Source organism: Cryobacterium sp. PH31-O1 (genome assembly GCF_030063455.1).
GTDB lineage: Bacteria > Actinomycetota > Actinomycetes > Actinomycetales > Microbacteriaceae > Cryobacterium.
In genome coordinates, this window is record NZ_JASITB010000007.1 from 229,732 (window position 1) to 287,402 (window position 57,671).

55 protein-coding genes (2 of these 55 only partly in view) are annotated in these 57,671 nt (G+C 65.6%); 50 read left to right on the top strand and 5 right to left on the bottom strand.

The window, feature by feature from the left end:
* Window positions 1-42: the beginning of a DUF4395 family protein gene (locus tag QMK31_RS15055; RefSeq protein ID WP_349361572.1), read on the bottom strand. Its footprint begins 72 nt before the window's first position; the window shows 42 of its 114 coding nt (coding positions 1-42); its start codon is at window positions 40-42; the stop codon falls past the left edge of the window.
* A 23-nt stretch (window positions 43-65) separates the two neighbouring features.
* On the opposite strand from QMK31_RS15055, the gene dapA reads away from it, so the two are divergent.
* The 14 genes from dapA (at window position 66) to dapF (ending at window position 14,986) form a co-directional block, all read left to right on the top strand.
* Entirely contained in the window at window positions 66-1,043 is a 978-nt protein-coding gene (dapA, locus tag QMK31_RS15060) for a 4-hydroxy-tetrahydrodipicolinate synthase (RefSeq protein ID WP_283501755.1), read from the top strand.
* 117 nt (window positions 1,044-1,160) lie between these two features.
* Window positions 1,161-2,219, top strand: a complete 1,059-nt coding sequence (locus tag QMK31_RS15065) for a permuted SH3 domain-containing protein (RefSeq protein WP_283501756.1) — start codon at window positions 1,161-1,163, stop codon at window positions 2,217-2,219.
* A complete protein-coding gene (locus QMK31_RS15070; RefSeq protein ID WP_283501757.1) occupies window positions 2,216-2,911 on the top strand; it encodes an ABC transporter ATP-binding protein in 696 nt (231 codons plus the stop codon). The genes QMK31_RS15065 and QMK31_RS15070 overlap by 4 nt, the downstream gene beginning before the upstream one ends.
* A complete protein-coding gene (locus tag QMK31_RS15075) occupies window positions 2,908-4,134 on the top strand; it encodes an ABC transporter permease (RefSeq protein ID WP_283501758.1) in 1,227 nt (408 codons plus the stop codon). Before QMK31_RS15070 ends, QMK31_RS15075 begins: the two co-directional genes overlap by 4 nt.
* Before the next feature lie 113 nt (window positions 4,135-4,247).
* Window positions 4,248-7,151, top strand: a complete 2,904-nt coding sequence (locus QMK31_RS15080) for an FtsK/SpoIIIE family DNA translocase (protein WP_283501759.1) — start codon at window positions 4,248-4,250, stop codon at window positions 7,149-7,151.
* Between the two features lie 3 nt (window positions 7,152-7,154).
* Window positions 7,155-7,748, top strand: a complete 594-nt coding sequence (gene pgsA / locus QMK31_RS15085) for a CDP-diacylglycerol--glycerol-3-phosphate 3-phosphatidyltransferase (protein ID WP_283501760.1) — start codon at window positions 7,155-7,157, stop codon at window positions 7,746-7,748.
* Window positions 7,741-8,292, top strand: coding sequence for a CinA family protein (locus tag QMK31_RS15090; protein ID WP_283501761.1), 552 nt, complete (start codon window positions 7,741-7,743; stop codon window positions 8,290-8,292). The genes pgsA and QMK31_RS15090 overlap by 8 nt, the downstream gene beginning before the upstream one ends.
* A 156-nt stretch (window positions 8,293-8,448) precedes the next feature.
* A complete protein-coding gene (locus QMK31_RS15095; RefSeq protein ID WP_283501762.1) occupies window positions 8,449-8,757 on the top strand; it encodes a helix-turn-helix domain-containing protein in 309 nt (102 codons plus the stop codon).
* Between the two features lie 122 nt (window positions 8,758-8,879).
* Window positions 8,880-9,104 carry a DUF3046 domain-containing protein gene (locus QMK31_RS15100; protein ID WP_283501763.1) on the top strand — a complete coding sequence of 75 codons (225 nt, stop codon included), beginning with the start codon at window positions 8,880-8,882 and terminating at the stop codon, window positions 9,102-9,104.
* Between the two features lie 307 nt (window positions 9,105-9,411).
* Window positions 9,412-10,557 carry a recombinase RecA gene (gene recA / locus QMK31_RS15105; RefSeq protein WP_283501764.1) on the top strand — a complete coding sequence of 382 codons (1,146 nt, stop codon included), beginning with the start codon at window positions 9,412-9,414 and terminating at the stop codon, window positions 10,555-10,557.
* Window positions 10,558-10,636: 79 nt separating this feature from the next.
* Window positions 10,637-11,440, top strand: coding sequence for a regulatory protein RecX (locus tag QMK31_RS15110; protein ID WP_283501765.1), 804 nt, complete (start codon window positions 10,637-10,639; stop codon window positions 11,438-11,440).
* A 50-nt stretch (window positions 11,441-11,490) separates the two neighbouring features.
* Window positions 11,491-13,095: a tRNA (N6-isopentenyl adenosine(37)-C2)-methylthiotransferase MiaB gene (gene miaB, locus QMK31_RS15115; protein ID WP_283501766.1), complete on the top strand. Its 1,605-nt coding sequence runs from the start codon at window positions 11,491-11,493 to the stop codon at window positions 13,093-13,095.
* 4 nt (window positions 13,096-13,099) lie between these two features.
* Window positions 13,100-14,095 (top strand): tRNA (adenosine(37)-N6)-dimethylallyltransferase MiaA, encoded by a 996-nt coding sequence (miaA, locus tag QMK31_RS15120; RefSeq protein WP_283501767.1) that lies wholly within the window; start codon window positions 13,100-13,102, stop codon window positions 14,093-14,095.
* A 9-nt stretch (window positions 14,096-14,104) separates the two neighbouring features.
* Complete coding sequence (gene dapF, locus QMK31_RS15125; RefSeq protein ID WP_283501768.1) at window positions 14,105-14,986, top strand: diaminopimelate epimerase; 882 nt, start codon at window positions 14,105-14,107, stop codon at window positions 14,984-14,986.
* Between the two features lie 26 nt (window positions 14,987-15,012).
* Here dapF and QMK31_RS15130 read toward each other — a convergent pair whose 3' ends face one another.
* Window positions 15,013-15,621 (bottom strand): class I SAM-dependent methyltransferase, encoded by a 609-nt coding sequence (locus tag QMK31_RS15130; RefSeq protein ID WP_283501769.1) that lies wholly within the window; start codon window positions 15,619-15,621, stop codon window positions 15,013-15,015.
* A 40-nt stretch (window positions 15,622-15,661) separates the two neighbouring features.
* Here QMK31_RS15130 and hflX point away from each other — a divergent pair, with 40 nt between their 5' ends.
* From hflX to metE, 3 genes are all read left to right on the top strand, one after another.
* Complete coding sequence (gene hflX / locus QMK31_RS15135) at window positions 15,662-17,239, top strand: GTPase HflX (RefSeq protein ID WP_283501770.1); 1,578 nt, start codon at window positions 15,662-15,664, stop codon at window positions 17,237-17,239.
* Window positions 17,240-17,462: 223 nt separating this feature from the next.
* Entirely contained in the window at window positions 17,463-18,428 is a 966-nt protein-coding gene (locus QMK31_RS15140) for a methylenetetrahydrofolate reductase (RefSeq protein WP_283501771.1), read from the top strand.
* A 91-nt stretch (window positions 18,429-18,519) separates the two neighbouring features.
* A complete protein-coding gene (metE, locus tag QMK31_RS15145) occupies window positions 18,520-20,859 on the top strand; it encodes a 5-methyltetrahydropteroyltriglutamate--homocysteine S-methyltransferase (RefSeq protein ID WP_283501772.1) in 2,340 nt (779 codons plus the stop codon).
* Window positions 20,860-20,991: 132 nt separating this feature from the next.
* Here the strand turns inward: metE and lexA are convergent, their stop codons facing one another.
* On the bottom strand, window positions 20,992-21,699 hold the full coding sequence (gene lexA, locus QMK31_RS15150) for a transcriptional repressor LexA (protein ID WP_502853340.1): 708 nt from the start codon (window positions 21,697-21,699) through the stop codon (window positions 20,992-20,994).
* A 288-nt stretch (window positions 21,700-21,987) separates the two neighbouring features.
* Between lexA and QMK31_RS15155 the strand changes: the two genes are divergently transcribed.
* The 8 genes from QMK31_RS15155 to QMK31_RS15190 all read left to right on the top strand — a co-directional run bounded on the left by QMK31_RS15155 (window position 21,988) and on the right by QMK31_RS15190 (window position 32,124).
* Window positions 21,988-22,422 carry a LysM peptidoglycan-binding domain-containing protein gene (locus tag QMK31_RS15155; RefSeq protein WP_283501774.1) on the top strand — a complete coding sequence of 145 codons (435 nt, stop codon included), beginning with the start codon at window positions 21,988-21,990 and terminating at the stop codon, window positions 22,420-22,422.
* Window positions 22,423-22,467: 45 nt separating this feature from the next.
* A complete protein-coding gene (locus tag QMK31_RS15160; protein ID WP_283501775.1) occupies window positions 22,468-23,610 on the top strand; it encodes a histidinol-phosphate transaminase in 1,143 nt (380 codons plus the stop codon).
* Between the two features lie 27 nt (window positions 23,611-23,637).
* Window positions 23,638-24,243: an imidazoleglycerol-phosphate dehydratase HisB gene (gene hisB / locus QMK31_RS15165; RefSeq protein WP_283501821.1), complete on the top strand. Its 606-nt coding sequence runs from the start codon at window positions 23,638-23,640 to the stop codon at window positions 24,241-24,243.
* Window positions 24,240-24,872, top strand: coding sequence for an imidazole glycerol phosphate synthase subunit HisH (gene hisH / locus QMK31_RS15170; RefSeq protein ID WP_283501776.1), 633 nt, complete (start codon window positions 24,240-24,242; stop codon window positions 24,870-24,872). Before hisB ends, hisH begins: the two co-directional genes overlap by 4 nt.
* Window positions 24,873-24,968: 96 nt before the next feature.
* The gene (priA, locus tag QMK31_RS15175; RefSeq protein ID WP_283501777.1) at window positions 24,969-25,715 is read left to right on the top strand and encodes a bifunctional 1-(5-phosphoribosyl)-5-((5-phosphoribosylamino)methylideneamino)imidazole-4-carboxamide isomerase/phosphoribosylanthranilate isomerase PriA; all 747 of its coding nucleotides are present in this window, start codon (window positions 24,969-24,971) and stop codon (window positions 25,713-25,715) included.
* Entirely contained in the window at window positions 25,715-26,584 is an 870-nt protein-coding gene (locus tag QMK31_RS15180) for an SseB family protein (RefSeq protein ID WP_283501778.1), read from the top strand. The genes priA and QMK31_RS15180 overlap by 1 nt, the downstream gene beginning before the upstream one ends.
* Window positions 26,585-26,639: 55 nt before the next feature.
* On the top strand, window positions 26,640-31,343 hold the full coding sequence (locus tag QMK31_RS15185; protein ID WP_283501779.1) for an ATP-dependent helicase: 4,704 nt from the start codon (window positions 26,640-26,642) through the stop codon (window positions 31,341-31,343).
* Window positions 31,336-32,124, top strand: coding sequence for a DNA-formamidopyrimidine glycosylase family protein (locus tag QMK31_RS15190; protein WP_283501780.1), 789 nt, complete (start codon window positions 31,336-31,338; stop codon window positions 32,122-32,124). Before QMK31_RS15185 ends, QMK31_RS15190 begins: the two co-directional genes overlap by 8 nt.
* Before the next feature lie 78 nt (window positions 32,125-32,202).
* Here the strand turns inward: QMK31_RS15190 and QMK31_RS15195 are convergent, their stop codons facing one another.
* On the bottom strand, window positions 32,203-32,568 hold the full coding sequence (locus tag QMK31_RS15195; RefSeq protein WP_283501781.1) for a DUF1844 domain-containing protein: 366 nt from the start codon (window positions 32,566-32,568) through the stop codon (window positions 32,203-32,205).
* Between the two features lie 258 nt (window positions 32,569-32,826).
* Between QMK31_RS15195 and infC the strand changes: the two genes are divergently transcribed.
* The 25 genes from infC to QMK31_RS15320 all read left to right on the top strand — a co-directional run bounded on the left by infC (window position 32,827) and on the right by QMK31_RS15320 (window position 57,161).
* On the top strand, window positions 32,827-33,486 hold the full coding sequence (gene infC, locus QMK31_RS15200) for a translation initiation factor IF-3 (RefSeq protein ID WP_502853325.1): 660 nt from the start codon (window positions 32,827-32,829) through the stop codon (window positions 33,484-33,486).
* Window positions 33,479-33,673: a 50S ribosomal protein L35 gene (gene rpmI / locus QMK31_RS15205; RefSeq protein WP_092111710.1), complete on the top strand. Its 195-nt coding sequence runs from the start codon at window positions 33,479-33,481 to the stop codon at window positions 33,671-33,673. Before infC ends, rpmI begins: the two co-directional genes overlap by 8 nt.
* Before the next feature lie 49 nt (window positions 33,674-33,722).
* Window positions 33,723-34,115, top strand: a complete 393-nt coding sequence (gene rplT / locus QMK31_RS15210; RefSeq protein WP_104196972.1) for a 50S ribosomal protein L20 — start codon at window positions 33,723-33,725, stop codon at window positions 34,113-34,115.
* A gap of 154 nt (window positions 34,116-34,269) precedes the next feature.
* Window positions 34,270-35,070: a TrmH family RNA methyltransferase gene (locus QMK31_RS15215; protein ID WP_283501782.1), complete on the top strand. Its 801-nt coding sequence runs from the start codon at window positions 34,270-34,272 to the stop codon at window positions 35,068-35,070.
* Window positions 35,071-35,209: 139 nt separating this feature from the next.
* A complete protein-coding gene (gene bioB / locus QMK31_RS15220) occupies window positions 35,210-36,256 on the top strand; it encodes a biotin synthase BioB (RefSeq protein ID WP_283501783.1) in 1,047 nt (348 codons plus the stop codon).
* Window positions 36,257-36,258: 2 nt separating this feature from the next.
* A complete protein-coding gene (gene bsaP, locus QMK31_RS15225; RefSeq protein ID WP_283501784.1) occupies window positions 36,259-36,507 on the top strand; it encodes a biotin synthase auxiliary protein BsaP in 249 nt (82 codons plus the stop codon).
* Window positions 36,504-37,853, top strand: coding sequence for an adenosylmethionine--8-amino-7-oxononanoate transaminase (gene bioA / locus QMK31_RS15230; RefSeq protein WP_283501785.1), 1,350 nt, complete (start codon window positions 36,504-36,506; stop codon window positions 37,851-37,853). The genes bsaP and bioA overlap by 4 nt, the downstream gene beginning before the upstream one ends.
* The gene (locus tag QMK31_RS15235; protein ID WP_283501786.1) at window positions 37,850-38,983 is read left to right on the top strand and encodes an 8-amino-7-oxononanoate synthase; all 1,134 of its coding nucleotides are present in this window, start codon (window positions 37,850-37,852) and stop codon (window positions 38,981-38,983) included. The genes bioA and QMK31_RS15235 overlap by 4 nt, the downstream gene beginning before the upstream one ends.
* A 10-nt stretch (window positions 38,984-38,993) precedes the next feature.
* A complete protein-coding gene (gene bioD, locus QMK31_RS15240; RefSeq protein ID WP_283501787.1) occupies window positions 38,994-39,677 on the top strand; it encodes a dethiobiotin synthase in 684 nt (227 codons plus the stop codon).
* Between the two features lie 94 nt (window positions 39,678-39,771).
* Window positions 39,772-40,803, top strand: coding sequence for a cytochrome P450 family protein (locus QMK31_RS15245; protein ID WP_283501788.1), 1,032 nt, complete (start codon window positions 39,772-39,774; stop codon window positions 40,801-40,803).
* Window positions 40,804-40,883: 80 nt separating this feature from the next.
* Complete coding sequence (locus tag QMK31_RS15250; protein ID WP_283501789.1) at window positions 40,884-41,057, top strand: hypothetical protein; 174 nt, start codon at window positions 40,884-40,886, stop codon at window positions 41,055-41,057.
* Between the two features lie 114 nt (window positions 41,058-41,171).
* Window positions 41,172-41,960, top strand: coding sequence for an amino acid ABC transporter ATP-binding protein (locus QMK31_RS15255; RefSeq protein WP_283501790.1), 789 nt, complete (start codon window positions 41,172-41,174; stop codon window positions 41,958-41,960).
* A 37-nt stretch (window positions 41,961-41,997) separates the two neighbouring features.
* Complete coding sequence (locus tag QMK31_RS15260) at window positions 41,998-42,864, top strand: glutamate ABC transporter substrate-binding protein (RefSeq protein ID WP_283501791.1); 867 nt, start codon at window positions 41,998-42,000, stop codon at window positions 42,862-42,864.
* A 126-nt stretch (window positions 42,865-42,990) separates the two neighbouring features.
* The gene (locus QMK31_RS15265; protein ID WP_283501792.1) at window positions 42,991-43,638 is read left to right on the top strand and encodes an amino acid ABC transporter permease; all 648 of its coding nucleotides are present in this window, start codon (window positions 42,991-42,993) and stop codon (window positions 43,636-43,638) included.
* Window positions 43,635-44,546 carry an amino acid ABC transporter permease gene (locus tag QMK31_RS15270; RefSeq protein ID WP_283501793.1) on the top strand — a complete coding sequence of 304 codons (912 nt, stop codon included), beginning with the start codon at window positions 43,635-43,637 and terminating at the stop codon, window positions 44,544-44,546. The genes QMK31_RS15265 and QMK31_RS15270 overlap by 4 nt, the downstream gene beginning before the upstream one ends.
* Window positions 44,547-44,596: 50 nt before the next feature.
* On the top strand, window positions 44,597-45,664 hold the full coding sequence (pheS, locus tag QMK31_RS15275; protein ID WP_283501822.1) for a phenylalanine--tRNA ligase subunit alpha: 1,068 nt from the start codon (window positions 44,597-44,599) through the stop codon (window positions 45,662-45,664).
* Window positions 45,664-48,276, top strand: coding sequence for a phenylalanine--tRNA ligase subunit beta (gene pheT, locus QMK31_RS15280; RefSeq protein WP_283501794.1), 2,613 nt, complete (start codon window positions 45,664-45,666; stop codon window positions 48,274-48,276). The genes pheS and pheT overlap by 1 nt, the downstream gene beginning before the upstream one ends.
* Before the next feature lie 145 nt (window positions 48,277-48,421).
* Window positions 48,422-49,528 (top strand): N-acetyl-gamma-glutamyl-phosphate reductase, encoded by a 1,107-nt coding sequence (gene argC, locus QMK31_RS15285; protein ID WP_283501795.1) that lies wholly within the window; start codon window positions 48,422-48,424, stop codon window positions 49,526-49,528.
* On the top strand, window positions 49,525-50,706 hold the full coding sequence (gene argJ / locus QMK31_RS15290; protein WP_283501796.1) for a bifunctional glutamate N-acetyltransferase/amino-acid acetyltransferase ArgJ: 1,182 nt from the start codon (window positions 49,525-49,527) through the stop codon (window positions 50,704-50,706). The genes argC and argJ overlap by 4 nt, the downstream gene beginning before the upstream one ends.
* Before the next feature lie 2 nt (window positions 50,707-50,708).
* On the top strand, window positions 50,709-51,623 hold the full coding sequence (gene argB / locus QMK31_RS15295) for an acetylglutamate kinase (RefSeq protein WP_283501797.1): 915 nt from the start codon (window positions 50,709-50,711) through the stop codon (window positions 51,621-51,623).
* On the top strand, window positions 51,620-52,801 hold the full coding sequence (locus tag QMK31_RS15300; RefSeq protein WP_283501798.1) for an acetylornithine transaminase: 1,182 nt from the start codon (window positions 51,620-51,622) through the stop codon (window positions 52,799-52,801). Before argB ends, QMK31_RS15300 begins: the two co-directional genes overlap by 4 nt.
* A gap of 105 nt (window positions 52,802-52,906) precedes the next feature.
* Window positions 52,907-53,836, top strand: coding sequence for an ornithine carbamoyltransferase (gene argF / locus QMK31_RS15305; RefSeq protein ID WP_283501799.1), 930 nt, complete (start codon window positions 52,907-52,909; stop codon window positions 53,834-53,836).
* 89 nt (window positions 53,837-53,925) lie between these two features.
* Entirely contained in the window at window positions 53,926-55,125 is a 1,200-nt protein-coding gene (locus tag QMK31_RS15310; protein ID WP_283501800.1) for an argininosuccinate synthase, read from the top strand.
* Between the two features lie 6 nt (window positions 55,126-55,131).
* Complete coding sequence (gene argH, locus QMK31_RS15315) at window positions 55,132-56,568, top strand: argininosuccinate lyase (RefSeq protein ID WP_283501801.1); 1,437 nt, start codon at window positions 55,132-55,134, stop codon at window positions 56,566-56,568.
* Entirely contained in the window at window positions 56,568-57,161 is a 594-nt protein-coding gene (locus tag QMK31_RS15320) for a DNA-3-methyladenine glycosylase (RefSeq protein WP_283501802.1), read from the top strand. Before argH ends, QMK31_RS15320 begins: the two co-directional genes overlap by 1 nt.
* A 9-nt stretch (window positions 57,162-57,170) precedes the next feature.
* Here QMK31_RS15320 and QMK31_RS15325 read toward each other — a convergent pair whose 3' ends face one another.
* A protein-coding gene (locus QMK31_RS15325) for a hypothetical protein (protein ID WP_283501803.1) crosses the window boundary here: on the bottom strand, window positions 57,171-57,671 show its 3' portion. 99 nt of this gene lie beyond the right edge of the window; 501 of the gene's 600 nt are visible here — the last part of the coding sequence; its start codon lies off the right edge, out of view; its stop codon occupies window positions 57,171-57,173.

Below are 57,671 nucleotides of genomic sequence, written 5' to 3' on the forward strand. Positions count from 1 at the left end.
TGCGGCCGCCGCAGCGATTCCGACCGCGCTGGGTACGAGCACAGGGAAGCGATAGCCTGTACTCCGTGTCTACCTCTACGAATCCCTTTGGCCAGGTGCTGGTCGCGCTGGTCACCCCGTTTACCTTTGATGGCGAAGTGGACTGGGCCGGGGTGGAGAAGCACATCGACGACGTCATCAATGCCGGTGCCGATGGCATCGTCGTCACGGGCACGACCGGTGAGACCAGTACTCTGACCGACCCGGAGAAGATCCGTCTGGTCGAGGTCGGCAAGTCGGTCGCTAACGGCCGGGCCAAGATCATTACCGGCGGCGGCTCCAACGAGACCGCCCACGCCATGCAGCTGGCCCGGCAGAGCGAAAAGGCCGGCGCGGACGGCAATATGATCGTAACCCCGTACTACAACAAGCCCACCCAGGCCGGAATCCTTACCCACTTCCGTATGATCGCCGATGCCACGGACCTCCCCGTCATCCTCTACGACATCCCCGGGCGCACCGGCGTCGCGATCGCCTACGAAACCATCCTGCGCGCGGCCAAGCATCCAAATATTCTCGCTATGAAAGACGCCAAGGGCGACTTCGCCCAGATCAGCCGGGTGCTCAACCAGACCGACCTCATGTATTTCTCCGGTGATGACGCCAATGTGCTGGCCCACCTGTCTATCGGCGCGACCGGCCTGATCGGCGTCACCGGAAACATCACCGCAACCCCGTACCGCCACATGGTCGATGCCGTCAACCGTGGCGACCTCAAGGTTGCCACCGCCGCCCACCAGCAGCTCGAGCCGCTCGTGCGTGCCGTGATGACCCACGTTCCCGGAACCGTCGCCGTGAAATACATTCTGCACGGCCTCGGTCGCATCGGCAGCCCACGGGTGCGTCTGCCCCTGGTCGGTCCCGAAGACTCCGAAGCCGCCCAGATCGAAGACGAGTTGTCGCTGGTCAAAGACATCCCCGGCGTGGACTTCTCCAACTTCCGCCCTGACCGCAACGCGGCCGCCGGCGGATCGCTGCCCAAGGTCGCCGGCACCACGCGCTGAGGAACGAGGGCGCCGCTGGAATAGGGCGTCGGAGTTGGCGGAGGCGCATCCGCTGGTAAAACGCTAGGATCAGCCCATCGAGTTTGACCGGGTCAGGTCATCCGTGTGGGGAGTGTCGTGAACATTGCACGCAAATGGGTCTTTCCCATTCTTCGATTGATCGTGATCGCGGCCATTGCGGTGGCCCTTGTGAAGCTCGCGTTCTACCCAGACGCTGCCGCCGACAGCAACCCCGCCGAACCAACCGGGGTCATTGTCGAACCACAGATTCCGGTGGCCCTGGGCACCATCAGTAATGATGTGACCCTGCCAGGCACGGTCAGCGCCGACCCCGCCGTCGCGGTTAAAGCGACCGCCATCGGCACGGTCGATGAGATCTTCGTGGCGGCCGGTCAGACCCTGAATATAGACGACAAGATCTACGACATCCGCCTCGAAACGATTAAAGACCCTGTCGAAACAACGGATGCCAATGGCAACGTCAGCATTACCCAACCGAAACCAGTGGTCAGCTTCGTCAAGGTGCTCTCCCCGATCACCGGAATCCTCAGCTCGCTCACTGTGATCCACGGCCAGAGCGTGGCAGTGGGGGATGCCACCGGGCAGGTCGCACCACCGAGCTTCTCGGTGAGCGGAGCGCTGAGCCCCGAGCAGCAGTACCGGCTGCTGACACGCCCGACCGAGGCATCCGTTGCGATAACGAACGGGCCGGCGCCGTTCATCTGCACCGGCCTGACCATCACCACCCCGCTGGCTGGTGCGCCGGCCGGTGGTGACGGCGGCGGAGGCGGAGAAACCGGTACGAGCGGCACCACAGTGACCTGCGCGATTCCGGCAGAGGTGACCGTTTTTTCCGGCCTGGCCGCGCAGATCACCGTCGCCGCCGGGCTGGCCGAGAACGTGCTCGTCGTGCCGGCCACGGCTGTGGAGGGCTCCGCCGAAACCGGCGTCGTCTGGTTCGTACTGCCGGACGGCGGCACCGAGGAACGTCCGGTCACGCTCGGTATGACCGACGGCGTCAACGTGCAGGTCGTCGATGGGCTCGTCGAGGGTGACCTGATCAACCAGTTCGTTCCCGGAGCCGTCGCCGGCGGCGAATCGGGCTGCGAGCTTCAGCCCGACGGCAGCGAAGTCTGCTTCGGACCGAGCCTCTCCAGCACCGGGATTTCCAGATGACCCTGCTGCATCTCGAGGGCGTGACCCGTACAGTGCAACTCATCGATGCGCCGCCGCTGACGATTCTTTCCGGCGTCGATCTCGACGTCGAAGTGGGCGACCGCGTGTCGATCGTCGGCCGGTCGGGCTCGGGCAAGACCACGCTGCTGAACTTGCTCGGGCTGCTTGACAACCCGACGAGCGGCGCGATGCTGTTCGAGGATCGTGCGGTTGGGTCGTTGTCGTCCGGCGCCCGGGACCGGCTGCGCGGCCGCGAGGTCGGCTTTATCTTTCAACAGTTCAACCTGCTGCAGGGCCGCACCGCCCTCGAAAACGTGATGACTCCGCTGCTCTACGCGGAGGGCCGCCAATTCTGGCAGCGGGCCCGCATCGCCACCGAGATACTTGAACGGGTCGGCCTCGGCGACCGACTCGGCTCGCTGCCCGACCGATTGAGCGGCGGTGAGCAACAGCGCGTAGCCATCGCCCGCGCGCTGGTTCGTGGCCCGAGACTGATCCTCGCCGACGAACCCACGGGAGCCCTCGACCTCGAGACCGGCGAGACGGTGATGGACCTCATCGATGAGGTCGCCACTGAATCCGGCGCAGCCCTCGTCACCATCACCCACGATCCGTCCATCGCCGCCCGCGCCACCCGGCATTTTCGGCTCGACCACGGCGTCTTGCAGGTCACGAGCACGGTGCCGGCATGAAGCGCTTCGCGAGTAATCTGGTCGGCGCCGTCATCGAAGCCTGGCAGGAAGTGCGCATCCACAAGACTCGCGTCATGCTCTCACTGATCGGGGTGGCGGTCGCCGTCTGCGCCATCACGACCGTGGTCGGTCTCGGCGCGGTCGCCCAGCAGGCCACCGTCGAACAGAACGAGCGGTCGGGTGGGCGCGCGGCCAGCCTCTACCTGTCTGCATCAATGAACGACGGATCTACCCCGACCGAGATGCCCGAAATCTGGCGCACAGCCCTCGAACGGTACAAGATCGACTACGCCAGCCGGGTCGTGAACACCAGCCAGACGGTGCAGTTCGCCGATGGCGCCGTGCCGGTGCAGACCATCGGCGTCGACCCGCCGTATGGGATCATGCACCGCATCACCCTCGAGGAGGGCACCTGGTTCGCCGCCGCCGATCAGAGGCGACTGGCCCCTGCCGTGCTCATTAACTCCATCTTCTGGGACCGCCTTGGACGCCCAGACCTGAGGACGCACCCGACAACCACCCTGATCGGTGAACGCAGCACGACGGCCGTTGTCACCGGCGTCTATCCGGCGCTGTCCTACGAGACCGAACCGGCGATGTACATGCTCGCCGATGCGCTCACCGCTATTACACCAGTCGTCATCGATCCGAACTTGCAATTTGGTCCGCCATCCTACGAGTTATGGGTTCCAGTCAAGATCTCCGAGCAGTTGGTGACCGCCCTGCAAAGGGACGTGCAGGGCGCGCTCGGCAGCGAGGCAACCGTGCAGGTGAACCGGCAGGACTATTCGTCTTTCCAGGACGGCGACCCCTATCTCTCGCTCAAACTCACCGTCGGTGCCATCGCAGGTCTGGTGTTGCTGCTCGGAGCGCTCGGACTGGTCAACATTGCCCTCGTTACTCTCAAGCAGCGCATTCGAGAGATAGGCATCCGGCGCAGTTTCGGGGCGACCGCCGCCAGGGTCTTCTTCGCTGTCATGATGGAAAGCGTCGTAGCAACCGTCGTCGCCGGCATTGTAGGCGTGATCGCCGCCGTGCTTATCGTGAAGAGTCCGTTCGTCGAGGACTTCATCAGCCAGGGCCAAGTCACCGATTTCCCGCCGTTCCCGGTCGAAGCAGCCGTTCTCGGCCTGGTCTGTGCGACCGTTGTCGGCGCCCTGGCCGGGCTGATCCCGGCACTGGTCGCGGTGCGGGTTAAGGTGATCGACGCCATCCGCTATTAGGTAATACGAGAAGCACAAACCAATGGATGCGCCGCGCGGCATTCGCTGGCCTCTCAGGCAGGCATTGGGCGTGGGGTCGGGGGAATGTCGCCGGTGCTTGGTAGCGTTATTTCATGGCTACGAGCACTAAGTCGACCGGGCGTGCCCGCACTCCGGCACCGAAGGGCGCTCCGGCGCGCAAACCGGGCCCCCGCAACGGCGGCACCGCAGCGCAGAAGACCGTCAAATTCACTGCCGTTGATGTGAAGCCGAGTGTCGGAGCCCGCGCCTGGATGGGCCTCGCCCACCTCGCGGGCGGCGCCGCCCGCGCCCTCGGTCCCGAAAAACTTTCCAAGGACGAACGCCGCGACGGCCTGCCCTTCTTTCTCGTGCTGCTCGCCATCTCCGGCGCCATCGTTGAATGGTTCCTTATCAACAACGCTGTCGCCCAGCAGCTCGACGCATACACCTTCGGCGGCCTGTTCGGACGGGTAGCCTTCGCCCTGCCCGTCATCCTGCTGCTGTTCTCCGTCTGGCTGTTTCGTAAACCCAGTTCCGTGCACGACAACGGCCGCATCGGCATCGGGCTTAGTCTGCTGCTCGTGACCATCTCCGGGCTCTGCCACATTTTCGGCGTGCAGCCGCAGCCGCAAGACGGTATGCCGGCCCTCGCACTGGCTGGCGGAGTGATCGGGTGGATGATCGCGGCCCCGCTGATCATGCTCACCACCTCGGTCGGCGCCACGATCGTGGTCATCTTGTTGTTGCTGCTCAGCCTGTTCATCATCACCAAGACCCCGCCGAACCGCGTCGGCCAGCGCTCCCGCGAACTCTACGACTGGTTGTTCGGCGCACAGCTGACCGACGACGAAGAACGAGCCGCCGAGAAAGCCACCAGGGGCGCCAAACCGGGCAAGACGGCGCAGGTCGAGCTCGACGGCGTCGATGATGTTTCAGGTGGCGACGAGGCTGAGGGCGCGCTGCCGTGGTGGCGCCGCAATAACAGCAAGCGGGAGGAGGACCCCGACTTCGCCAGTGCATTATCGACTGAGTCGAAGCCTGGCCCAGTCGAAGCCGACCCGCTCAGCGTGCTGCTCGGCGGTAACCAGTCCCGCGGTGGCTTCGACAGCGCCATCGAATCCGAGGTAACCGACCACACCGTGCCGCCGGAACGGGACCACTACGGCACCGAGGTGCTCGAAGACCTGCGCAAGGCGGAACTCGCCGTCAAACGGTTCACCGGCGAAGTCGACCTCGGCACCGGCCCGTCCACCGGGCTTCACTCCGATGATCCGGCCGGTCACACCGAGGTTCTGCCCGGCTTCGACGACGTCTTCCCCGAACTGAGCCAGGCGGTGGATGCCGACGGTGCAGCCCTCCCGCCCCTCGCATCCACTGACCCCCACCCGGCCATTCCATATCTCGTGCCAGCGGCATCCACACTCACCGCCGGCCCCCCAGCCAAGGCCCGTTCAGCCGCGAACGATGACGTGGTCAAATCAATCACCGAGGTGCTGCGACAGTTTCAGGTCGATGCAAAAGTCACCGGATTCTCCCGTGGCCCGACGGTCACCCAGTACGAAATCGAACTCGGCCCGGGAGTCAAGGTCGAGCGGGTCACCGCGCTCAGCAAGAACCTCTCCTACGCGGTCGCCTCGAACGAGGTGCGCATCCTTTCGCCCATTCCCGGCAAGAGCGCTATCGGCATCGAGATTCCCAACACCGACCGCGAAATCGTCACCCTCGGCGACGTGCTGCGCTCGAGTACCGCCACCAACGCCACCCACCCGATGACCATCGGTGTCGGCAAAGACGTCGGCGGCGGCTTCGTCATTGCCAACCTCGCGAAAATGCCGCACCTTCTCGTGGCCGGTTCCACCGGCTCTGGCAAGTCGAGCTTCGTCAACTCCATGATCACGAGCCTGCTCATGCGCGCCAAGCCGAGCGATGTGCGCATGGTGCTCATCGACCCGAAACGGGTCGAGCTCGCCGCCTACGCCGGCGTGCCGCACTTGATCACTCCCATCATCACGAACCCGAAGAAAGCGGCCGAAGCGCTGCAGTGGGTCGTGAAAGAGATGGACATGCGCTACGACGACCTCGCGAGCTTCGGCTTCCGCCACATCGACGACTTCAACAAGGCCGTCGTCAGCGGCGAAATCGTGCTGCCCGCTGGCAGCGAACGCAAGCTCAAGCCCTACCCGTACCTGCTCGTCGTCGTCGATGAGTTGGCCGACCTCATGATGGTCGCCCCGCGCGACGTCGAAGACTCCATCGTGCGCATCACCCAGCTCGCCCGCGCCTCCGGAATCCACCTCGTGCTGGCCACCCAGCGGCCGAGCGTCGACGTCGTCACGGGGCTGATCAAGGCCAACGTGCCTTCGCGGCTGGCCTTCGCCGTCACGAGCGTTACCGACTCCCGGGTCATCCTCGACCAGCCAGGCGCCGACAAACTCATCGGACAGGGCGACGCCTTATTCCTACCGATGGGAGCCTCTAAAGCCGTGCGCGTGCAGGGCGCCTGGGTCACCGAAGACGAAATTGAGAAGGTCGTCAAGCACGTCACAATGCAGGCCAGGCCCGACTACCGGCCCGACGTCTCCATGGTCGCCCCGCGTAAGGAGATCGACTCCGACATCGGTGACGACCTCGAGGTCTTGCTCGCCGCCGCCGAACTTGTCGTCTCGACCCAGTTCGGATCGACGTCGATGCTGCAGCGCAAACTACGCGTCGGTTTCGCCAAGGCCGGTCGCCTGATGGACCTGCTCGAATCCCGGGAGATCGTCGGCCCGTCCGAAGGCTCCAAAGCGCGCGATGTGCTCGTCAACGCCGAGCAGCTGCCCAGCGTGCTCGCCCGACTGCGCGGCTCCGACGACGAACAGCACGCCTTGAAAGCCCAATCCGGTGATGCGCGCGCCGCGTCGGCACCGGACCCGCGCTACGAAGGCGACCCGGTCGAGAAAATGTCGCAGGGGTATCCTGAGGTGGACGGCACCGAGGACGACGAGGATGCCTGGAAACTAACCGGCAGGGACTGAACCATGGCATCACCGCAAACATCCGTCACCCGCCCCAGCAACTGGAATGTACCCAACCTGATCACGGTCGTGCGCATTCTGCTCGCTCCCGTCTTCATCTGGATGCTGTTGGCCGCCGACGGTGACAGCGACCCACTGCGCTGGGTGGCTGCGGTGCTGTTCATCATCGCGATCGCCACCGACGGCATCGACGGCATGATCGCCCGCCGCCACAACCTCGTGACCGACCTCGGCAAGATTCTTGACCCAATCGCCGACAAGATCCTCACCGGTGGCGCCCTGGTCTGCCTGTCCATCCTTGGCGAACTGCCCTGGTGGGTGACCATCGTCATCCTCGTGCGCGAAATCGGCATCACCATTTTCCGGTTCGCCATGCTGCGCGACCGTGTCATTCCGGCCAGCCGTGGCGGCAAGCTTAAAACCGTCTCCCAGTCCGTGTCGATCTCGCTCGCCCTGCTCCCGTTCTGGCTGGTCTTCGGCGAGTGGGTGCACTGGCTCAACACCGCCACCATGACCGTAACGCTCGTGCTCACCGTGGTCTCCGGCCTTGACTACCTGGTCTCGGCCTGGCGCCTGCGAAAGCACGACGTTGCCTGACCCGGCCTCGGCAACCACGGCACCCACAACCGCGGCACTGGCACCTGCAGCGGATGCGACGGCCGAGCTGATCGCGGAACTCACCGCACGCCACCTCACCATCGCCGTCGCCGAATCATTGACCGGCGGGCTGCTGGTGGCTGAACTCGTGCGTGTCCCCGGCGCATCCGTCGTGGTGCGTGGCGGAGTGGTCGCCTATGACACCGCCCTCAAGCGCAGCCTGCTCCACGTCGACAGCAGTGTGCTCAACGTGCACGGGCCCGTACACGCCGATGTCGCCAAACAGATGGCGGGCGGCGTGCGCACCCTGCTCGCGGTCAACGAGGTGCGCGCCGATGTCGGAGTGTCGACCACTGGTGTGGCCGGCCCCGGCCCGGACGGCGGCCATACGGCTGGAACGGTATTCATCGGCCTGTCCAAGGGAACTGGTTCCTGGGCCGTGCCGTTACACCTGCACGGCAACCGCGCCGAGATTCGCGCCGAAACCGTGCGCCAGGCCATCGATGCTGTGCGTGCGCTGATAGCGCAGGGTGACGCGGAATAGTTCCTGTTACGGGCTGGTTACATCGAAGACATTCACAAGAAAATTCCAATGAATCTCGCTAGTGTCAAAGTGTTAGATGAATGCCGTATTGTAAGCATCCAGCACCGCACACCGGTAGTCATAGGATTGATTATTAGGCATAAGAAGGAGGTTCCGATGATTCTTGTTCGTCAGGAAATCGGCGATGTACTCAGGGACTTCCGCCTGCAAAAGGGGCGTACCCTGCGTCAGGTCGCAAGCAAAGCAAGTGTCGCGCTCGGCTACCTCAGCGAGGTAGAACGAGGCCAGAAAGAGGCGTCCTCAGAAATCCTGGCCTCGGTCGCCGACGCTCTGGATACCCCGATTTCGGTCATTATGCGTGAAGTTGGTGATCGTCTCGCCGTCATTGAAGGGATCGATCAGATTCCCGATACGGTACCGGACGACTTCGTCACCACGTACGATGCTGACTTCATGGTGCGTTAGCCACCCAACGGCAGCATCCCCAAGATCTACATCATTATCATTAGCCATCGCCGACACTCAGTGTCGGCGGTGGTTGTTTTTTCGAGAGTGGCATTTCGCCGGAGGCGGATTGAAGGAGTGTTGTGCGCCTGAGCGAATTTCGTACCGCCATGAAGGACGAGTTCGGCGAGGCCTACGGGCGGGTGCTCACCCGTGACCTCGTGCTTACACCGCTCGATGGTCAAACGGCCGACCAGGCCCTCGCCGCTGGCATTCCCGCCCGTGAGGTGTGGCTGGCTCTATGCGCTGAAGTCGACGTACCGCGCAGCCGCTGGTACGGCGCTGGAATCCCAGCTCCTCGGCCGTAGCACGATGTTACCGAGAACTTAGGCGCATATTTCGACACGCCATAGAAGTTTTCCCGATAATGCTCGAATACCTGTTCGCCCTTGATAGGCTCCTCCACAGCGGACAATCTCACAGATTGCGCACCGTTCGATCGTGTCCCCGGCCAGTGTCGGAGGTGCGGCGTACAGTCGCAGTTGTTAGAGAAAGTCAGCGATTGCCTTGTCGAAACAGGCATCGGGGTCTTCCCGATACCCGGGCCGACAGCCTATAGGCGCCACCATGCACACATCGAAATACCGACCGTGCAGAACCTAGGAGATCACGATCATGGCATCACAAGCGAACCGCGAGAAAGCCCTCGAAACCGCCCTCGCTCAAATCGACCGTCAGTTCGGCAAGGGATCGGTCATGCGCCTCGGCAGCGACGAACGCGCCCCCGTTGAAACCATTTCGACCGGTTCGGTGGCTCTCGACGTCGCACTGGGCATAGGCGGCTTGCCGCGTGGTCGCATCGTGGAGATCTACGGTCCGGAATCCTCAGGAAAGACCACGCTCACCCTGCACGCCATCGCCAACGCGCAGAAGAACGGCGGCATTGCCGCCTTCATCGACGCCGAGCACGCCCTCGACCCGGAATATGCCAAGAAGCTTGGCGTCGACATCGACGCTCTCCTCGTCTCTCAGCCCGACACCGGTGAGCAGGCCCTTGAAATCGCCGACATGCTTGTGCGAAGCGGGTCTATCGACCTCATCGTCGTCGACTCCGTTGCCGCACTCGTTCCGCGTGCCGAGATCGAAGGTGAGATGGGTGATTCCCACGTCGGGCTCCAGGCCCGCCTTATGTCCCAGGCCCTGCGCAAGCTCACCGGTGGCCTGAGCCAGACCAACACGACCATGATCTTCATCAACCAGTTGCGCGAGAAGATCGGGGTGTTCTTCGGCAGCCCTGAGACCACCTCGGGCGGTAAGGCCCTCAAGTTCTACGCCTCGGTGCGCCTCGACATTCGTCGCATCGAAACCCTCAAAGACGGCACGGATGCCATCGGTAACCGTACTCGGGTCAAGGTCGTCAAGAACAAAATGGCGCCGCCCTTCAAACAGGCGGAGTTCGACATCATGTACGGCATCGGTATCTCCCGCGAGGGCAGCCTCATCGACTTTGGTGTTGACCAGGGCATTGTCAAGAAGTCCGGTGCCTGGTACACCTACGACGGCGACCAGCTCGGCCAGGGCAAAGAGAACTCGCGCAACTTCCTGATGAAGAACCCCGAGATGGCCAACGAGATCGAACGCAAAATCTTGATCAAGCTCGGCGTCGGCCCCGAAGGCATCGCGGCCAAGGCCGCCGAAAAGGCCGCTGCCGCTGTTGCCTTGGAGGCCGAGACGAAGGCCAAGGCCGAGGCGGACACCGCCGCTCTTCTCGCCGGCGGCCCGGTCGTCGCCAAGGCTCCGGCTGCCCGCAAGACTGCCTAACCGGGCGGCACAGGCCGCACGGCACAGTTCATTTCAGCACAGCACAGCACAGCAACGCAGTGAAAGGCAGGTCACGGGAATGGTGCACTTCGAACCCCTGGATGAAGCAGCGGAACGCCCAGACGCCGATTTGGCTCCCGTGACCTACCTGCACGGTGCAGTACCGGGAATGAAACGTCGCTCGCCGCTTGAAACCGCCTCGCCCGGAGCAGTCTTGCCCGGAGCCGCCTCGCTCGAAGTCGCTTCGACCCGGGTCGATCGGTTCTCAGCGGCAGTTGCCAGTAAGGCCGCGGCGGAGTCCGACGCTGCTGCTGCCGCAAAAGAAGCCGAGCTCGAGCCGGATGGCGGCGATCTCGAAGGCGACCAGACTGTCGCCGCGGCCGATGCGCTCGATCAGCGGGAGCGGGCCGAGAAGGTGCTGCTGCACCGGCTACGCGGCCGCTCCCTGTCCACGGTAGAGGCTGTGCTGGTGTTGAATGCCACCGGCGTCGACTCGGGCGAAGCGAGTGAGATCATCGAGAAATTCATCCAGCTGGAGTACCTCGACGAGGGCAAGCTCGCCGATCAGATCATCCACAGCCACAACGTGCGCAAGGGCCTCGGCCGTACCGGCGTCGAAGCCGAAATGCGTCGACGCAAGCTCGACCCGAGTGTCATGCTCGACAAGCTCGAGGAACTCCCCGACGACGAAGCGGAACGCGCCATCGACCTGGCCACCAAACGGATCGGACAGATGGAACGCTTCGACGACCAGACCATCGACCGTCGTCTCACCGGCTTTCTCATGCGCAAGGGCTACAGCTCAGCAGCGGTCCGGCTGGCTGTCAAGGCGGCCATGGCCAGCCGCGGTGGCGGTGCCGCCTCCCGCGTTCGATTCCGCTAAAGCTGGCACACGGCCCGCACACCGAATTGCTCGCGTAAACTAAATCCACTATGAGTATTGTCGCCCCCGAACAAGCCCGCCGAACCGTGATCAACCCCTCGGTAGCCGCGATCGACGAGTCGGGGCGCGCGCGCACCTACGAGGTGCGCACCTTCGGCTGCCAGATGAACGTACACGACTCCGAACGCCTGAGCGGTTCACTCGAAGCCGCTGGCTATGTCTCGGCTAACGGTGACGAGGCCGACATCGTCGTGATCAACACCTGCGCGGTGCGTGAGAACGCCGACAACAAGCTCTACGGAAACCTCGGCTACCTCGCCTCGGTCAAGCGCAAGCACGCCGGTATGCAGATCGCCGTCGGCGGCTGCCTCGCCCAGAAGGACAAAACGACCATCCTCGAGAAGGCGCCGTGGGTCGACGTGGTCTTCGGCACCCACAACATGGGTTCCCTGCCCAGTCTGCTCGAGCGGGCCAGGCATAACGGTGAGGCCCAGGTCGAGATTCTCGAATCCCTCGAGACGTTCCCTTCCACCCTGCCCACCAAGCGTGACTCCAGCTACAGCGGCTGGGTCTCCATCTCGGTCGGCTGCAACAACACCTGCACCTTCTGCATCGTGCCAGCGCTGCGGGGCAAGGAGAAAGACCGCCGTCCTGGTGAGATCCTCGCCGAGATCCAGGCGCTCGTCGACGACGGCGCCATCGAGGTCACCCTGCTCGGCCAGAACGTCAACTCCTACGGGGTCGAGTTCGGCGACCGCCTTGCCTTCGGCAAGCTGCTGCGCGCGGCCGGAAAGATCGAGGGGCTGGAGCGCATCCGCTTCACCAGCCCGCACCCGGCCGCGTTCACCGACGACGTCATCGACGCCATGGCCGAAACGCCCGCCGTCATGCCGCAGCTGCACATGCCGCTCCAGTCCGGGTCCGATCGCGTCCTCAAGGCGATGCGTCGGTCCTACCGTGGAGCGAAGTTCCTCGGAATTCTCGACCGGGTGCGTGCTCAGATGCCGAACGCTGCCATCAGTACCGACATCATCGTTGGTTTCCCCGGCGAAACCGAGGAAGATTTTCAGGAGACTTTGCGGGTCGTCGAACAGGCCAGGTTCGCGACCGCGTTCACCTTCCAGTACTCCATTCGTCCGGGTACCCCAGCCGCGACGATGCCCGACCAGATCCCCAAGACCATCGTGCAAGACCGCTACGAGCGGCTTGCGGCCCTGCAGGAGCGTATTTCCCTCGAGGAGAACCAGGCGATGATTGGCCGTGAGGTCGAACTGCTCGTCGCCAACGGCGGGCGCAAAGACAACGACACCCACCGCCTCAGCGGGCGAGCCCCCGACAGTCGACTCGTGCACTTCGATGTTCCGGCCGGTTCGGCTCGCCCCCGGCCGGGCGATATGGTCACTGTCGTCGTCACCCAGGCGGCACCATTTCACCTCATCGCCGACTCGACCACAGCAGCGCCCCTGCGCATCCGCTCGACCAGAGCCGGCGACGCCTGGGACCGCATGGAAGCGGAATCCTGCGGCGTTCCCACCCACGGTGCTGCGTCTGGGGGTACCGGTCCGGTTTCGCTCGGCCTGCCGACGATCGGCCTGCGGTTTGAGAGTGGCGCGACCACCATCCCCATCTACGACGTGAACGACAACGAGCGCTAGGCGCTTGTCGTCTGAACCAGCAGCATCGCCCGAGGCAGTGGTGCTGATCGCCATTGTCGGATCGACCGGCACCGGCAAGTCGGAACTGTCCCTGGACCTGGCTGAACGGCTCATCGAGCGCGGACAGCCGGCCGAGATCGTCAACGCCGACGCCATGCAGCTCTACCGCGGTATGGACATCGGCACGGCCAAACTGACCCTCACCGATCGCCGCGGCATTCCTCACCACCTGCTCGATGTACTCGAGGTGACCGACGAGGCCACCGTCAGCAACTACCAGATGGATGCCCGCACTGTCATCACCGAAATCCTCGCTCGCGGGGCCGTCCCCATCCTGGTCGGCGGCTCGGGTCTCTACGTTTCGTCGGTTGTGTTCGACTTTCAATTCCCCGGCACCGATCCAATATTGCGGGGCAGACTCGAAGCCGAACTCCGGCAAATGGGACCGGGCCTGATGTATTCCCAGCTGCAGGCCGTCGACCCACGGGCCGCTCTGCGGATCGGCCCGAGCAATGGGCGCCGTCTCGTTCGAGCGCTTGAGATCGTCGAGCTCACCGGCGCCCCGCACCTCGCTGCTCTCCCGGACGAGCCGGTGTACTGGCGTCCCAGCGTACTGCTCGGTCTGCGCACGCCGCGCGAGCGACTCACCCCCCGGCTCAACGCGCGGGTAGAGCGGATGTGGGCGGCTGGCATAGTTGACGAAGCCAGAGACCTGCTTGCGGCGGGCATCGAGAACGGTGTGACCGCGAGCCGCGCGATCGGCTATGCCCAGGCGCTCGGGCAGGTGCACGGCACTCTCAGCGCGGCGGAGGCCATAGAGGCGACCCAGCAGCTCACCCGCCGCTATGCTCGCCGTCAGGTGAGCTGGTTCAAGCGTTACGCCCACACGCACTGGATCGAATCGGATGCGCCGGACCGCGTCGAAGAAGCCCTGGCACACGTGGACCGGGGCGGTGCGCCCAACGCCGCGCCGCAAATCCTCCCAGCTGCTGCACCGTAAACTGGCGGCATGGGCATCACTTTGAACTTCACCAAGGGCCACGGCACGGGAAACGACTTCGTGCTGTTTGCTGATCCAAACGGCACGATGGAGCTCACCCCGGCTCAGATTCGCGCGGTTTGCGACCGAAAGTTCGGCGTCGGAGCCGATGGCATCATCCGTGCGGTGCGCAGTAAGAACCTGCCGGACGGCGCGGCGGCTCTTGCTGAAGATGACGCTGCCGAGTGGTTCATGGACTACTGGAACGCCGACGGAACCGTCTCGGAAATGTGCGGAAACGGCATCCGGGTCTATGCCAAATTCTTGATTGAGAACGACCTCGCCGAGCTACTGCCCGGCGACACCCTGACGATCGGAACCCGCGGTGGTGTGCGCGACGTGCAGCGCAACGCGTCGGGTTTTCAGGTCGACCTCGGCCGGTGGAAGCTCGACGGCACCGAACCGCTCGTGCGCACCAAGAATCTTCCCGTAGCGCGTCCGGGACTCGGCATCAATGTGGGCAACCCGCACACCGTCGTGGCGCTGGCCGACGATGACGAACTCGATGCCGCCGACCTCACTTTCATTCCGCAGCTCGACCCCGAACCGACCGGTGGCGTGAATATCGAATTCGTTGTGCCCAATGACCCGCTCGTCGTCAACAGCATCGGACGGTTCCGCATGCGGGTGCACGAACGCGGGAGCGGAGAAACCCTGTCGTGCGGCACCGGTGCCGCGGCAGCGGCCCTGGCCACGCGGCACTGGGCCGGAAAGTCGGCGCCACACCAGTGGCGGGTCGAGCTTCCCGGTGGTGTGCTCGGGGTGCGGATGTTTCCGGCTGAGGATGGCGAGCACGTCTCGTTGTCGGGGCCGGCAGAGCTTGTTTTTGACGGGGTTCTGAACCTCGGATAGCACCCGCTGTTTTTGGGTGAGTGCCGTTAGTTGCGGTGTACTGCCAGTACCCGGAATCCCTTGCTGATGGCCTCACGGGTGGTTTCGAAGTTGGCCGGGAGTTCGGCGGCGAGCCAACGCTGGAGCGAGTCCGAGCCGAGGTTACGCTGCACGACGAGCCAGGCATCCGCTTCGGACTCAAGGCGGGGAAGCCAGGTCTGCATGAGGCCGTGCAGCTCGTCCTTGCCGACGCGAATGGGCGGGTTCGACCAGATGGTGCGAAACGAGATATCTGCGGGCACATCGGCGGCGAGCACAGCGTTGATGTTGGTCAGGCCGAGGGCGGCGGCGTTGGTGCGCACGAGGTCGAGTGCCCGCTCGTTCACGTCGACGGCCCAGATCGTGGCCTCGGGGGATGCCATGGCGAGGTGCAACGCGATCGGGCCCCAGCCGCAGCCGAGGTCGAGAAAGTGACCGGTCAGCGGCGGCTCGGGCGCGTACTTGAGCAGCACCTCGGTTCCACCGTCAATGTGGGCAGGGCTGAACACCGAATTGGCGGTCGTCAGCTCACGGTCCTGCCCGTGCAACTGCACCGTGATCTGGCGGGTTTTCAGTACGGTGCCGGGCGCCGGAGAAAAATAGTGGTCGGACGACATAGGAGGAACCTTTCAACTTCGTTGAACTAAGGTTAATGGGATGAATGATCCAACGGCGCCCTCGGGCAACGACGCGGTAGAAAACTCAGGTGCAGAAGCACTCGACGCAGACGATGTTGTCGCGCGAGTGTTGGCCAGCGCCGACAGCAAGGCTGCCGGTTACTCCCTATTTCGCAGCGGTTCGGCGCAGGCCCTGCAAGATCAGGCTTCGGGCGGATATGACGGCAGCGAGCACGATGGCGACCAGTCTGAGCGTGCCGACCGCAACGCCCTGCGCCGCGTCGGCGGGCTTTCCACCGAACTTGAAGACGTCACCGAGGTCGAATACCGGCAGCTGCGTCTGGAAAACGTCGTGCTGGTGGGCGTGTATACCCACGGCACCGTCGACGACGCCGAGAACTCCATGCGCGAACTCGCCGCCCTCGCTGAAACCGCCGGGGCCACCGTGCTCGACGGGCTGCTGCAGCGTCGGGCCACCCCCGACCCGAGCACCTACCTCGGAAAGGGCAAGGCCCAGGAAGTCGCCGACATCGTGAAGGCGCTCGGTGCCGACACCGTCATTGCCGACACCGAACTGGCGCCCAGCCAGCGACGTGCCCTCGAGGACGTGGTCAAGGTCAAGGTCATCGATCGTACCGCCGTGATTCTCGACATCTTCAGCCAGCACGCCAAGAGCCGTGAGGGCAAGGCACAGGTGGAACTCGCCCAGATGGCGTACATGCTGCCGCGTCTGCGAGGCTGGGGCGACTCGATGTCCCGCCAGGCGGGTGGCCAGGTTGGTGGCACCGGAGCCGGAATGGGCTCGCGCGGCCCCGGTGAGACCAAGATCGAACTCGACCGTCGCCGCATCCATACCCGGATGTCCAAACTGCGCAAGCAGATGGTCGAGATGAAGCCCGCTCGCGAGGCCAAACGCGCCAACCGCAAGCGCAACGCCGTGCCGTCCGTGGCCATTGTCGGGTACACCAACGCCGGCAAGTCCAGCCTGCTCAACCGCATTACCAAGGCCGGAGTGCTCGTCGAGAATTCCCTGTTCGCTACCCTCGACGCCACCGTGCGCAAGTCGACGACCGCCGACGGCCGCCTCTATACCCTCACCGACACGGTCGGCTTCGTGCGCAACCTGCCGCACCAACTGGTGGAAGCCTTTCGCTCAACCCTCGAAGAAGTCGCTGACGCCGACGTCATCGTGCACGTCGTCGATGGATCCCACCCCGACCCGGTCGCGCAACTCGCCACCGTGCGCGACGTCATCTCCGAGGTCGGCGCCCGCGACATTCCCGAACTGGTCGTCTTCAACAAGAGCGACCTGATCAGCGACGACGACCGGCTCGTGCTGCGCGGCCTCGAACCGAAGGCGACGTTCGTGTCGGCCCGCAGCGGTGAGGGCATCGAGACTGTGCTGGCCGCAGTGGCGTTGCTCCTGCCGACGCCGCAGATCGAACTGGATCTTCTCATTCCCTACGACCGCGGTGATCTCATCGCGGTGCTGCACGATCAGGGGCGCATCGAAGCCACCGATTATGTGGAAGCCGGCACGCACGTGAGCGCGTTCGTCACTCCCGAGATCGAGCCGCAATTCGCCCCGTTCGTCATTCTCCCCGCGGTCTCCACCTAGGGACTGACCCACTGGAGGCCGCCCGGATGACACGAAGTGTCACATTCGTGCACAGCGGCGTCGGTGTTGTTAGTGTCTAATCAATCGTTGCCGACGGAATTCATTCCCCGGCATGGAGCGACAGCCGAGCCCGGCATCCGCCCGCGAAGAACCGCCAGCTAGCTGGCGGTGTCCGCGGCCGCCCGGCCACCACCGCTGTACCGCTTATGCCGAATGAGGGACCATGACCGCGACAGGGATTTCCGCGTGTAACAACCGCCCGGCGTTCTCGTTTGAGGTGTATCCGCCGAAATCGGTAGCGGCAGCATCCGCTCTGACGCGCACCATTGACCACCTCGCCGCAGCCGGCCCCGACTTCATCTCCGTCACCTACGGTGCCAACGGCTCCTCGCGCAACTCCTCGCTCGATGTGCTGCGTTACATCAGGGACCACACGTCAGTGGATGCGATGGCGCACCTCACCTGCGTCGGCTCCTCGCACGCTGAGACCAGCCGGCTCATTCGTGAGTTCCTCGATGCCGGTATCCGCAGCTTTCTCGCCATTCGCGGCGACGCACCGCAGGGAGCGGCTGAAGGCGACACCACCTTCCTCGGCGACCTGCACAGCGCCGGCGAGCTGGTGCAGCTCATTCACCGGGTGCAGACCGAACGGGTGCCGTACATCGAGACCGTGATTCCCGGCCTGCCCGCCGCCCGCGGGCTGAAAACCAAACGCAGCCGGGTGCGCATCGGTGTCGCGGCCTTCCCAAACGGCCACCCCAACTCGCGGTCGGTCGCGCAGGACATCGACACTCTGCTGGCTAAACAAGCCGCTGGTGCCAACCTCGCGATCACCCAGCTGTTCTTCCACGCTGACGATTACCTCAGCTTCATCCAGCGGGCGCGTTCTGCCGGGGTGCTCTTTCCCATTCTTCCCGGAATCATGCCCGTGACCAGCCCGAATCGGTTGCGTCGCATTCTGCAGCTCTCCGGGGAGAAACTGCCGGCCGAACTATCAATCGAGCTCGAGGTCGAACCGACCGAGGAGGGACAGCGGCGGATCGGCATCGACTACGCCGTGCGCCTCGGACGGGACGTTCTCGCTGGCGGTGCCCCCGGCCTCCACCTCTACGCTTTCAACCAGCACGAGACCGTGCTGTTGGTTCTTGAGGGGTGTGGGGCGCTCCGGGTGCCCGCCGCCATGCCCTAGGCCTCGCGCGAGCTCAAGGCGCAGGCCCACCCTCATCACGTTTGTCTTTTCCGACCATTCAAGCCGCTATTGCTCCAGTGAAGGAATCACCATGCCCATTTCTGTATCCCCCGCCTTTCCCACCGGCACCATCCTCGGTTACCCACGCATCGGGCGACGACGGGAGCTGAAGAAGGCCGTTGAAGCCTTCTGGTCTGGCACGATCAACGCCGCCGATCTCGAAGGCGTTGCCGCCGGGCTTCGCGCCGACACTCGTGATCGGCTCGTCGAACTCGGTCTGGGGCAGACGGACTCCTCGATCCCCGAGTCGTTCTCGTACTACGACCAGGTGCTCGACACCATCGTCGCCGTCGGAGCGATTCCGGACCGGTTCGCCTCGCTCGTTGCCGCCGACGGAACCCTCGACCTCGCCGGATACTTCACCCTGGCCCGCGGCGAGGGCGAGAACCTGCCGCTGGAAATGACCAAGTGGTTCGATTCGAATTACCACTACCTCGTGCCCGAGATCGGTCCCGAGACAGTGTTCTCGCTCGCCGGTGACCGTATCGTACGCGAATTCGTCGAGGCAAAGGCGGCGGGATTCCTCACCCGTCCGGTGCTCGTGGGCCCGGTCACCTTCCTGCTGCTCAGCAAGGCCAGCGACGACGCACCGGCCGGGTTCTCGCCGCTTTCCCGACTCGACGATCTCCTTCCCGTCTACGCTGCGCTGCTGACCCGGCTGGCGGATGCCGGCGTCGAGTGGGTGCAGCTCGACGAGCCGGGCCTGGTCAGCGAATCCATCGACGTACCGCGCGCACGCACGCTCGCGGCCGTCGCATCCGCTTATGGGGTACTTGGCCAACTGACCGAACGGCCGGCACTGTTCGTCGCTGCACCGTACGGCAGCCTCGATGACGCCCTGCCGGTGCTGGCCGCCACAGCCGTCGACGCGATCGGTCTCGACCTGGTGCGGGGAACCTTGCCCCTGGCGGTACCCGGGCTGGCCGGTAAGACCCTCGTCGCCGGAGTCATCGACGGGCACAACATCTGGCGCAGCGACCTGGCCGGTGCCTTCGAGGTCGCCGAGAGCGTACGCGCGCTGTCGGACTCCGTCACCGTGTCTACCTCAACGTCGCTGTTGCACGTGCCACACGATGTGCAGGATGAAACGTCGTTGCCTGACGCGCTCAAGCGCTGGCTCGCTTTTGCCGACCAGAAGGTCGGCCAGGTCGCGACCCTCGCGCTGGGTCTCACCGCCGGCCGTGACGCCATTGCGGCGCCGCTGGCCGAGGCCGAGGCCGCCCTGGCGGCCAGGCACAGCGCTCCGGGCGTGCGCGACGGTGTCGTGCGCACCCGTACCGCCGCACTGACCGACGCTGACTTCACCCGCGGGGCCTACGCCGATCGCCTGATCGCCCAGGATGCGGCGCTGCAGCTGCCGTCGCTGCCGACGACCACGATCGGATCGTTCCCGCAGACCGCCGATATTCGCCGGGCACGCGCACAGTTTGTCAAAGGCGCACTCAGCGCCGACGACTACCGCGACCTGATGCGCGCCGAGATAGGCCGTGTCGTTGCCCTGCAGGAAGAGATCGGACTCGACGTGCTCGTGCACGGCGAACCCGAACGCAACGACATGGTGCAGTACTTCGCGGAAAACCTCGACGGGTTCGCCGTGACCGAGAACGGCTGGGTGCAGTCCTACGGCAGCCGCTGCACCCGGCCGTCCATTCTGTGGGGTGACGTGTCGCGAGTGGCGCCGATCACGGTGGACTGGTCCGTGTACACGCAGAGCCTCACGGAGAAGCCGGTGAAGGGCATGCTCACGGGGCCGGTAACCATCCTGGCCTGGTCTTTCGTGCGCGACGACCAGCCGCTCGGTGAAACGGCCCGCCAGGTGGCCCTCGCCTTGCGGGATGAGATCGGCGACCTCGAGGCCGCCGGCATCAAGATCGTTCAGGTCGATGAGCCAGCCCTGCGCGAGCTGCTGCCGCTGAAGAAGAAGGACCATGCCGGCTACCTGGACTGGTCGGTCGGTTCGTTCCGGCTCGCCACGGCCGGGGTAGCGGATGCGACCCAGATCCACACGCACCTGTGCTACTCCGAATTCGGCGTCGTCATTGAAGCCATCCGAAACCTCGACGCCGACGTGACGAGCATCGAAGCGGCCCGGTCGCGCATGGAAGTGGTGCGTGAGATCGAGGCCGGCGGGTTCGACCACGGCATCGGCGCCGGCATCTATGACATCCACTCGCCCCGGGTGCCGAGCGTTGAGGAGTTGACGACCCTGCTCGACACCGCCCTGGAGTCCATTCCCGAACGCCAGGTGTGGGTGAACCCGGACTGCGGGCTCAAGACACGCGGCTACGGCGAGACCGTGCAGTCGCTGCACAACATGCTCGCCGCGACGCGGCTGGTTCGCGAACGCCGCGGCGTCAGGGTCGACGCGTAGCGCCATCGCCAATCCCCGGTTATTACCTCGGGAGATGACGGGCCCGATCACCGGTTGGTGGTCGGGCCCGTCTCGTACGGTACTGAGCCCTTAATTCGCACCGAGGTGTGCAGCGTGGGGACCGAACATGGACTAGACCGAGCGCAACACCGCGACGACTTTGCCGAGGATGTCGGCAAAGTCGCCGACGATTGGTTCGAAATTGCTGTTGCGCGGAAGTAGCCAAGTGTGGCCGTCTCGCTTACGCAACACCTTGACGGTGGCCTCGTTGTCGAGCATGGCCGCCACGATCTCACCATTCTCCGCGGTCTTCTGTTGCCGCACGACGACCCAGTCGCCGTCACAAATCGCAGCGTCGATCATTGACTCACCGACGACCTTGAGCATGAACAGTTCGCCCTGGCCCACAAGTTGGCGAGGCAGTGGAAAAATTTCATCGATCTGCTGGTCGGCCGTGATCGGGATGCCGGCAGCAATTCGACCGACCAGAGGAACCATCGCCGCATCGCCGACCTGCACACCCGGATGAAAGCTGTCCTGGTCGCCGGTGCCGACGTCTTCGGGGGCGCGCTGGATCTCGATGAGCACTTCGAGTGCCCGTGGACGATTCGGGTCGCGGCGCAGGTAGCCGCTGAGCTCGAGCTGGTTGAGCTGGTGGGTCACGCTTGACAGCGAGGCGAGTCCGACCGCGTCACCGATCTCACGCATGCTCGGCGGGTAGCCGCGCGAGCTCACCGAACGCTGGATCACGTCGAGAATAGCGAGCTGGCGTTGGCTCAAACTCTTGCGGCGACGAGTGCCGCCCTTGTCGCGGGGAGCGCCGGTGTCTTGTGTCACGATCTGCCCTTCTGGAGTCGGTCCCGCCCGGCCTGAAATCGTGCTTCGCGGGAATGTCGGTGGTGTCTGGTTGAGTGTAAATCAAGCAATTGTTCTATCGAAAGTTTATCCAGTTCTCCGCCTTGAAACAAACACTTATTCGAGTGTGTCGCGTGAAATTCCGGGCGAAAACCAGAAAGAGCTTGCATGTTCGATTGTTCGAAGTTATATTCGGAACATAGTTTCGTATCCCGCCCTCCCGGCCGACGGCCGGATACGAGACTCGCAGCCCGCCAACCCTGGAGGTTTGACATGACCACAGCATTTGCACACCCAGTACCTCGTGACGACGTTCAGGCCACCCCAGCGCCAGTCACCCGACTTCGCCTCACCCGTCGTGGGCGAGCGGTACTCACGACCCTCGCTGCCGTTCCGCTCGTGCTCGGTGCCGTGGGCTTCGCCATCAACGGGGGAGCGGCCGGCGCGTCGGACTCGGCCACGGGTGTCGACCTCATGTCGTATACGACCGACTCTGGAATCGTTGCCACCCTGGCCTACTCACCGACCGACGTTGGTTCCGCCCGATTCATCACGGTCGAACCCGGCCAGACCCTGTGGGACCTCGCCGAAGAGATCTCGCCGTCCGCGGACCCGCGCGACGTGGTCGCTGATATCAAACGACTGAACGCCCTCTCCGTTGAAACGCTGCAGCCAGGGCAGCGACTGGAAATCCCCGCTGACTCCTGATTCGTCAAAGACAGAGGAGCCATGGACCTTTCGCAGGGTCGTAGCATGGAGAGTGTGACCAGCCTCGATGATCTTCCGCTCCGCACCAACCTGCAAGGCCTGACCCCGTATGGTGCTCCGCAGCTGCACGTGCCGGTGGCCCTGAACGTCAACGAGAACACGCACCCCATTCCAGAGGCGGTCGCCCGCGACATCCTCGCCGGCCTGGCCGAGGCCATCCGCTCGGTTAATCGGTACCCGGACCGCGAATTCACCGCCCTGCGCGAGGCGCTCGCGCGGTACCTCGGCGACGAGCTCGGTGCCAATAGCAGCCTTAGTGCCGATAATATCTGGGCGGCTAACGGCTCCAACGAAGTGCTCCAGCAGGTGCTTCAGGCGTTCGGAGGCCCCGGACGCACCCTGCTCGGCTTCGCACCCACCTATTCGATGTATTCCATCCTCGCGTCGGGAACTGACACCACCTGGATTCCGGGTGCCAGGGACGCCGACTACGAGCTGTCGCCCGCCACCGCCGTGCGCGAAATCACGCGAACGAACCCCAACATCATCTTTCTGTGTTCCCCCAACAACCCCACCGGCACCCCTCTTTCACTCGAGACGATCGCCGCCGCCTACGACGCGACCGACGGCATCGTCGTCGTCGATGAGGCCTACGCCGAATTCGCACCCGTCGGCACCCCCAGTGCGCTCACCCTGCTGCCGGGTCGGGAACGCCTGCTCGTCTCGCGCACGATGAGCAAGGCCTTCGCCTTCGCCGGTGCGCGCGTGGGCTATCTGGCGGCAGACCCGGCGGTGACCGATGCCCTCCGCCTGGTGCGTCTGCCGTACCACCTCTCCGCTCTGACTCAGGCCGCGGCCAACGCCGCCCTGGCACACAGCGCCGAGATGCTCGCGATGGTCGACGACATTCGTCGACAGCGCGACCGCCTCATGGTTGAACTGGCCCGTTTGGGCTATGCCCCACACCGCAGCTGGAGCAACTTCGTCTTGTTCGGAGGAGTCGCCGACCCGCAGGAGACCTTCAAATCGTTGCTCGCTGAGGGGATCCTCATCCGCGACGTCGGTATTCCCGGCCACTTGCGGGTGACGGCTGGTACCGAGAAGGAGACCTCTTTGTTCTTGGACGCCCTGGCCAGGGTGGGACGAACGGATCGGCCCGGTCAAACCGAGTCGGCCCGAGCCGAATAAGCTAGCCCTATGAGCTCAACTGACGGTATTTCCACGCCCCGCGTCGCACACCTGCAACGGGAGACGAGTGAATCCAGCATTGACCTCTCGTTGAACCTCGATGGCACCGGCGTCAGCGACATCCACACCTCGGTGCCGTTCTACGACCACCTACTGACCGCTTTTGCCAAACATTCGCTGACCGATCTCACCGTGCGTGCCTCCGGTGACATCGACATCGATGTGCACCACACCGTCGAAGACGTGGGAATCGTGCTCGGCCAGGCGATCCGTCAGGCCCTCGGCGACAAGTCGGGCATCTCCCGCTACGGTGACGCCCTCGTGCCGCTCGACGAAGCTCTCGCCCAGGCTGTCGTCGATATCTCCGGCCGGCCCTATCTCGTGCACACCGGCGAACCGGCCGGATTCGAATTCCACCTCATCGGCGGCCACTTCACGGGTTCCATGGTTCGTCACGTCTTCGAAGCCATCACCTTTCACGCTGGTTTGACCGTGCACGTCACCCTGCTCGGCGGCCGCGACCCCCACCACATCGCCGAAGCCGAGTTCAAAGCCTTCGCCCGTGCGTTCCGCCTCGCGAAGGCGCTCGACCCGCTCGTGCGTGGCATTCCGTCGACCAAGGGTGCTCTGTGACCCGGGTCGTCGTCTTCGACTACGGAACCGGCAATGTGCACTCCGCGGTCAAGGCGCTTGAACTGGCCGGCGCTGACGTGACCCTAACGAGTGACCGCAAAATCGCCCTGGAAGCCGACGGTCTCGTCGTGCCCGGTGTCGGTGCTTTCAGCGCCGTGATGCAGGCCCTCACAGCGGTGCGCGGTGACGAGATCGTCGATCGGCGTTTGGCCGGTGACCGCCCGGTGCTGGGCATCTGCGTCGGGATGCAGGTGATGTTTGAACACGGTGTCGAGCGTGGCGTCGACACCGAGGGCCTCGGCGAATGGCCCGGAACCGTCACCGAGCTGCCGGCAACGATCCTGCCGCACATGGGCTGGAACAACGTCAAGAGTGCGCCGGGCTCTGAGCTCTTTCGCGGAATCGAAGAGGAACGCTTCTACTTCGTACACTCCTACGCTGCCCAGACCTGGACGCTCGAGGTCATGCCGCCGTTTCCCGAACCGCGCTTGACCTGGGCTGAACACGGAGCGCCGTTCCTGGCAGCAATCGAAAACGGGCCGCTCTGCGCCACCCAGTTTCACCCGGAAAAATCGGGGGAGGCGGGCATCCGCTTATTGAAGAACTGGATCGGCACACTGCGCCACTAGCCATGCGCGCCTAGACTTCAGAATCCTTATCATCCGTACCGGCACCCGCCATGAATAACCGGCCGCATCATGCGGCCGCACCAATCGAGGACACCAATGAGCGAGTTCAACAAGACACCGAGGCTCGTCCTCCTGCCCGCCGTCGATGTGGCCGGCGGCAAGGCAGTTCGCCTGACGCAGGGCGAGGCCGGCACGGAAACGAACTACGGTGACCCCGTCGACGCTGCTGCCGACTGGGCCAGGCAGGGAGCCGAATGGATTCATCTCGTCGACCTCGACGCGGCGTTCGGCCGGGGCAACAACACCGGCGTGATCAAAAAGGTCATTCGTCAGGTCAAGGGCGTCAACATCGAACTCTCCGGCGGCATCCGCGATGACGAATCGCTCGAAGCGGCGCTCACCACGGGCGTGAAACGCATCAACCTCGGCACCGCGGCACTCGAAAACCCGGAATGGGCGGCCAGCGTGATCGCGCAATATGGCGAAGCTGTGGCTGTCGGCCTCGACGTGCGCGGCACGACGCTCGCCGCGCGAGGCTGGACCAAGGACGGTGGAGACCTGTGGCAGGTACTCGAACGCCTCGAAGCGGCCGGCTGTGCCCGCTACGTGGTGACCGACGTCACCAAGGATGGCACCCTGCAGGGCCCGAACATCGAGCTGTTGCGCCAGGTGCTGGACCGCACGCGCAAGCCGGTCATCGCCTCCGGTGGCATTTCCAGCCTCGATGACATCGACGCGCTGCGCAAACTCGTGCCTCTGGGCCTGGAAGGCGCCATCGTGGGCAAAGCGCTCTATGCGGGCGCGTTCACCCTGGCCGAGGCGCTGGACGTCTCGGGATCCTAATGGCCAGGGCGCGTAACCTCGGCTCCACGGGCGATCCCTCTGGGCGGCCCGGTTCGCTGGGCCAGCCTAATTCGCCGGGCCAGCCGAGCTCGCCGGGCCAGCCTGGTGAGCCGAACGAGCTGGCCGATTCGGCCGGGCAGCCCTGGGCCGGCCGAGAATTCGAGGCGAACCTCGACGCCGGCGATGACGGGGCTGCTCCCGTGGCCCTCGCCGCAGCCCTCGCGCGCTTTCAGGCCCGCGAGGTCGGCGAAGAAAGCGTCGTCGACGCCATCCGCGGTGCCCGCCTGCTGATTCCGCTGGTCACCATGCTCGGGGAGGCAGCACTGAACGCGCGCGGCCAAACGATCGACAAAACGCAGGAATTGTCGATCATCACCGTGGCCGGCCCCGACGGCCGCACCGTGCTGCCCGCCTTCTCCTCAACCGCCGCCATGACGGCGTGGAACCCCCTTGCCCGGCCTGTTCCAGCGGATGCCGTACGCGTCGCCCTGGCCGCCGCGCAAGAAGACACCGACCTCGTCGTGCTCGATCCCACCTCGCCCGATGAATTCGTCATCCGGCGCCCGGCCCTGTGGGCGATCGCGCAATCCCTGCCGTGGACACCGAGTTATGCCAGCAGCCAGGTCGCCGACGCCTTCAGAACATCGATCGAGACGGAACTGTCGGTGCTGACCGTCGCGCTCTCCGCCGGTGACCCACTGGCACGGCTCGACGGCCCCGAACTCGTGGTGCAGCTCGAGCTGGTCGACGGGCTCACCCAGGCCGATCTCGACGCGATTCTGAGCCGGCTTGGCATTCGGTGGTCGGAGAATGAGATCATCACGACCGGCGTTGACTCGTTGCGCGTCAAACTCGTCGCGTCGGCGTAACGGAAGATTCTGGCGTGTTGAGCTCGCTGTCGGTGGTTCAGGTGAGAATGTCGGTATGACCGACGTTCTCGATCGTTTCTCCCCGGCCGCTCGGGCCTGGTTCACCGAGTCGTTCACCGCGCCGACCGCCGCGCAACTGGGCGCGTGGAATGCCATTTCGCAGGGCTCGCACGCCCTCGTCGTGGCACCGACCGGATCAGGCAAGACCCTCGCTGCCTTTCTGTGGGCGATTGACCGGCTGGCGACAGACTCTGCACCGGAGGTCGCACCAGGCGCTCGCGTGCCCAGTACTCGCGTCTTGTATATATCACCGCTCAAGGCCCTCGGGGTCGATGTGGAACGCAACCTCACCGCGCCCCTGGTGGGAATCAGCCGCTTTGCCCAACGTCTGGGTTTGGAGCCGCCGCACGTCTCTGTCGGTGTGCGCTCGGGAGACACCCCTGCCGCCGACCGGCGCAAAATGGTCACCTCGCCGCCCGATATCCTCATCACCACTCCGGAGTCGCTCTTTCTCATGCTGACCTCGGCGGCCCGCGAATCGCTGCGGGGGGTACAGACCGTCATCATCGATGAGGTGCACGCGGTGGCGGCGAGCAAGCGCGGTGCCCACCTGGCCGTCTCGTTGGAACGACTCGATGCCCTGCTCAGCCACCCAGCCCAGCGCATCGGGTTGTCCGCTACCGTGCGGCCGCAGAGTGAAGTGGCTCGGTTTCTCGGCGGAGCTGCCCCCGTGCAGATCGTGGCACCGCCCGCGTTGAAACGCTTCGACCTGCGGGTTGTCGTTCCGGTCGATGATATGAGCGACCTCGGGCCAGTGCCGCAACGCGAAGGCGTCACGTCGGCAGCGGCTCCACAGACCGGGTCGATATGGCCGCACGTCGAGGAGGCCATCGTCGATGAGGTGCTCGCCCATTCCTCGAGCATCGTCTTCGCGAATTCCCGACGGCTCACCGAACGGCTCACCGCCCGGTTCAACGAAATCTATGCTGAACGGCTGGCCGGGGCGGAGGCATCCGCTCTGGTAGGGGCGCTGGTGCATGAGTCGCCGACAGAACTCAGCACGGCGGGCGCAACGCCAGCAGTTCGTGCGCCGGCTGAGCTGATGGGCGCGAGCGGCCAGAGCGCTGGCACTGAACCGCTACTGGCGCGCGCGCATCACGGCTCGGTCAGCAAAGAACAGCGGTCGCTCATTGAAGACGATCTAAAATCGGGACGGCTGCGCTGTGTCGTCGCCACGTCGAGCCTCGAGCTCGGCATCGATATGGGTGCCGTCGACCTGGTTGTGCAGGTGGAATCACCGCCGTCGGTGTCGAGCGGACTGCAGCGGCTCGGCCGGGCCGGACACCAGGTCGGTGAGATTTCGCGCGGGGTGATCTACCCCAAGCATCGGGCCGACCTCATCCACGCCGCCGTCGCCGCCGAGCGCATGGTGGCCGGTGCGATCGAATCCCTGCGGGTGCCCACCAACCCTCTCGACATCCTGGCCCAGCAGACCGTGGCGGCCTGCGCGCTTGAACCGATCGACGTGGAGACGTGGTTTGACACCCTGAGGCGCAGCGCGCCGTTCGCGACCCTGCCACGGTCCGCCTATGAGGCCACCCTCGCCCTACTCGCCGGCCGATACCCCTCCGACCAGTTCGCCGAACTGCGCCCGCGCATCGTCTGGGATCGCGAAGCCGGCACCCTCACGGGCCGCCCCGGGGCGCAACGGCTCGCCGTCACGAGCGGCGGCACCATTCCCGACCGCGGGCTGTTCGGCGTCTTCATGGTTGGCGGCGAACAGGTCACCGGCAAACGCGTCGGCGAACTCGACGAGGAGATGGTCTACGAGTCACGCGTGAACGATGTGTTCGCCCTCGGCACCACGAGCTGGCGCATCCAGGAGATCACCCACGACCGGGTGCTCGTCGTGCCAGCCTTCGGACAGCCAGGGCGACTGCCGTTCTGGAAGGGTGACGGGCTCGGCCGTCCGGCCGAACTCGGCCGAGCCATCGGTGCCTTCGTGCGCGAGGTCGGAAGCCTGCCACCCGTCGAAGCCAGAGCCCGATGCGCTGGGGGCGGTCTCGACGAACGCGCGATCAGCAACCTGCTGGCTTTCCTCGACGAGCAGCGTGCTGCCACCGGCCAGCTGCCCACTGACCGTACCCTCGTGGTCGAACGGTTCCGCGACGAGCTGGGGGACTGGCGGGTCGTATTACATTCCCCGTTCGGCACCCCGGTACACGCACCGTGGGCGCTGGCCGTCGGTGCCCGGGTGCGGGAACGCTACGGAATCGACGGCTCCTGTGTCGCAAGCGACGACGGCATCGTCGTGCGCATCCCCGACACCGAAACTGAACCGCCCGGCGCTGAACTGTTCGTCTTCGACCCCGACGAGCTCGAACAGCTGGTCACCGACGAGGTCGGCGGCTCTGCGCTGTTCGCCTCCCGGTTTCGTGAGTGCGCCGCCCGGGCCCTGCTCCTGCCCCGGTACAAACCGGGTTCGCGTTCGCCGCTCTGGCAGCAACGGCAGAAGGCAGCGCAGCTGCTTGACGTTGCCCGTACCTTTCCCACCTTTCCGATCATTCTCGAGACCCTGCGCGAGTGCCTACAAGACGTCTATGACCTGCCGGCGCTCGCTGCGCTGGCCCGACAGATCGCCTCGCGGGAGCTGCGGCTGGTCGAGACCACGACCGACACCGCCAGCCCGTTCGCGAGTACCCTCCTGTTCGGCTACGTCGCCGCCTTCATGTATGAGGGCGATACCCCACTGGCCGAGCGGCGGGCCACGGCCCTCGCGATCGACTCGAGCCTGCTGGCCGAACTGCTCGGGCGGGTCGAACTGCGGGAACTGCTCGACCCCGCCGTCATCGACCAGACCGACCGGGAACTGCAACGGCTCGCGCCCGACTACCTGGCCAAGGGCAGAGAAGGCGCCGCCGATCTGTTGCGCACGCTCGGCCCACTCAGCACCAGCGAGGTCGCCGAGCGGATGCTCCTAACCGCGCCCGAGTCGCCGCCAGTGCCCGAGTCGCTGCCAGTGCCCGAGTCGCTGCCTGCGCCCGAGTTGCCCGGCCTCCTCCTCGCCGAGGAGGCACTGCTGGGCCTCGTTGCCGCGCGCCGCGCCGTGCGCGTGAGCATCGGAGGTGAGCAGCGCTGGGCTGCGGTCGAAGACGCCAGCCGGTTGCGCGACGCTCTCGGAGTTCCCCTGCCGATCGGGGTGTCCGCCGCGTTCACCGAACCCGTGGCTGATCCGCTCGGCGATCTGGTGAGCCGGTACGCGCGCTCACACGGACCGTTCACCACCGGCGCCGTCGCTGACCGGTTCGGGTTGGGCATCGCCGTCGTACAAATCGCCCTCGGCCGCCTCGCCGACGCCCGACGCATCGTGGCTGGCGAATTCCGACCGAACGGCAGCGGCCTTGAATGGTGCGACGCCGAGGTGCTGCGGCGCCTCCGCCGCCGTTCCCTCGCGGCACTGCGGCACGAGGTCGAACCGGTCGACCAGCAGGCCATCGGCCGGTTTCTTCCGGCATGGCAACACGTGGGCGGCAAGCTGCGCGGAATCGACGGTGTCGCATCCGTCATCGAGCAGTTGGAGGGTGCGCGCATTCCGGCGTCCGCCTGGGAGACGCTCATTCTGCCCGCCCGGGTGAGTGACTACCAGCCGGGCATGCTCGACGAACTCAGTAACGCGGGGGAGGTGCTCTGGGCGGGCGCCGGAACGCTCGCCGGCAACGACGGCTGGGTCAGCCTGCACCTCGCCGAAACCGCCCAGCTCACCCTGCCACTGCCCGTCGATGTCGAGACGACGCCCCTGCAGCAGGAGGTCCTCGCGACCCTGGGGAGCGGTGGTGCCTACTTCTTCCGGCAATTGGCGGATGCCGTCGGCAGCCAGGATGATGCCGGCCTGGTGCAGGCGCTGTGGGATCTGGTCTGGGCCGGTCTGATCAACAACGACACCTTCGCCCCGGTGCGATCGCTTCTGGCTGGCGGCCATACCGCCCACCGGCAGAGTCGGGCCGTGCCGCGCGCGCGCCTGCATCGCGGGCGGTCGATGCCGCGCCCAAACCTGCCGAGCCGCAGCGGTCCGGCCACGGTTTCGGGGCGCTGGTCGATCCTGCCGGTGGCCGACGACTCGCCAACACGTCGCGCACACGCACTGGGGGAGACCCTGCTCGAACGTTATGGCGTGGTCACTCGTGGGGCGGTGATGGCCGAGAGCGTCATCGGCGGATTCTCCCTCGTCTACCGCACGCTGACCGGGTTCGAAGAAATGGCACGCTGTCGACGCGGCTATTTCATCGAGGGGCTCGGCGCGGCACAGTTCGCCACCGGCGGCACCATCGATCGGCTGCGTACCTTTGCCGCGGGGGTAGCCGACCAAGCTGGTGCAGATCGGAAGGCTGCGCCGGTCGCGGTTGCCCTGGCCGCGACCGACCCGGCGAATGCATACGGCGCCGCGCTGCCGTGGCCGACCCCACCCGGCGACACCACCCATCGCCCTGGTCGCAAAGCGGGTGCGCTCGTCGTGCTCGTCGACGGTGCCCTCGTGCTGTACGTCGCGCGTGGCGGCAAAACCGTGGTTGCCTTTGAAACGGATGAGGAGGTGCTCGCGGCCGCCACGCTGAGCCTGACCGCCCTGGTCGCCACCGGCCGGGTGCAAAAGATCGCGGTGGAAACAGTCAACGGTGTGTTCGTGATCGGCACCGACCTGGGCTTAGCTCTGCGCGCAGCCGGATTCACCGAGACACCGAAAGGGCTGAGGCTGCGTGCCTGAGGGCGATACCGTCTACCGCACGGCGCGCACACTCGACCAGGCCCTGCACGGCAGCATCCTGACCGGCTGTGACATTCGGGTACCCGCTTTCGCTACCGTCGACCTCACCGGACAGACCGTGCACGAGGTGATCAGTCGCGGCAAACACCTGCTGCACCGGGTCGGCGAGACGAGCATCCACTCCCATCTCAAGATGGAGGGAGCCTGGCACCTCTACCGGCCAAACACACGATGGCAGCGGCCGGCCTTCCAAGCACGCATCGTGCTGCAGACGGCCGACTGGATCGCCGTCGGCTTCGAACTCGGTGTGCTCGAGCTCGTGCCGACCCGGGCCGAGACCGAGGTGGTCGGTTATCTTGGGCCCGATCTGCTCGACGTCAAATGGAGCGCGGCCGACAGCGCCGAGGCCGCCACACGCCTCGCTGTCCGGCCCGAGCAACCGGTCATACTGGCCCTCGCCGACCAGCGAAACCTGGCCGGGCTCGGAAACGTCTACGTCAACGAGCTCTGTTTTCTGCGCGGACTGCTACCGACCCGGCCCATGGCCGAGGTCACCGACGTGCCCGGGCTCGTGGGCCTGGCCCGGCGCCTGCTTGTGGCCAACAAGGACCGCGACGAACGCACAACCACCGGTAACCTGCGCCGCGGAGCCCAAACCTGGGTCTACGGGCGAGGTGGTCAGGCGTGCCGGCGCTGCGGTGCCCGCATTCAACGCAGCACCCTGGGCCGCAGCGAAGTCGAGCAGCGCAACACCTTCTGGTGTCCGCGCTGCCAGACCTGACTGGCGCCGCTGCCGGACAACGCAAAACGGATGCCGCCGGTCGGGGTGACCGGCAGCATCCGCTCGACGAAAAATGGGCTAGTTGACCGGCCCGGTGTACTTCTCGCCGGGGCCCTCGCCGATGGGGTCTGGCACGAAGGACGCCTCGCGGAAGGCGAGCTGCAGGGAACGCAGGCCGTCACGCAGGCTGCGTGCGTGCATGTCGGCGATGTCGGGCGCGGCGGCTGTCACGAGGCCGGCGAGAGCCGTGATGAGCTTGCGGGCTTCGTCGAGGTCGATCTGGGCGTCGGGGTCTTCGGCGAGTCCGCACTTCACGGCGGCCGCGCTCATGAGGTGCACTGCGGCCGTTGTGATGATCTCCACCGCGGCCACCTCGGCGATATCGCGTGTTGCTTGTGCCGAATTCTGCTCAAAACTCGTTTCGTTCTCAAAACTTTGGCTCACTGCATTCCTCTGCTAGGCTGATCTTCGGTTCCGGGACAATAGTCTCGGTACGAAAGTGGAGAATCTCCCACCCGCGCATACCGCTTCATCAAGGTTACCGGGTAGATTGCACTCCGCCGTCGCGTTATCACCTCCTTCGGGAAGGTGGCAGAGCGAGGGTAGACAGGGTGTATGTGTGATGCAGGCCGATGCACAAGTTGGCCTGGACAACGCGTGATTTTTCTCTCTTCGTCCCCGGTCGGTATCCGCTGTCTGGTTGTGACCACGAAGTTAACCCAAGAGGAGAGACGCATCAGCGATCCCCGTACAAATGACCGTATACGCGTCCCCGAAGTTCGTCTCGTTGGTCCCAACGGCGAGCAGGTCGGGGTCGTGGCGATTGATGTTGCCCTGCGCCTGGCACAGGATGCCGACCTCGACCTGGTCGAAGTTGCACCCGAAGCCAAGCCGCCCGTGGCCAAGATCATGGACTACGGCAAGTTCAAGTACGAGGCTGCGCAGAAGGCCAAGGAGGCCAGGCGCAACCAGGCGAACACGATCCTCAAGGAGGTTCGTTTTCGTCTCAAGATTGACACGCACGACTACGAGACCAAGCGCAAACGCGCCGAAGGCTTCCTGAAGAGCGGTGACAAGGTCAAGGCCATGATTCTTTTTCGTGGCCGCGAACAGTCCCGACCCGACCAGGGCGTACGTCTGCTCCAAAAATTTGCCGAGGATGTCGCCGAGTACGGTTCCGTGGAATCTACTCCGATGATCGACGGTCGAAACATGGTCATGGTGATTGGCCCGTTGAAAAACAAGTCAGAAGCCAAGGCTGAGATCAACGCCCACAAGGCTGCCGAGAAGGCAGACAAGGTAGCCGATAAGGCCGACAAGGTTGCCGACAAGGCAGCGAAACAGGAGGAACCACATGCCTAAGATGAAGACCCACTCCGGAACCAAGAAGCGTTTCAAGGTCACCGGCAGCGGAAAGATCATGAAGCAGCAGGCCGGACTTCGACACAACCTCGAGGTCAAGAGCACGCAGCGCAAGTCCCGTTTGAACCAGGACCAGGTGCTGGCTAAGTCGGATCAGAAGACCATCAAGAAGCTTCTCGGTCTGTAATTTTTTAGGTCAGTAACAGGCCTCGTCAACGAATAAGGATTTGTAAAAAATGGCAAGAGTAAAGAGGGCCGTAAACGCCCACAAGAGTCGCCGCGTTATTCTCGAACGCGCCAAGGGCTACCGCGGACAGCGTTCACGCCTGGTCACCAAGGCGAAGGAGCAGCTCACTCACTCCTTCACCTATAGCTACCGTGACCGCCGTGCACGCAAGGGTGACTTCCGTCGCCTGTGGATCCAGCGGATCAACGCTGCGTCGCGCGCGAACGGCCTCACCTACAACCGTCTGATCCAGGGCCTCGGCCTGGCCGGCATCGAGGTCGACCGTCGTATCCTCGCCGACCTCGCGGTCAACGAGGCAGCGACGTTCGCCGCCCTCGTCGAGAGCGCCAAGGCTGCTCTTCCCGCCGACACCTCGGCACCGAAGGTCGCCGTCACGGCGTAAAGAATCAACCGTTCCGGTCGCCACCGGCTGCCTCCTGGGCGTGAGTGTGGTGAACGGTTCAAATCTCACGAGAGGAGCGGGCGACCTGGTCGCCCGCTCCTTTTTTGTACCCATTCGTCGTGCACCTAAACTTTGCGCACCTAAACTTAACGTCATGCTTGATAATCCACGTTCACCGCGCGTCCGTGCCGTCGCAAAACTTGCCAAGCGCGACGCGCGCCTCGAGTCCGGTCTGTTCCTGCTCGAAGGCCCGCAGGCCGTTTCCGAAGCCCTCACCTTTCGTCCCGAGCTGGTCGTGGAGCTGTTTGCCACACCGACAGCGCTCGACCGCTACACCGACCTGGCCCAGAAAGCGATCGACGCCCAGGTCGAGGTCGAGTTCGTCTCCGAAGAGGTGCTCGAGGCCATGGCCGACACGGTCACCCCGCAGGGCTTCGTGGCTGTCTGCCACCAGTTCCCCACCTCGGTGAAGAAGATCTTCAACGCCGAGCCGAAGCTCGTCGCCATTCTCGAAGAGGTTCGCGACCCGGGCAACGCCGGCACCATCATCCGGGCAGCGGATGCCGCTGGCGCCGATGCCGTCATCCTCACCGGCCGCAGCGTCGACCTGTACAACCCCAAAGTCATCCGTTCCTCGACCGGCTCCATCTTTCACCTCCCGGTTGCGATCGCGGCCGACCTGTCCGACGTGCTCGACCGTGCCCGGGCCGCCGGCCTGCAGCTCTTTGCCGCAGACATTAAGGGCTCTGACCTGCTAACCGCCCGCAACGAGGGACTGCTCGCGGCTCCGACCGTGTGGCTGTTCGGCAACGAAGCCCGCGGCCTGACCGACGAAGACCTCGCCAGGGTCGACCGCAGCGTCAGTGTGCCGATCTACGGCGAAGCCGAGTCGATGAACCTCGCGACCGCGGCATCCGTCTGCCTGTATGAGAGTGCCTTCGCACAGCGCGCCTGACTATAGCCCCTTCGCGGGGAGCGGGCGCGCAAAAGTGCTCTCAAATGTGCGCCCGCTCTTGGTCGGATGTGCTCTCGGAACGGGGTTGCTGCGTAAATAAGCTGGTCAGAAGCCTTGTTTGGGGCTCGAGAGGACGCTTATGACCAGGACCGTTTCGACCGACCAGACCACAGCTCTCACCGGGATCGGCGCCGCGCCGATTCTGGACCAGGCCAGGGACCGGGTATTGCACCGCGGCTTGGGCCTCACCCAGGAGCAGATTCTCCAGATCCTGGAGCTGCCGGACGCACTGCTCCCGGCCGCCCTGGAGCTCGCCCACGACGTGCGCCTGAAATATTGCGGCGAGTCCGTCGAGGTGGAGGGAATCATCTCCGTCAAGACCGGCGGATGTCCCGAAGACTGCCATTTCTGCTCCCAGTCCGGCCTGTTCGAGTCGCCGGTTCGCGCGGTCTGGCTGGACATTCCCGGCCTCGTGCAAGCGGCGCAGGAAACCGCGGCGACCGGAGCCACAGAATTCTGCATCGTCGCCGCGGTGCGCGGCCCCGACCTCAAGCTCATGAACCAGATCAAGTTCGCGATCGAACGCATCAACAGAGTCGTCGAGATCAACATCGCGTGCTCGCTCGGGATGCTCACCCAGCGCCAGGTCGACCAGCTCGCCGAGTGGGGGGTGCACCGGTACAACCACAATCTGGAAACCGCCCGCAGCTTCTTCCCCGAGGTCGTCACCACGCACGACTACGACGAACGCCTCGACACGTGTCGTATGGTCAAGGACGCCGGCATGGAATTGTGCTGCGGCGCCCTCATCGGCATGGGAGAGAGCAACGCCCAGCGCGCCGAACTCGCGGCGCAGCTCGCCGCCCTCGACCCCCACGAGGTTCCCCTCAACTTTCTCAACCCCCGGCCGGGTACCCCGCTCGCCGGGCAGTCGATCATGTCGGGCCGGGATGCCCTCCGGGCCATTGCCGCCTTCCGGCTGGCGATGCCGCGAACGGTGCTGCGCTTCGGTGGCGGCCGCGAACTCACCCTCGGCGACCTCGGCACGAGGGAGGGCCTGCTCGGGGGCATCAACGCTGTCATCGTCGGCAACTACCTGACCACCCTCGGGCGACCGGCAACGGCCGACCTTGACCTTCTGGTTGAACTTAATATGCCGATTCGGGAACTCCAGAAGTCGCTCTGACGATGTCGACAGATGACGAGAGTGGCACGACCGAAATCCCGAGCTACTGCGGACACTGCGGCCTGCCGGCGCACACGCCCGATGCGCACGGCGTCGATTCAGACCACGACGATTCAAACGGCGGCTGCAGCACCCGGCTGGCCATGGAGCCGCCGCGCTACTGCAGCCAGTGCCGCCGTCGAATGAAAGTGCAGGTTGACCCGTTCGGCTGGAGCGCCGCGTGCTCCCGGCACGGGACGGTGACGCAGTGAGCAGGGCGGGCACGCGCACACCGTTCGACCGGGACCGGGCCGCCCTGTGGCATCCGTATGCGTCGGCTGGTTCCCCGGAACCGCTCTGGCAGGTGGAGGCCGCCGAGGGAGTGCGGTTGCGGTTGCGCGGCGAAGATGGCGCCGGGAGCGACGTTATCGACGGGATGGCATCGTGGTGGTGCATGATCCACGGCTACCGCAACCCGGTGCTGGACGCTGCGCTCACCGAGCAGGCGGGCCAATTCAGCCACGTGATGTTCGGCGGGCTCACCCATGCGCCCGCGATCGAGCTCGCCGAGCTTCTGGTATCGATCACCCCGGAGGGGCTCGAACGCGTGTTCTTCGCCGACTCCGGGTCGGTGTGCGTCGAGGTCGCGCTGAAGCTCGCGGTGCAATATCAGGGTGCCGGGGGGCGCCCACAACGCCAACGGATGCTGACCGTCTCCGGTGGATACCACGGTGACACGTTCGGAGCCATGGGCGTGTGCGATCCCGTCGACGGAATGCACTCGACCTTCGCCGGGCTGCTCCCGAACAACATCTTCGCCCCACGCCCGCCGAGCGCGGCCACGGCGACCCCGCAGGAAATCGCGGTGTGGGCTCGGGCGGTGGCCGCCCTGGCCGCGGATAACAGTGACGAGCTCGCCGCCATCATCCTGGAACCCGTGCTGCAGGGGGCCGGCGGAATGTTCGTGTACCCGCCCGAGTGTCTCCGGGCGCTGCGGCGCATCGCCGACGATCATGGACTCCTCCTCATCCTCGACGAGATCGCCACCGGCTTCGGTCGCACCGGCGAACTGTTCGCGGCCGACCATGCGGGCGTCAGAGCCGACATCATGTGCGTCGGCAAGGCGCTCACCGGCGGCTACCTGACGCTCGCCGCCATGCTGTGCACCAATCGGGTGGCGCGGACAGTCTCGCACGGCGCCGCCGGCGCCCTGCTCCACGGCCCCACCTTCATGGCGAACCCGCTGGCCTGCGCCGTGGCCCTGGCCAGTGTGCGGCTCCTGCTCGCCGCCGACTGGAGGGGAAACGTCGCCGGCATCAACACGGCACTCACGCTCGGGCTCTCGCCTGCGCGGGAGCTCGACGTCGTCGCGTCGGTGCGGACCCTCGGCGCCGTCGGTGTCATCGAGCTCGACCGGCCGGTCGACGTCGCCGAGGTGACCCGGGCAGCGATGCGGAACGGAGTCTGGATTCGACCCTTCCGAAACCTGGTCTACACAATGCCGCCGTACGTCTGTACCGGCGCCGATCTGGCCGTGCTCACCAGGGGGATGGTCGCCGCCGTGGCCGAGGTGTACGGCGACACGCCTGGAGCGCCGATGACGGGGGAGGGGCAATGAGCGTGTCCATGCAGCGCTGGGTCGAGCAGCAGGCATCCGCTCGCGCCCGCCGGGGTCTCGCCCGCGAGCTAGTGCCGCGCGCACCGGGTGCCGACCTGCTGGACCTCGCGAGCAACGACTACCTCGGCCTCGCCACCCACACGCGGCTGGCGCTCGCGGCCGCTGAGGCCACGGCACTCTGGGGCACCGGCGCTACTTCGTCCCGCCTGGTGACGGGCACCACCCTCCTGCATGAGCAACTCGAGCGCGAACTGGCCCGCCTGGTCGGGCTCGATACCGCACTCGTGTACTCCTCCGGGTATCTCGCGAACATGGGTGTGCTGACCGCCCTCGGCGGACCGGGCACCCTCATCGTCGCCGACGCCCACGCCCACGCGTCAATGATCGACGGATTCCGGCTGAGCCGATCCCGCACCGAAACCTTCGCCCACAACGACCTGGACGACGCCGAACGCCTCCTCGGCGGCCGCAGCGAACCACGCGCACTCATCGCCGTCGAATCAATTTTCAGCGTGTTCGGGGATGAGGCGCCACTCGCGGGACTGCTCGCACTCGCGGAACGGCACGATGCCATGCTCGTGGTCGACGAGGCGCACAGTGTGGGCGTGGCCGGCCACGGGCGCGGCTCGATCGCCGGCACGGCGCTTGCCGGGCACCCGAGCGTCATCGTGACCGCGACCCTGTCGAAGGCGCTCGGCAGCCAGGGCGGCGCGGTCCTCGGCCCCGATTGGGTGCGCTCCCAGCTGGTCAACCGGTCCCGCAGCTTCATCTTCGACACCGGTCTGGCCCCGGCATCCGCCGCGGCCGCGCTCGCCGCCATCGACGTCATCCGCGACGAGCCCTGGCGGGTCGAACGGCTGCGCGCGAACGCGACGGCCCTCTCCACCGGCCTCGCCGCGGTTCTGCACGGCACGCGACTGGCCATCGACCCGGGTGCCGGGGCCGTGCAGTCGATTCCCCTGCCCACCGCTGAAATCGCCCTCTCCTGCGCCCGGGCAGCCCGGGCCGCCGGCATTCAGGTCGGCTGCTTCCGGCCCCCGTCGGTGCCTGACGGCGTCTCCCGGCTGCGGCTGACCGCGCGGGCGACGCTGACCCGGCCCGTGCCGTCGACGTTCTCGGCACCATCCTGAAGGAGCACCTGTGAGCCTGCCCACCGTCATCATCGTCACCGGGACGGATACCGGGGTCGGGAAGACCACCACGACGGCGGCGATCGCGACCGTTCTGGCTGCCGCGGGGCGCCGGATCTCGGTCTACAAGCCGTGCCAGTCCGGCGCATCCGAGGGAGACTCGGATTGTGCGCAGATTTACCGGCTCGCCGGTCCGATGCACGCGAGCGCCGGCGTGGTGCTTGGCGCGGCGCTGGCCCCGGCCGCCGCGGCGGCGCTCGAGGATGCCGCATTGCCGCCGGTGAGCGTGCACGCCGATCGGATTCGCGCTTTCGCCCGCAACAGTGACCACGTGTTGGTCGAGGGGTCCGGCGGGCTGTTGGTAGGACTCGACGAGGCCGGGCGCACCCTCGCCGACCTGGCCGAACTGCTCGGCGCCCAGGCCGGCTGTGTGGTGGTGTCCCGACCCGGGCTCGGCACGCTCAACCACACAGCGCTGACCCTGGAAGCACTGCAGCGGCGCGGCATCCGAGTGCTCGGCGTAGTCCTCGGCACCTGGCCGGTCGAGCCGGGCGCGGCCGACGACCACAATCGGCGTGCCTTCGGGGACGGCCCGGTGCCGCTGCTCGGTGTGCTGCCGACCGGCGCCGGCGCCCTCCCGCCAGCGGTGTTCCGGCAACGGGCCGGCGGCTGGCTGCCGGGGGTGGCGGCATGACCGGGCAGCCGACGGGGTGTCCGGTTCGTGCGCCGGATCACCGGGACGCCTACCGGGGCGGGGGGGGGGGGGGCACCCGGCGACCGTTCGCCGGGTGCTGCACGACCCGGTAGCATTCGGCCCGGCCAATGCGCTCGTTGCCGTGAAGCCCCTCACCGGCCCGAGCTTGCGGCTGCTGCAGCGGGCCAGGTTTGCACTCCCGCCCATCCTGGCCAGCAACGCCGATGACAGGCACGCGGGGATCCGGCGGGTCGTGGGCAGCTTCTTCACACCGGCGACCGTCGCGGCCATCGAACCCCGAATCAGGGAACTCGCCCGCGCCGCCGTCACCGTGGCCGCCCGCGCCGTCGACGAGGACGGATCGGTCGACCTCGTCGAGGCCGTGGCCGCGCGGCCGCCAGCGATCCTGATGCTGGAACTGCTCGGGCTGCCCGTGCGGGACGTGGCGCAGCTGAAGACCTGGAGCCGAGAATCCCTCGAGCTGTTCTGGGGCTGGCCCGACGACGAACGCCAGCTCCGGCTCGCCGGCGGTGCCGCCGAGTTTTACACCTGGTTGCGCACCGTCGTCCGCGAAGCGGTCGGCGCCGATCGGCGAACCCTGTTCGGTTCCCTCGCCGAGCATGGGTTGAGCACCCCCGAACTGTGTTCACTCGGGTACTTTCTGCTCATCGCCGGACAGGAGACCACCACCCAGCTGATCAGCACCGCGCTGTTCCGGCTGGCCGCGAACCCCGACCCGGACGCCTGGCGTAAAGTGGCCACCCCGGCCGGGGCGAGCGCGCTGGTGCGCCGGGTGCTCGCCACCGAGTCCTCCGTGCCCACCTGGCGCCGCGTCACCACGCGCGCCGTCGAACTGGACGGCGAAACACTGCCCGCCGGCTGTGAGATTCTCCTGGAGCTCACCGGCAACCATGGCACCCGAGCCCGCCCGACCGCCTACAGCCTGGCCTTCGGCTCCGGAATCCACCGCTGCCTCGGCGCCAAACTGGCCGAACTGGAAGCGACGGTCGTGGTTCAGGAAACAGCACGCACCCTGCCGCCGTGCCGCCTCGGGGATGCCTCGCCGGAGTGGACGCGCCTGCTCTCCTTCCAATCCCCGCGCACCGTCACCGTGACTCGCCGCTGAGCCTCGCCGCTGAGTCACGCCGCTGAGCCTCGCCGCTGAGTCACGCCGGCATGCCCTGCAACAGCTGTAAGGCCGCAGTCGTGATCGTCGTCGCCCGGGTTCACCAGCTCGGTGTCGAAACACCGGCGACGATGCTCGACGGCGTGCTCGGCGCAATCGTCGTCAACACGGCGCTGTGCCTCGTCACGGTACTTGCGGTCGCGCTCTTCCTGCGCCTGCCGAAAACTGAAGGAGTGAAAATCACATCCCGATGAGCGGACGTTGGCCCGCTACATTGCACAAACGCCCGCTGCCCGGACTGTTACAAATGCGTTACTGTCCGGGCATTTGGCGTACCTGAAACGCCGTTCTGACCTAAGTTGGAGGTTATGGAGCCATCAGATTCGTCCCCGGCTACGTCGAACATCACCGTTCGTCGGGGGGAACCCCTAGTCGTCGTCAAGAACATCAACAAGCACTACGGGGAACTGCACGTTCTCAAGAACATCAATGCCGTGGTCAACCGCGGCGAGGTGGTCGTAGTCATCGGACCGAGTGGGTCGGGCAAATCGACCCTGTGTCGAGCGATCAACCGCCTCGAGACCATCGACGACGGCGTGATCACCATCGACGGGATCAAATTGCCGGAAGAGGGCAAAGCCCTCGCCCACCTGCGCGCCGACGTTGGCATGGTCTTTCAGGCCTTCAACCTGTTCGCCCACAAGACGGTGCTTGACAACGTGACCCTCGGCCCGATGAAGGTTCGCGGCATGTCGAAGGCCGATGCCGAGAAAAGGGCTATGGCCTTGTTGGAACGTGTCGGCGTCGCGAACCAGGCCAAGAAGATGCCGGCCCAGCTTTCCGGTGGCCAGCAGCAACGTGTCGCCATCGCTCGTGCTCTCGCGATGGAACCGAAGCTGATTCTGCTTGACGAGCCGACCAGTGCGCTCGACCCTGAGATGATCAACGAGGTGCTCGAGGTCATGATCGACCTGGCTAACGAGGGTATGACCATGATCGTCGTCACCCACGAGATGGGCTTCGCCCGCAAGGCCGCGGACCGCGTCATCTTCATGGCTGAGGGCGAAATCGTGGAGGAAACCACTCCCGAGGAGTTCTTCACCAACCCACAGAGCACTCGTGCTCAGGATTTCCTCTCCAAAATTCTCGACCACTAAACCGTCCCCACCACCACACAGCATCAGGAGAAGACAAATGAGATTCAAAAAAGGCCTAGCAATCTCGGCCCTCGCTCTCGCAGGTGCCCTCGTGCTTAGTGGCTGCACCGATTCGGGTGCATCCAATGACGCCGTGCCCGTCGAGGAAGCCCCCGAATTTGCAGCGGGCACCACCATGGCCGCCCTCGCCGAAGCCGGCGAGATCACGATCGGCACGAAGTTTGACCAGCCACTCTTCGGCCTTCGCGGCGCGGATGGTGACCCGGTCGGGTTCGACGTCGAAATCGGCAAGCTGATCGCCGCCAAGCTCGGCATCGCCCCCGACAAGATCAAGTGGACGGAGACCGTCTCGGCGAACCGCGAACCATTCATCCAGAATGGCCAGGTTGATATCGTCGTCGCGACCTACACGATCAATGACACCCGCAAGCAGGTTGTGTCCTTCGCCGGACCGTACTATTCCGCGGGTCAGGACCTGCTCGTTCTCGCCGGCAACACCGACATCACCGGCCCCGAAGACCTTACCGACCAGCCCGTCTGCACGGTGAGCGGCTCCACGTCAGAGAAGAACATCGCGGAGTTCACCACCAACATCATTGCCACGGATACCTACTCCAACTGCCTCGGCCCGCTGCGCAGCGGTGAAGTCGTCGCCGTTACCACCGACAACGTGATCCTGGCCGGAATTGCGGACCAGAACGAGGGCGAGTTCGAGGTCGTCAACAACCCGTTCACGGAAGAGCCCTACGGCATCGGGCTGGCGCTGGACGACACCGAGTTCCGCACCTTCATCAACGACGTGCTCGAAGAGTCCTACGACGACGGCACCTGGGTCGACGCCTGGGAGTCGACTGCCGGAAAGGTTCTCGACACCCCCAAGCCTCCGGCCGTCGACCGCTACTAGATCAACACCGCACGTGCAGTACGCGTTGTAAGCCGGGATGGCCCGTTCCTAGTCGGACGGGCCATCCCGGTGAGTTTTCGAGCCGGACCAAGATTCAATCACGGATATTAGAAGAGGAGGTGAGTTGTGGACGCAGTCATCGACAACCTACCAACGTTCCTGGAAGGCTTCCGGAACACCCTGGGCCTCCTCGCCCTTGCTGGAATCGGGGCATTCATCCTTGGAATCCTTATAGCAGCCATGCGGATCTCGCCCGTGGGATCGTTCCGTGGATTTGCGACGGTCTACACCGAGGTCGTGCGCAATACCCCCCTCACGCTCGTGCTCTTTTTCTGCGCCTATCTGCTGCCGTACCTGCAGTTCACCCCCGGCTATTTTCAGCTCGCGGCGATCGGTCTGACGGTCTACACCTCGCCATTCGTCGCTGAGGCGTTGCGCTCGGGTGTCAACGGCGTGCACGTTGGACAGGCCGAGGCGGCCCGCAGCATCGGCCTCACCTTCGGGCAGACCCTATCCTTTATCGTGATGCCGCAGGCCATTCGCATGGTCATTCCGCCGCTGATCAACGTGTTCATCGCCCTCGCCAAGAACACCTCGGTCGCCGGTGCCTTCTTCGTATTCGAGCTCTTTGGAGCAGCGAGGCAGATAACGAATGATCGTGGCGACGCCGTCATCGCCGTCCTGCTCGCGGTCGCTGCTTTCTACCTGATCATCACCATCCCGCTCGGAGTGATCGCCGGCCGGATCGAGAAGAAGGTAGCGGTACTCCGATGACCTCCGTACTGTATGACGTTCCCGGACCTAAGGCTCGCGCTCGTTCCCGGGCCATTTCGGTGCTCGGCATCGTGCTCATCGTCGGCGGTATTGTCGCCCTCGCCGTAGTCCTTGGTCTGCCGAAAACCAGCGCCAATGGTGCCGTTCAGCCTGGTCTCTGGGACGCTTCCCGGTGGGACGTCTTCAACGACGTGCAGGTCTGGCGAACCCTTGGCATCGGCGCCCTCAACACATTGCGGATGGCCGGAGTCGCCGCTGTGCTTGCCCTCATCATCGGCGTCCTCTTCTCGTTCGGGCGGGGCTCTGACCACGCCTGGGTGCGGGTACCGACGACGGTCGTGCTCGAATTCTTCCGCGGCATGCCCGTGCTGCTCATGATGCTGTTCATTCTGTTGGTGTTCTCCACCGGTTCGTTCTGGGCCGGAGTCGCCGCCCTCGCCGTGTACAACGGCGCGATCATCGGTGAGGCCCTCCGGGCCGGCATTAAGGCCCTGCCAAGTGGGCAACGCGAAGCCGGCCTGGCCATCGGCCTCACCCCGATCGCCACTCGATTCCGCATCGAGTTTCCGCAAGCTTTCCGTCAGATGTTGCCCATCATCATCGCCCAGCTAGTAGTGCTGCTCAAGGACACCTCGCTGGCGTTCGTCGTCGGGTACAACGAATTGCTGCGCAGCGGAAACTATAACCTGTCGCAGTTCTTCGGCAACCGATACCAGTTTTCCTTCTTCTTCGTGGTGCTCGCCATCTACCTGACGATGAACCTGTCGCTGTCGTGGTTGGCTCGCCGAATCGCCAAGCGCACCGGTCCGCAGACTGGCAAACTCGGCAAACCTGACGCCGCGCCGCCGATCGACCCCAACCTGGTCGACCCGCGAGCGTTGGGGGCACAGAGCCGAAGCGGCTTATAAGCCCACTAAACTTGGGCCTTGTGTCTGTTTCCAGCGTTCCCCCAGAGCCCATCACGCCATCCGACCCGGCAGAATCAGAACCAGCTGAGCCGTTGATCTCCGAAGCAGCCGTCAACACCGCGGTCGACGCCGCACTGGCCGCTATCGCCGCAGCCGCTACGACCGCAGCGCTCAAACTCGTTCGCAGCGAGCACGCGGGGGAGTCGTCCCCGTTGTCCAAGCTCAACGCGCTCATGCGTAACGTTCCGGGAAACCAAAAAGCTGCCGCCGGTAAACTCGTCGGCCAGGCCCGCGGCGCCGTCACCAAAGCGCTCACCGCTCGTGAAGACGAGATCGGCACCGCCGAAGCTGCCGCCCGCTTGCTGGCCGAGACGGTGGACGTGACCGCCGCGGCATCCGCTTGGAAAGCCGGGGCGCGGCATCCGATCTCGCTGCTGAGCGAGCGCGCCGCCGACGTTTTCGTCGCGATGGGCTGGGAAGTTGCCGAAGGTCCGGAGCTCGAAAGCGAATGGTTCAACTTCGACGGCCTCAACTTCGACGAAGACCACCCGGCCCGCGCCATGCAGGACACCTTCTTCGTCGAACCGACGGATGCCCACCTCGTTTTGCGCACGCAGACCTCGCCCGTGCAGCTGCGTGCGTTGCTCAGCCGTGAGCTGCCGGTCTACGTGGTCGCGCCCGGACGCGTGTTTCGCACCGACGAACTCGACGCCACGCACACGCCGGTGTTCCACCAGATCGAGGGCATTGCCATCGACAAGGGCCTCACCATGGCCAACCTGCGCGGAACGCTCGACCACTTCGTCAAGGCCCTGTTCGGCCCGGGGGCCAAGGTGCGCCTGCGCCCGAACTACTTTCCGTTCACCGAGCCGAGCGCCGAGCTCGACGTCTGGCACCCCACCTTTAAAGACGGCGCACGCTGGATCGAGTGGGGCGGCTGCGGCATGGTGCACGCGAATGTGCTGCGCTCGGCCGGAATCGACCCCGACGTGTACTCCGGGTTCGCGTTCGGAGTGGGTGTGGAACGAGCTGTGATGTTTAGAAATGACGTAAAGGACATGCACGACATGGTCGAAGGCGATATTCGGTTCAGTCAGCAGTATGGGATGACGGTCTAATGCGGGTACCACTGAGCTGGCTCGGCGAATTCGTCGACCTCGCGCCCGGCACCACGCCGGAAGACGTGCACGCTGCACTCGTGAGCGTCGGTCTCGAAGAAGAAGACATCCACCGCTTCGAGGTGTCCGGCCCGATCGTGGTCGGCGAGGTGCTCGAATTCGCCGGCGAAGAACAGACCAACGGCAAAACCATCAACTGGTGCCAGGTGCGCGTGGCGCCCGACGGTGAGCTCGCCGCCGACGGCGGCCCGGCCGTGCACGGCATCATCTGCGGCGCGCACAACTTCGCCGTCGGCGACAAGGTCGTCGTGACCCTGCCCGGCGCGTCGCTGCCCGGACCGTTCCCGATCGCCGCCCGCAAAACCTACGGCCACGTTTCCGACGGCATGATCGCCTCGGCCCGTGAACTCGGCCTCGGCGACGAGCACGACGGCATTCTGCTGCTGAAGAACCTCGGGATCGACGCGCCGGTCGGAGCGGATGCGATCGCCCTGCTCGGCCTGGACGACAGCGCCGTTGAGATCAACGTCACCCCCGACCGCGGCTACGCCTTCTCCATTCGTGGCGTCGCCCGCGAATACTCGCACGCCACCGGTGTGCCGTTTCGAGACCCCGCGCTCGCGCTCACCGTTGTGGCTCCGGTCACCCGGTTCCCCGTGACGATCGACGACCAGGCTCCGATTCGGGGCCGGTCCGGGTCGAGCGTGTTCGTGACCCGGGTGGTGCGCGGCGTCGACCCGACGCGGCCGACCCCGGCCTGGATGATCGCCCGGCTGGGGCTGGTCGGCATCCGCTCGATCTCGCTCGTGGTCGACGTGACCAACTACGTGATGTTCGAGCTCGGCCAGCCGTTGCACGGCTACGACCTCGACAAGCTCTCCGGCGGCATCATCGTGCGACGCGCGACTGCCGGAGAGAAGTTCACCACTCTCGACGCGGTCACCCGCACGCTGAGTGTTGAAGATCTGCTGATCACCGACGAATCCGGACCGATCGGCCTGGCCGGCGTGATGGGCGGCGCGAGCACCGAGATCAGCTCGAAGACCGTCAACGTGCTCGTCGAGGCTGCCAACTTCGACCCGGTGTCGATCGCACGCTCTGCCCGTCGGCACAAGTTGCCGAGCGAGGCGAGCAAGCGATTCGAACGCGGTGTCGACCCGCGTGTTGCCGCGGTTGCTGCCGCTCGCGTGGTGCAGCTGCTCGTGGATCTCGCCGGGGGAGTCGCCGACGACCTCGGCTCGGTGTACGACACGACGACCGCACCCCTGCCGATTGTCTTGCCGACCGGATTCGTGTCGGGCCTGATCGGCCTGAACTACACCGGCGACGAGGTGCGCGACGCCCTCGTCGAGATCGGTGCAGCACTGCATGATGTCGGTGGCGTGCTGCACGCCACGCCGCCCACCTGGCGCCCCGACCTCACCGACAAGTGGACCCTCGCCGAGGAGGTCGCCCGCATCGTCGGTTACGACCGCATCCCCTCGGTGCTGCCCGTCGCCCCGCCCGGACGCGGCCTGACCCGCACGCAGATGCTGCGGCGCACGGTCGCCCAGACCCTCGCTGCAACCGGTCACACCGAGGTGCTGACCTACCCATTCGTCTCCGAGCGGGCGAACAACCTGTTCGGCGTGGCCGTCACGGCGACGGCGGTGTCAGCGGGCGCAGCGGATGCCGACGCGAGCGCGGCATCCGTTGCCCCGGTTGCGGTCCCGCAGATGAAGATCGTCAACCCGCTCGACGGTGAGGCGCCGTTCCTGCGCACCTCGATGCTGCCGGGCCTGTTGCAGATCGCGCACCGCAACCGGTCACGCGGACTCGTCGACCTGGCCATGTACGAGCAGGGACTCGTCTTTCGCCCCGAGGCCGGGGTGACCTACGGCAGCGCCGTGCTTCCCGCCGGGGGAGAGCGCCCGAGCGCCCAGGTCGAGGCGGCCCTGAACGCGGGAATCGTTCCGCAGCCGCTTATGGTCGGGGTCGTTCTCGTCGGCAACGACGTGCGGCACCAGCCGGGTCTGCCCGCTGCCCCCACCGGCTGGCAGTCCGCTCTGGCCGCCGTGCAGCAGGTCGCTCTCGCAACCGGCGTGCGCATCGGGGTGCGCCAGGGCGTGCACCCGGCGATGCACCCGGGTCGCACCGCCGAGCTGTTCGTCACCGTGCCCGGTGCTGCGACCGCTGTGGCCAGGGCTGTGTCGGTCGGATTCGCCGGGGAACTGCTGCCGGCGGTGGCCGACGACTTCGACCTGCCCGCTGTCGTTGCGGTAGCCGAGATCAACCTCGGGCTCGTCTTCGCGCAGGCCGACGGAGATCTCACGGTCACGCCCATTCGCACGATGCCGGCCGCCACGCAGGACCTCTCGCTCGTCGTTGCGGCCTTCGTGCCGGCTGCCGCCCTGCGCGCGGCGGTTGCTGAGGGCGCAGGTGACCTGCTCGAAAGCATCGAGCTGGTCGACGATTACCGCGGTGCCGGTGTCGAACCCGGCCAGAAGTCGCTGACCTTCGCGCTGCGTTTTCGCGGCGAGGAGCGCACGCTGACCGCCGCCGAGGCGAGCGCCGCCCGCCTGGCCGGTGTGGCCCTCGCCGCCGAACGGTTCGGAGCAACCCTGCGCGAGTAGCCCGGTGCTTGCGCCACGCGCTGGTTCGAGGTGGGGTGGCCCGTCAAACGGGTGCCGTTCAAACGAGCGGATGCGCAGGGCCGCGCGCATGACGCCGCACCGGGGCGCGGAAACGGGGTCGCCGGGGCCGCGCTAGGTTTAACCCATGGCTTTTTCGGTGGCAGTGGCGGGCGCGAGCGGGTATGCGGGCGGCGAACTGCTGCGGCTTCTCGCCGGACACCCCGAATTCGAGGTGCGCACGGTCACCGCGCACAGCAACGCCGGGCAGCGACTGATCGACGTGCAGCCGTCGCTGCGCTCCCTCGCGCACCTGACCCTCGTCGACACGACGGCGGAGAATCTCAGCGGCCACGACGTGGTCTTCGTGGCCCTGCCGCACGGCAAGTCCGGCGAGCTCACCGCACACCTGCCTGCCGAAACCCTCGTCGTGGACTGCGGCGCCGACCACCGCCTCGAGAATTCCAACGACTGGGCGGCGTTCTACGGCGGCGACTACTTCGGTGCCTGGACCTACGGGGTCCCCGAGCTGCCCACCGCGACCGGCAAGCAGCGCGAGAGGCTTGTCGGCGCTCGCCGCATCGCCGCTCCCGGCTGCAACGCCAGCACCGTCGCCCTCGCCCTGGCCCCTGGAATTCAGGCCGGCGTGATCGAAGCGCAGGACCTCGTTGCCGTGCTCGCCGTCGGCCCGAGCGGCGCAGGCAAGAGCCTCAAGGTGCCCAACCTCGCGGCCGAGATCCTTGGTTCGGCCAACCCCTACGCGGTCGGCGGCACGCACCGGCACATCCCCGAGATCGTGCAGTCGCTGCGCTGGGCCGCCGCCGCGGCGGGCCGTGCCGACCCGACCGATCCCTCCGAGGCGAGCGGCGCAGCATCCGCTGCGAAAAGCGACGCCACCATCTCCTTCACCCCGGTGATCGTGCCGATGTCGCGCGGCATCCTCGCCACGGCGACCGCCCGACTCGTTACGGGTACGAGCGCCGCCGCCGTGCGGGCCGCCTGGGAGAGCGCCTACGCCGACGAACCGTTCGTGCACCTGCTGCCCGAAGGACACTTTCCGCGCACGGCTGACGTGCTCGGCGCCAACATCGCGCTGATCGGACTCGCCGTCGATGAAGCGGCCGGCCGCGTCGTCACCATCACCGCGATCGACAATCTTGTCAAGGGCACCGCCGGCGCTGCCATCCAATCCGCCAATATCGCCCTCGGCCTGACCGAAACGCTCGGTCTGACCATGAATGGAGTTGCTCCGTGAGTGTCACCCTTCCCACCGGTTTTGCTGCTACCGGCGTCACCGCCGGCCTGAAGAAGTCCGGTGGGCTCGACCTCGCCCTCGTGCAGAACCTCGGCCCGCTGCAGAACGCCGCCACGGTGTTCACGAAAAACCGCTGCCAGGCCAACCCCGTCATCTGGAGCACTCAGGTCATGAGTGACGGCCGCGTCAGCGCCATCGTGCTCAACTCCGGCGGCGCCAACTGTTACACCGGCAGCATCGGCTTCCAGACCACGCACGCCACCGCCGAAGCCGTCGCGAAGTGCCTCGACATCTCCTCCGGCGACGTTCTGGTCTGCTCCACCGGCCTGATCGGAGAACAGCTCAACCTCGATCTCGTCACCGCCGGTGTCTTTGACGCCGCCCTATCCATCAAAACGGATGCCGCTGCCACGCCCGCCGCCGGCCTGCTGGCCGCGCAGGCCATTATGACCACCGACACTATCCCGAAGCAGGCCGCTCACACGTCGCCGGCAGGCTGGAGCATCGGCGCCATGGCCAAGGGTGCCGGCATGCTCGCACCGGGACTGGCCACAATGCTCGTGGTCATCACGACCGACGCCGTGCTCGAGTCGTCCGAACTCGATACGGCCCTGCACGCGGCCACCCGGGTCACCTTCGACCGCCTCGACTCCGATGGCTGCATGTCGACCAACGACACCGTGAGCCTGCTCTGCTCTGGCGCGAGCGGCGTCGGAGCCGACCTGGCCGAATTCACCGCCGCCCTCGTCGAAATCTGCCGCGACCTCACACTGCAGTTGCAGGGCGACGCCGAGGGCGCCGCGCACGACGTGGCAATCACCGTCACCAACGCGTTCTCCGAAGACGAAGCCGTCACCGTGGCCCGCGCCGTCTCGCGCAGCAACCTGTTCAAGTCGGCCATCTTCGGCAACGACCCGAACTGGGGCCGCGTGCTCGCCGCCGCCGGAACCGTACCGGTCGCAGACGCCGCCTTTGACCCCTACGGCATCGACGTCGCCATCAACGGCGTGCAGGTGTGCACCGCCGGTGAACCCGACCAGCCGCGCGACCTTGTCGACCTCACGGGCCGCGCAGCCACCGTGCTGATCGACCTGCATGCAGGCAGTGAGACCGCCACACTGTGGACCAACGACCTCACCCACGACTACGTCGAAGAGAACAGCGCGTACTCGAGCTGATCATGACCGAGACGCCCAGAACGAAGCCCGACGAGACCAGCCAGGCCGAAGCATCCGTTAAAGCGGCGGCGCTGATCGAAGCCCTGCCGTGGCTCAAACGCTTTCACGACCAGATCATCGTCGTGAAATTCGGCGGCAACGCCATGGTGAGCGAAGAATTGCAGCGCTCCTTCGCCGAAGATATGGTCTACCTGCGCTACGCCGGCATCCGCCCGGTCGTCGTGCACGGCGGCGGCCCGCAGATCTCGGCGATGCTCAAACGCCTCGGCATCGAGAGCGAGTTTCGTGGCGGCTACCGGGTGACCACGCCCGAAGCCATGGACGTAGTGCGCATGGTTCTCACCGGCCAGATCAACCGCGACCTGGTGAGCCACATCAACCAGCACGGCCCGCTCGCCGCCGGGCTCTCCGGTGAAGACGCGGGCCTGTTCCGTGGAAGACGTCGCGGCGTCGTCATCGACGGCGAACAGGTCGACCTCGGACTCGTCGGTGACGTGATCGGTGTCGATCCCGAAGCCGTGCTCGCACAGCTGAACGCCGGCCGCATCCCGGTGGTCTCGTCGATCGCCCCCGACACGGATGTCCCTGGCCAGTCCCTTAACGTCAACGCCGACGCGGCTGCTGCCGCACTCGCGATCGCTCTCGGCGCGGCCAAACTCGTCATTCTCACCGACGTCGCCGGGCTGTACCGCGACTGGCCGAACCGGGATTCGCTCGTGTCGATCATCGACGTGCTCGAATTGCGCGGCCTGTTGCCGGAACTGGAATCGGGGATGATTCCCAAGATGACGGCCTGCCTCGACGCCGTCGACGGCGGCGTGGCCAAAGCCGCGATCATCGACGGGCGAGTGCCGCACTCGATCCTGCTCGAAATTTTCACTGGAAGCGGTATTGGCACGGAGGTAATACCAGCATGACTGAAGGTTTGTGGCAGAACCGGTTCGCTGATTCAATGATGCGCACGTTCAGCCCGCCGCTGGCCATGCTCGTGCGCGGTGAGGGGTGCTACGTCTGGGACGACCAGGGCTCGCAGTACCTCGACTTTTTGGCCGGTATCGCCGTGAACTCGCTCGGTCACGCCCACCCCGAGGTCGTCGCGGCGGTCACGAAGCAGATCGGCACGATCAGCCACGTCTCCAACTATTTCGCCACACCGCCGCAGATAGAACTGGCTGAACGGCTCAAACGCATCACCGGTGCCGGCGACCAGGGCCGCGTGTACTTCTGCAACTCCGGCGCCGAGGCGAACGAGGCCGCGTTCAAGCTCGCCAGGCTCAACAACAACGGCCACCGCAGTCGCATCATCTCGCTGCACGATTCCTTTCACGGCCGCACGATGGGCGCACTCGCCCTTTCCGGTAAACCACACATGCGTGAGGCGTTCGAACCGGTGCCCGGCGGGGTCGAACACATCGACAGCACGATCAAAGCCCTCGAAGCTACCATCGACAACACCGTCGCCGCCCTGTTCCTCGAACCGGTCAAGGGTGAGGCCGGCGTCATCGACCTGCCAGACGGTTTTCTAAAACGCGCCCGCGAACTGTGTACCGAGCACGGCGTGCTGCTGATCATCGACGAGATCCAGACCGGCATCGCCCGCACCGGAGCCTGGTTCGCCTACAACCACGCCGACATTCTTCCGGATGCCGTCACCATCGCCAAAGGGATGGGTGGCGGCGTTCCAATCGGAGCGCTCGTCACCTTCGGCTGGGCCTCGGATCTGTTTCGTCGCGGCCAGCACGGTTCGACTTTCGCCGGTAACCCGCTCGTCACAGCGACCGCCAACGCCGTGCTCGGTGTGATCGAACGTGACAACCTCGCCGCCAACGCCGCCCGCCGCGGCCAGCAACTGCGCGAGATCATTCTCGCCTTCAACTCGCCGCTGATCGAAGAGGTACGCGGGCGCGGCCTGCTGCTCGGTGTCGGCCTGACCGAACCAGTCGCGTTGAGACTTGGCGCCGCCGCCCTCGCCAACGGCCTCATTGTGAACGCCGCGAACGAGACCAGCATTCGCATCGCCCCACCCCTGATCGTCGGCGATGCCGAACTCGCCGATTTCACCGAGCGGTTCGGGCTCGCCCTCGCCAGCCTCTAGGCTGGACGAATCCCACTTTGCGCGGGCCCCGGCCGGCGCGGAGGCTTTAACCGGGGGAGCGGCATCCGCTCACTCACTGCTTAAACTCCAAGAGAAAGTGACACCGTGACCCGCCATTTCCTGCGCGACGACGACATCTCCCCGGCCGAACAGGCCGAGATTCTCGATCTGGCCCTGGAGCTGAAGCGAGACCGATTCGCGGTGCGGCCGCTCGCCGGCCCGCAGACCGTCGCGGTCATTTTCGACAAGTCGTCGACCCGCACCCGCGTCTCCTTCGCGGTCGGCATCGCCGACCTCGGTGGCAGCCCGCTCATCATCAGCACCGCGAACAGCCAGCTCGGGGGCAAGGAGACTGCCTCTGACACCGCGCGCGTGCTCGAACGTCAGGTCGCCGCGATCGTCTGGCGCACGTACGGTCAAGCCGGACTCGAAGAAATGGCTCTCGGCACGACAGTTCCTGTCGTCAACGCGCTCAGCGACGACTTTCACCCGTGCCAGCTGCTGGCCGACCTGCTCACCATTCGCGAACACCGCGGTGACCTTGCGGGCCAGACCCTCGCCTTTCTCGGCGACGGGGCCTGCAACATGGGCCAGTCCTACCTGCTCGCCGGCGCGACCGCCGGAATGCACGTGCGCATCGCGTCGCCAGCCGGCTACACGCCGACCGACCAGGTGGTAGCGGATGCGACGGCCATCGCCGCCCGCACCGGCGGCTCCGTCGCGCTGTTCACGGATCCGCGGGAGGCCGTCGCCGGCGTTGACGTTGTCATCACCGACACCTGGGTGTCGATGGGCAAGGAAGAAGAGAAGACAACCCGGCTCGGCGACCTGGGCCAGTATCGAGTCGACGCTGAGCTGATGGGCCTGGCCAGGCCTGGTGCTCACTTCATGCACTGCCTGCCCGCCGATCGTGGCTATGAGGTGACCGCCGACGTCATCGACGGCCCGCAAAGCATCATCTGGGATGAGGCGGAAAACCGTCTGCACGCCCAGAAGGCCTTGCTGGTCTGGCTGCTGGCGCACAACGCGGCCTGACCACTGACGCGCCGGGCCGTGCAGGGCGGGCGACAGGGGGAAGCGCCCCAGCACGTAAACTTTAGACAGATCAAGATTTAGGGAGAACCATGGCGGAACGCGTTGTACTCGCATACTCGGGTGGACTGGATACCTCGGTCGGCATCGGCTGGCTCAAGGATGCCACCGGCAAAGAGGTCGTAGCCCTCGCCGTCGACGTGGGGCAGGAGGGCGAAGACATGGACGTGATCCGTCAGCGCGCACTCGACTGCGGCGCCGTCGAATCCATCGTCATCGACGCCAAGGACGAGTTCGCGAACGACTACATCGTGCCGACGCTCAAGGCGAACGCCCTTTACCAAAAGCGCTACCCGCTGGTCTCGGCCATCAGCCGTCCGCTGATCGCCAAGTATCTTGCCTCGACCGCCAAGGAACTCGGCGCCGACAGCGTCGCCCACGGCTGCACTGGCAAGGGCAACGATCAGGTGCGGTTCGAAGCGGCCGTCGCTGCCCTCGCCCCGGAGCTGACCTCGCTCGCCCCGGTGCGCGACTTTGAACTGACCCGCGATAAGGCCATTGAGTACGCGGCGAAGCATGACCTGCCCATTGCGCAGTCGAAGAAGAGCCCGTATTCCATCGACCAGAACGTCTGGGGTCGCGCCGTGGAAACCGGTTTCCTCGAAGACCCGTGGAACGCACCGATCGAAGACCTCTACACCTACACGAAAGATCCGTCGGTTACCCGTGCCCCCACCGAGGTTGTGATCAGCTTCGAGCAGGGCGTTCCCGTTGCCATCGATGGCAAAAAAGTCACCCCGCTGCAGATGATTCAGCTGATGAATCGTCTCGCTGGCGACCAGGGTGTCGGCCGCATTGACATTGTCGAGGACCGCCTTGTTGGCATCAAGAGCCGTGAGATCTACGAGGCCCCGGCCGGAATGGCGCTCATCGCCGCACATGAGGAGCTCGAAAACATGACGCTGGAGCGCGACGTTGCCCGCTACAAGCGCGGTGTCGAGTCGAAGTGGGCGGAGCTCGTCTACGACGGCCTGTGGTTCTCCGGTTTAAAGAAGAGCCTCGATGTTTTCATTGAAGACACCCAGAAGTACGTGACCGGTGACATCCGCTTGAAGATGCACGCTGGCAGTGCCGTCGTTACCGGCCGCTCGAGCACGACGAGCCTCTACGACTTCAACCTCGCCACCTATGACACCGGTGACTCCTTCGACCAGACGATGGCCAAGGGATTTATCGAGTTGTGGTCACTGCCGAGCAAGGTCGCTGCACGCCGCGACGCCGCCGCAAAGTAGCGCACCGTGTCGAGTGAGAAGAACGCGAGCCGCGCCGGCAAGGCTGGCGCCCTCTGGGGTGGCCGCTTTGCTGGGGGACCGTCACCGGAACTGGCCCGGCTGAGCAAGTCGACCCAGTTCGACTGGATGCTGGCCGAATACGACCTGCAGGGCAGCCGCGCGCATGCGAGGGCACTCGCTGCCGCCGGATATCTCACCGACACCGAATTGATCCAGATGATCGGCGCGCTCGAAGAACTCGAGCGCGCCGTCGTCGCCGGCGAATTTCAGCCGGCCGACGCCGATGAAGACGTGCACTCTGCCCTCGAACGTGGCCTCATCGACATCATCGGCGTCGAGGTTGGCGGCAAGCTCCGTGCCGGCCGAAGCCGAAATGACCAGGTCGCGACCCTCGTGCGCATGTGGCTGCGTGACCACGCCGCCATTCTCGCGTCGCTCGTCATGGAACTAATCGATGCCCTCGCCGCGCAGGCCGAAGCCCACGACGACGCCATCATGCCCGGCCGCACGCACCTGCAGCACGCTCAGCCGGTGCTGCTCGCCCACCACCTGCTCGCTCACTGCTGGCCGCTCGTGCGCGACCTGGACCGCTTCGCGGACTGGGGCAGAAGAGCGGATGCCTCCCCCTACGGCTCCGGCGCCCTCGCCGGTAACACCCTCGGTCTCGACGCACGCCTGGTGGCCACCGACCTGGGCTTCGCCGCCGTGGTCGAGAACTCCATCGACGGCACCGCAAGCCGCGACCTGGTCGCCGAATTCGCCTACATCACCGCGCAAATCGGCATCGACATGTCCCGGCTGGCCGAGGAAATCATTCTCTGGAACACTCGGGAATTCGGTTTTGTCACCCTTGATGACGCCTATTCCACCGGTTCCTCGATCATGCCGCAGAAGAAGAACCCCGACATCGCCGAGCTCGCGCGCGGCAAATCAGGCCGCATGATCGGCAACCTCACCGGGCTGCTCACCACGCTCAAGGGTCTGCCGCTCGCCTACAACCGCGACCTTCAGGAAGACAAAGAGCCGGTCCTCGACTCGATCAACACCCTCGAAGTGCTGCTGCCCGCCTTCACCGGCATGGTCGCGACCCTCACGTTTCACACCGAGCGGATGGCTGAACTCGCGCCGCAGGGATTCTCCCTCGCCACGGATGTCGCGGAGTGGCTGGTCAAACGCCACGTTTCGTTCCGGGATGCCCACGAAATCACCGGGTCCCTGGTGAAGTTCGCTGAGACCCACAATCTCGACCTGCACGAGGTCAGCGATGATGATCTCCAGACCCTGTCGCCGCACCTCATTCCCGAGGTTCGCGAGGTGCTCACCATTCGCGGATCGGTCGACAGCCGCGACGGCGTCGGCGGCACCGCCCCGGTGCGGGTCGCCGAGCAGCGCGCGCACCTCGTGGCTCGCGTGCGCGACCTGACGGCCGCGCTCAGCCGGTAGTGCCGTTTGCGCCGGGACTGCTCGAGCGACCCGCACTCGAGGTGGCCCCGCTACTGCTCGGCGCGGTGCTCACTCGGGGAGCCATTTCTGTGCGCATCACCGAGGTCGAGGCTTACCTCGGTGAAACCGATCCCGGCTCCCACGCCTTCCGTGGGCGCACGCCGCGCACCGTGACGATGTTCGGCCCGGCCGGGCACCTCTATGCCTATTTCAGCTATGGCATGCACGTCTGCGCCAACATCGTCTGCTCGCCAGAGGGTGAGGCCTCGGGGGTGTTGTTGCGAGGTGGTGAAATCGTCGCGGGAGTTGAGGAAGCCCGCCACCGCCGCCCCACCTCGCACAGCGACTCCGACCTGGCACGCGGGCCGGCCCGGCTAACCAAAGCCCTCGGTATCGAGCTCGGCGATGACGGCGCAGAACTCGGCCGTGCCCCGTTCGACCTGGAGTTTCCGGCACGCCGCGCGGACTTCAATACCGGGCCACGTACCGGGGTGAGCGGGATCGGCGGGGGAGAAGACTATCCCTGGCGGTTTTGGATGCCGGGGGAGGCGTCCGTTTCGCCCTATCGACGGCATGCCAGCCGCAGAACCTGATCGAGACGGTTAGACCAGCGCCATTGGCACCAGGGCGGCGCAGGCGCAGGCCCAGAGGAGGCTGGCCAAGGTGCCGATGATGAACCGTTCGCGCGATTCGGCCGCTGCCAGTTCCGTGAAGCGACCGACGCCCTTGATGGCGACGACCACGGCGATCGCCTCGGGAAACCCGGCGAGGATCGCGCCGGCTACCGCGAGACGTTCCAGGATGCCGATCGTTACCCCGCCGCGTAACACTTCGTGGGTGTCCGGGTCGCTGACACCGGCCATGGTCGGTGCCGGTTTACCCGAGTTGAGCACCATGATGCCGCCGTGCTGGCCCGGCGGTACCGAGTTGTTGGTCGCGAGGTCGAGAGCGAGCACAGCGACCGGACCGCCGCCGACTACTGCCAGGGCCAGCGCCAACATTCCGAGCACGATTCCGAAGGCACTCGGGCCCGTGCTCACCGGAACCGCGGCGAGTACGAGAGCAACGCCGAGGCCAGCGATAGCCGTTAGGGCGTAGAGCTG

Coding starts and splice junctions, on each gene's coding strand:
- bioB (WP_283501783.1), top strand. CDS start 35,210: ATGACCAGGACCGTTTCGACCGACCAGACCACAGCTCTCACCGGGATC.
- QMK31_RS15075 (WP_283501758.1), top strand. CDS start 2,908: ATGAAGCGCTTCGCGAGTAATCTGGTCGGCGCCGTCATCGAAGCCTGG.
- QMK31_RS15300 (WP_283501798.1), top strand. CDS start 51,620: ATGACTGAAGGTTTGTGGCAGAACCGGTTCGCTGATTCAATGATGCGC.
- QMK31_RS15140 (WP_283501771.1), top strand. CDS start 17,463: ATGACCGCGACAGGGATTTCCGCGTGTAACAACCGCCCGGCGTTCTCG.
- argB (WP_283501797.1), top strand. CDS start 50,709: ATGACCGAGACGCCCAGAACGAAGCCCGACGAGACCAGCCAGGCCGAA.
- dapF (WP_283501768.1), top strand. CDS start 14,105: ATGGGCATCACTTTGAACTTCACCAAGGGCCACGGCACGGGAAACGAC.
- QMK31_RS15095 (WP_283501762.1), top strand. CDS start 8,449: ATGATTCTTGTTCGTCAGGAAATCGGCGATGTACTCAGGGACTTCCGC.
- hflX (WP_283501770.1), top strand. CDS start 15,662: ATGAATGATCCAACGGCGCCCTCGGGCAACGACGCGGTAGAAAACTCA.
- recA (WP_283501764.1), top strand. CDS start 9,412: ATGGCATCACAAGCGAACCGCGAGAAAGCCCTCGAAACCGCCCTCGCT.
- QMK31_RS15130 (WP_283501769.1), bottom strand. CDS start 15,621: ATGTCGTCCGACCACTATTTTTCTCCGGCGCCCGGCACCGTACTGAAA.
- bsaP (WP_283501784.1), top strand. CDS start 36,259: ATGTCGACAGATGACGAGAGTGGCACGACCGAAATCCCGAGCTACTGC.
- priA (WP_283501777.1), top strand. CDS start 24,969: ATGAGCGAGTTCAACAAGACACCGAGGCTCGTCCTCCTGCCCGCCGTC.
- QMK31_RS15070 (WP_283501757.1), top strand. CDS start 2,216: ATGACCCTGCTGCATCTCGAGGGCGTGACCCGTACAGTGCAACTCATC.
- QMK31_RS15180 (WP_283501778.1), top strand. CDS start 25,715: ATGGCCAGGGCGCGTAACCTCGGCTCCACGGGCGATCCCTCTGGGCGG.
- argC (WP_283501795.1), top strand. CDS start 48,422: ATGGCTTTTTCGGTGGCAGTGGCGGGCGCGAGCGGGTATGCGGGCGGC.
- QMK31_RS15215 (WP_283501782.1), top strand. CDS start 34,270: ATGCTTGATAATCCACGTTCACCGCGCGTCCGTGCCGTCGCAAAACTT.
- QMK31_RS15155 (WP_283501774.1), top strand. CDS start 21,988: ATGACCACAGCATTTGCACACCCAGTACCTCGTGACGACGTTCAGGCC.
- rpmI (WP_092111710.1), top strand. CDS start 33,479: ATGCCTAAGATGAAGACCCACTCCGGAACCAAGAAGCGTTTCAAGGTC.
- rplT (WP_104196972.1), top strand. CDS start 33,723: ATGGCAAGAGTAAAGAGGGCCGTAAACGCCCACAAGAGTCGCCGCGTT.
- pheT (WP_283501794.1), top strand. CDS start 45,664: ATGCGGGTACCACTGAGCTGGCTCGGCGAATTCGTCGACCTCGCGCCC.
- QMK31_RS15160 (WP_283501775.1), top strand. CDS start 22,468: ATGGAGAGTGTGACCAGCCTCGATGATCTTCCGCTCCGCACCAACCTG.
- miaB (WP_283501766.1), top strand. CDS start 11,491: ATGAGTATTGTCGCCCCCGAACAAGCCCGCCGAACCGTGATCAACCCC.
- QMK31_RS15080 (WP_283501759.1), top strand. CDS start 4,248: ATGGCTACGAGCACTAAGTCGACCGGGCGTGCCCGCACTCCGGCACCG.
- metE (WP_283501772.1), top strand. CDS start 18,520: ATGCCCATTTCTGTATCCCCCGCCTTTCCCACCGGCACCATCCTCGGT.
- QMK31_RS15255 (WP_283501790.1), top strand. CDS start 41,172: ATGGAGCCATCAGATTCGTCCCCGGCTACGTCGAACATCACCGTTCGT.
- QMK31_RS15185 (WP_283501779.1), top strand. CDS start 26,640: ATGACCGACGTTCTCGATCGTTTCTCCCCGGCCGCTCGGGCCTGGTTC.
- QMK31_RS15110 (WP_283501765.1), top strand. CDS start 10,637: ATGGTGCACTTCGAACCCCTGGATGAAGCAGCGGAACGCCCAGACGCC.
- QMK31_RS15260 (WP_283501791.1), top strand. CDS start 41,998: ATGAGATTCAAAAAAGGCCTAGCAATCTCGGCCCTCGCTCTCGCAGGT.
- pgsA (WP_283501760.1), top strand. CDS start 7,155: ATGGCATCACCGCAAACATCCGTCACCCGCCCCAGCAACTGGAATGTA.
- QMK31_RS15310 (WP_283501800.1), top strand. CDS start 53,926: ATGGCGGAACGCGTTGTACTCGCATACTCGGGTGGACTGGATACCTCG.
- QMK31_RS15235 (WP_283501786.1), top strand. CDS start 37,850: ATGAGCGTGTCCATGCAGCGCTGGGTCGAGCAGCAGGCATCCGCTCGC.
- QMK31_RS15270 (WP_283501793.1), top strand. CDS start 43,635: ATGACCTCCGTACTGTATGACGTTCCCGGACCTAAGGCTCGCGCTCGT.